The organism is Streptomyces sp. NPDC031466 (assembly GCF_055581265.1).
This window is the reverse complement of the sequence record NZ_JBVIJT010000003.1, coordinates 241,532-296,150: the sequence shown is the minus strand read 5'-3', so window position 1 is coordinate 296,150 and position 54,619 is coordinate 241,532. Positions and strand designations below refer to the sequence as shown.

The following is a 54,619-nucleotide window of genomic DNA, read 5'->3' as shown; positions in this document are numbered from 1 at the left end:
GTCGGCGAACGACCGGGGCCACCGGCGGGGGCCGCCGAGCAGGGGCGGCGGCGCGGTCGAAAGGGGTTCCTGCTCCCGCTGCTGCCGCGAGCGCCCCCGCCGCGCCTGCTCGTGCGCCTGCTGCTGGGTCACCGAGGGGGCTCCCTTCACCGTGCTTCCGCGCGGAGATCGTCGAAGGCGGTTGTGAATATGCGCAACGCCCTGTCCACGTGCGGCAATTCCAGGGGATCCGGCGCGCCGAGAGACGCCAGGCGCTCCTCGGGGGTCGAGCCGAGGAGCGGTCCGGTGGACAGCCGTACGCGCAGGGCGTCGATGGCGTCGCCGAACCGGTGGCCGCCGGGCGCGGGCATCCCGAGCCGGGTGCCGAGGAAGTCCTCCAGGTCCTGGGCGTCGCCGACGCCGCGTGCGGCGAGCGCGGGGCGCAGCGGGCCGAGGTCGACGTAGAGGTGGCGGCCCGCCTGCGGGGGCCCGGCCAGTGCGCCGGCGGCCAGGACGGCGCGGCGCGCGGCGGTGGCCACGCGTGCGTGCAGGCGGACGGTGGCCGCCAGCCGTTTGGTGACCTCGTCCGGTTCGGCCAGCGCGTAGGCCGCCGCGGCGGCGGCCGGGGCCGCGAGGGACGCGCCGAGGGCGGTGAGGACGTCGAGGGTGCGGGCGCGCAGGGCGGCGCCCTCCGTCGTGACGGGGAAGCGGGCGAGGGCGGCGGGCAGGCTCGGGGGCAGGAAGGGGCCGCCGAGGTCGCAGAGGACGGTCACCCGCTCGTGGTCCATCTCGGCGGGGCCGATCAGGACGGTGTCGCGGGGGTGGTGCAGGGTGTCGCGCCAGGTCTCGTCGCTGACCACGTGCAGGCCCTCGTCGGCCGCCGCCTCGACGGCCTCGTGCAGCACCTCGGGGGGCGGCACGGTGGCGGTCGGGTCGTCGGCGACGCTGAGCACGAGCAGCCGGGGCCGGCCGCCCTCGGCGCGGACGCGGCGGACGGTCTCCAGGAGGGCGTACGGGTCGGGGACGCCGCCGCACTCGGCGGGCGTCGGCACGTGGTAGACGCCGTGGCCGAGCAGCCGCGCCTGGGGCGCCCACCAGGCGGGGCAGGGGCGCGGCAGCAGGACGTCGCCGCCGAGGGCCGCGGTGAGGGCCAGCAGCAGGGGCGGGGCGCCGGGGGCGGCGACGAGGTGGCCGTGCCCGGCGGGCAGGCCGCGGCGTGACCAGTAGCCGCCCGCCGCGTCCAGGAACGCGGGGCCGCCGCCGGGGGCCTCGCCGTCGGGGCGGGCGGCGGCCGAGGCGGCGGCGGACGCCAGTTCCGGCAGGACGGGCAGGCCCGCCTCCGGCAGGGGCGGCCCGTACCGGACGGGGCCGCGGCCCTCGGGGTCCGTCCGCCTCATGCGTACCTCCGTGCACTCTCGTGCCCCTGTCCTGCCCCGTCGGGCGGGTGTGTATCCAGGCCACGGCCGTACGCCCATGACACCGCGCACACGTCACTCCCGCCCGCGCTGGCCCCCGCCCGGGTGAGCGAACGGGTCCCCCCGCGCCGTCGCGGCGAAGGCCCGCCCGGTTGTCGCCGATCGGCCCGGGCGTGTGCCGCCGCCCGCGGTGCGGGTGGGACCGGGCCGGCGGAAAGGGCCGACGGGGCAGGTCACCGGGCCGCCGGAAGGGGACGTCGGCGCAGGTCAGTGGATCGGGTCAGCCGGCCACGGAGGCCAGTTCGTGTTCCAGGCCGCGGCCCTTCGTCTCGACCAGCGCCGCCGCCACCTCCGCGAGTTTGCGGTTCGTCGTCTGGGAGATCCGGCGCAGCACCGCGAACGCGGCGTCCGCCTCGCACCCCAGGACGTGCATGACGATGCCGCACGCCTGGTCCACGACGGGACGGGTGCGCAGGGCCGTGCCCAGCTGGTCGAGTTCGCTGAGGGCGGCGCGGTAGTACCGGTCGCGCGCGAAGCTCGCCGTGGCGAGGTCGCCGAGGGCCCGCACGGGGCCGTGCGGCACGTCGTCCAGGGCGCCGGGGCGGAAGCCGAACAGGGTCAGGGTGACCGTGAGCCCGGCGCGCCGGAAGGGCAGGGTGACGCTGGACCGCACACCGGAGTCGAGGGCCATCGCCCGGTACTCGGGCCAGCGTGCCTCCCGTAGCAAGTCCCCGGAGTCGACCGGCGCCCCGCGCTCCTCGGCGGCGGGGATGGGCCCCTCCCCCGAGCGCAGCTGCACCGAGACGAGCCCGGCCAGATCGGGGTGGGTGACGGCGGCGGGGCGCTCGTCGCCGCCGTCGGTGACCGTGGTGCTCGCGCCGCAGCACGCGGGGGCGCAGCGCTTGGCCTGTTCGGCGAGTTCGGAGAGCCTGCGGCCGGGGAACGCTGATTCCGGTCGGAGCAGATCCGGGTCCGGCAAGGGCGCCATGGGGTGTTCCTCCTCTCCGCTTCGGCTTCCCCTCCCGCCCTCCGGAAAACGGCCCGGGCGATAGGTTCAGCACATGTCTCACACGGAGGAATTCGGTGAAGAGCTCGCGGATTTCGTGCGCCGTGTCGCCGAATTGAAGTCGGCCCGTTCCGTGCCGCGGGAGGACCTCGGCACGGTGCTCGACGCCGCGCTCTTCGAACTCGACCACGTCGCCGACCGGTTGTGGCCCACGTACGAACGCCTCAGCGCCGGCGGCCACCGCGGCACGGCGTCGGACAGGGACGAGGAGCGGCTGCTGCGGGCCCTCTTCCAGCGGCTGCCCCTGCCGGTGGCGCTGATCGACAGGGAGACCGTGATCCGGCGGATGAACGTCGCGGGCACGGCGCTGACCGGGGTCCGCGCCGGTTTCGCGGCGGGGCGGCCGCTGACCGGGTTCCTGGTGCACGCCGACCGGGTCGCGTTCCGTTCGCAGGCCGCCGCGGTCGCCCGGGGCGAGGGTGACCGCAGCCTCGTCGTCCACCTCCAGCAGAGCCCCGCCCTGCCGGTACGCGCCACGCTCAGCGCGCTGCGCCCCGGCACCGAGCCGCGTACGGCGGTCCTGGTCGTGCTGCAGCCCGAGACGACCCGCGCACAGCAGCCGCCGCCCGCGCAAAGGCCCGCGCCCGACCTCGGTGAGGTGACCCGGCACGCGGCCCAGCTCGACCTGGCGGACGCGATGACGACGGCGCTGCTCACGGCCCCCGCCGGCAGCCGTACGGCCGTCCTGGAACGGGCCGCGGCCGTGCTGCACGGACGGTTCGCGGACTGGGTGATAGCCGACGACGGGGCCGACCGCCCCCGGCGTACGACCGTCCTCGGCCCGCCGGGCGCGCCGGTCGACGAGGTACGGGCGCAGGAGCCGGCCGCGTGCCCGCTGGTGGTCGAGGCGGCGCGCGGCGGCTCGTCGCTCCAGGTGCGCCCGGAGGATCCGGACGCCTTCGGCAGGGACGCGACCGGCGCGCACGTCCTGGTGCGGGCCGAGGTCACGTCCCTGCTGTGCGTGCCGCTGGCCGCCCGCGCGGACGCTCCCCCGGAGGGCGTCCTCACGCTGTTCCGGTGCGGTGCCCGGCTCGCCTTCTCGCTGGCCGAGGCGCGGGCGGTCGATGTGCTGTCCCGCCACCTGGCGCTGGCCCTGCGGGGCGCCGGCGGGGTCTGAGGTGCCCGAGGTCAGGCGGCGTCCCGCAGGACCTGGTCGCGCAGCCGGTCGCAGCAGCGGTTGATCAGCCGGGAGACGTGCATCTGCGAGATGCCCATCTCGTCGGCGATGCGGCTCTGCGTCATGTCGCCGAAGAACCGCATGTACAAGATGGTGCGTTCCCGCTCCGGCAGCTGCTCGATGCGGGGCCTGACCGACTCCCGGTCGACGACGACGTCGAGCGCGGGGTCACAGCCGCCCAGGGCGTCGCTGAGGGAGTAGCCGTCCTCGCTGCCGGGGAGTTCGGCGTCCAGGGAGAGTGCGGTGAAGCTCTCCAGCGCCTCCAGGCCGGTCCTCGCGTCCTCCACGCTCATGTGCGCGTGCTCGGCGATCTCGGCGGTGGTGGGGGCGCGCCCGGAGACGGTCTGCGAGAGGTCCTGGCGGGCGAACCGCACGCGGTTGCGCAGGTCCTGGACGCGGCGCGGCACGTGCAGGGTCCACATGTGGTCGCGGAAGTGCCGCTTGATCTCGCCGGTGACGGTCGGGACGGCGTAGCTCTCGAAGGCGGTGCCGCGCCGCGGGTCGTAGCGGTCGACGGCCTTGACGAGGCCGAGGGCGGCGACCTGGCGCAGGTCGTCGAGGGACTCGCCGCGGTTGCGGAACCGGCCCGCGAGGCGCTGGGCCATGGGCAGCCAGGCCTGGACGACCTCCTGGCGCAGGGCGTCCCGCTCGGGGCCGTCGTCCAGGTCGACGAGGCGTTCGAAGGCCTCGGTGGTGTCCGGTGCGTCGTCGTGCGGGTGGCGCCTGTTCCTGGCCGGTGCGGCGGTGCTTCTGGGCGGTACGGCGGTGCTCGTGTGGGAACGCATGGCGCGTCGCAACTCCCTTGGGGGTGCCTGGGGATGGACGGTCACCGTGGGAGTGCGTGGACGTCGGACCACGACGGGGACACACCCGGGGACGAGCGATGCGCCCACTCCCACGGACGTGCCTCCGGTCCGAAGCACTGTTTCTGCGCCTGCCCCGCGTGTGAGGGGCCAAACACTCCTGCTCCGGTCGTAGGTTTCTGACGGGTCCCGCCGGACACCCGGAGGTGACCGCCGATCCCCGATCCCTCCGGAGGGTTCCCTCATGAGCGTCAAGGTCGCCGACCACATCCTGGAGAGGCTGCGCGCCTGGGGGGTCGAGCAGGTCTTCGGCTACCCCGGGGACGGCATCAACGGCCTGCTCGCCGCGTGGGGCAGGGCGGAGGACCGGCCGAGGTTCGTGCAGGCACGGCACGAGGAGATGGCGGCGTTCGAGGCGGTCGGGTACGCCAAGTTCGGCAAGCGCCTCGGCGTGTGCGTGGCGACGTCCGGGCCGGGCGCCATCCACCTCCTGAACGGTCTGTACGACGCGAAGCTCGACCATGTGCCGGTGCTCGCCATCGTCGGCCAGACGAACCGCAGCGCGATGGGCGGCTCGTATCAGCAGGAAGTCGACCTGCACACGCTGTTCAAGGACGTGGCGTCCGACTTCGTGGAGACGGTGACGGTCCCCGAGCAGCTGCCGAACGTCATCGACCGCGCGATCCGCACCGCGTACGCGCGCCGCTGCCCGACCGCCGTGATCATCCCCGGCGACGTGCAGGAACTGGACTACTCGCCGCCGCCGCACGAGTTCAAGATGGTGCCCTCCAGCCTGGACCGCAGCGGCTGGACGGCGCTGCCCTCGCCGACGGCCCTGGAGCGGGCCGCGGAGGTGCTGAACGCCGGCGACAAGGCGGCCATCCTGATCGGCCAGGGCGCGGCCGGCGCGCGCGCCGAGGTCGAGGAGATCGCGGAGCTGCTCGGCGCGGGCGTCGCGAAGGCGCTGCTCGGCAAGGACGCGCTGAGCGACGAGCTGCCCTACGTCACCGGTTCGATCGGTCTGCTCGGCACGCGCCCGTCGTACGAGCTGATGCGGGACTGCGACACCCTCCTGACGATCGGTTCGAGCTTCCCCTACGCGCAGTTCCTGCCGGAGTTCGACTCGGCGCGCGCCGTGCAGATCGACATCGACCCGCACATGGTCGGCATGCGCTATCCGTACGAGGTGAACCTCGTCGGCGACGCGCGGGCGACGCTGCGCGAGCTGATCCCGCTGATCGACAAGGAACGGCGCGCGGTCACCCGCGAGTGGCAGGAGGAGATCCGCGCGAACGTCCGGCGCTGGAACGAGGTGATGGAGCGCAGGGCCGAGCAGCCCGCCGACCCGGTGAACCCGGAGTACGTGGCGCGCGCCCTGGATCCGCTGCTGCCCGACAACGCGCTGATCACGTGCGACTCGGGGTCCGTGGCGAACTGGTACGCGCGTCACCTCACGATGCGCGGTGACATGCGGGCCTCGCTGTCGGGGACGCTCGCCACGATGGGGTGCGGTGTGCCGTACGCGATCGGGGCGAAGTTCGCGCATCCCAACCGGCCCGTCATCGCCCTGGTGGGTGATGGCGCGATGCAGATGAACGGCATGGCGGAGCTGATCACGGCCGCCAAGTACCGCCACCGGTGGGACGATCCGCGGCTGATCGTCGCGGTGTGGAACAACCAGGACCTGAACCAGGTCACATGGGAGATGCGGGCCATGGGCGGCGCCCCCTCGTTCCTGCCCTCGCAGGCGCTGCCGGATGTGCCGTACGCGGAGTTCGCGCGCTCCATCGGGCTGACCGGCATCCGGGTCGAGCGTCCCGAGGACGTCACGGCGGCCTGGCGGGCCGGTCTCGAGGCCGAGGGGCCCGTGGTCCTCGACTTCCGCACCGACCCGGCGGTGCCGCCGATCCCGCCGCACGCGACGTGGGAGCAGATGGAGGCGACGGCGGAGTCGGTCCTCAAGGGCGACGCGGACCGCTCCTCGATGGTGCGGCAGGGGCTGAAGGCGAAGGTGCAGGAGTTCCTGCCGGGATCGGGCAAGAAGGGCAAGGCATAGGGGGTTCGAGGCATGGCCCACCGGGACAGGGGTACTGCGGGCTGGGTCACCCCGGCGAACCTCTGCCGATCTCACGCAGGAAGGGCTCAGCCATGGCCGAATTCGTAAGGGACGTCATGACGCCGGGTGTGGTGGCGGTGCGCCCCGACGCCTCACTCGTCGAAGCGGCGCAGCTCATGCGCGCCCAGGACATCGGGGATGTGCTGGTCGCCGCCGACGGCCACGTCCTCGGTGTGCTCACCGACCGGGACATCGCGCTGCGCGCCGTGGCCGACGGGGCCGATCCGCTGACCGTCAGCGCCCAGGCCGTGTGCACGCCCGACCCGGTGGTGGTGGCGCCCGGGGACGCCGTGGCGGACGCGGTCGATCTGATGCGCGACCACGCGGTCCGCAGGCTGCCCGTCGTGGAGGACGGCCACCCGGTGGGCATGGTGAGCCTCGGCGATCTGGCGCTGGCGCAGGACCCGACGTCGGCGCTGGCGGACATCACCCGCGCCGACCCGGACAGCTGGCCGGGGATCCACCAGGCCTGAGTCCGGACGTCCGTCCGCCGCCCCGCACCGTCTCAGGCGGTGCGGGCAGGGGCGGCGTCAGGTCGAGGTGGCGAGGCGCAGGGGCGACATGTCGCCGGGCGCCGTGCCGGCGGCGGCCCCGGGGTTCTCCCGGGTCCACCATGCGGCGTCGCCGTCCTCGATGTAGCGCAGCAGGATGCCTTCGCGCAGCGCCCAGGGGCAGACGGTCAGCACTTCGAGGCCGGTCAGTTTCATCGCCGTGTGCGCCACCACCGCGCCGGCCAGGCACTGGCCCGCGCGGGCCGCGGAGATCCCCGGCAGCTGCGCGCGCCGCTCGGCGGGCAGTCGCGCCAGTTCCTTCAGGGCCGCGCCCAGCTCCACGCGGCCCAACTCGCGCTGCACGAAGGGGCCGTAGCGGCCCGGGGCGGCGCCGCACAGCCGGGCGAGCTGCTGGAACGTACGCGAGGTGGCGACGGCCGTGTGCGGCATCTCCCAGCGGATCCGCGCGGCCACGTCCCGCAGCTGGTGGCGGACCTGGCGCCGGACCGCCTTGATGTCCCGCTCGCGCGGCGGGTCCTGCCCGTCGAAGAAGTCCCGCGTCAGGCGGCCCGCGCCCAGCGGGAGCGAGGCCGCGTAGTCCGGGAGCCTGCTGCGCCCGAAGGCCACCTCGAAGGTCCCGCCGCCGATGTCGAGGAGCACCAGCGGCCCGGCGCGCCACCCCATCCAGCGGCGGGCGGCGAGGAACGTCAGCTCCGCCTCGGCCTCGCCGGTCAGGGTGCGCAGCCTGAGCCCCGTCCCGGCCTCCACGGCGTCGAGCACCTCGGCGCGGTTCGGCGCGTCCCGCACGATGGAGGTGGCGAAGGCGAATGGCTCGGCCACGCCCCACCGCTGGGCCTGGACGCGGATGTCGCGCACCGCGTCGACGAGCCTGCGGACCGGCTCCTCGCCGAGCCGCCCGTCGCGCTCCACGTCCTCGGCGAGCCGCAGCCTGCGCTTGACCGTGTGGACCGGCAGCGGCACCTGCCCGTCGGCATCCGCCACGACGAGCCGCACCGTGTTCGACCCCACGTCCACCACGCCCACTCTCATGGCAGGTCGGTTACCCCGATGTGAACGAAAGGAATCGGCCGCAGGGCGGCGCGGGGTCCCTGGTCACGCCCGGCGCCCGACCAGAGCGAGCAGTCTGCTCTGCGCGTCGGCGCCCGGCGGCGGCTCCAGCGGCGGATCGAACAGGCCGCTCTTCGCCAGTTCCGCCGCGTACGGTTCGATCTCCCGCACGGCGAAGTCGACCAGGTCCCCGGGCAGCGTCTCGTCGGCGCCGATCGCGCGGGACAGGTCCCAGGCGTGCACCACCAGGTCGGTGGTCATCTGGCCGCAGTAGAAGGTGGCGGGGGTCTCGCCGAAGGAGAGGTGGACGGCGCGGTCCAGGGCGTGCGGCGCGCGGAACGCCGCGCGGGAGGCGGCGGCGGCCGTCTCCCAGGCGGCGACCGGGTCGGAGCCGAGCAGGTCGCCGTCGAAGGTGTCGCCGACGTCGTCGACCGTGGCGCCGTCGCGGACCAGCGGCGGCACCCACAGCTGTTCGGACACGAGGTGGTTGACCAGGTCGCGCACGGTCCAGTCGGTGCAGGGGGTGGGCGCCTGCCACTGGTCGTCGCGCACGGCCCGCACCCGGTCGGTGAACAGGTCGAGGGCCTCGCCGTGCCGGGCCAGTACGGGTGGGCCTGTGCGGTCGTGCGCAGAGCCGGCGGGCGGGTCGGTGCGGTCGTCCGTCATGAGTCCGCGTTCCCCCTCTCCCGCGCCCCTGAGCGGGTCCGCCCGGGGGCGACCGACCGGCGGGGGTGACGGCGCAGGTACTCGCCCTCCAGTTCCGCCATCCGCTCGTCGTGGGTCCGCAGGGCGTCGTCCGAGCCGTGCAGCAGGGTGGTGTGACGGGTCCGGTGGATGGCCTCAAGCTCCTTGATGAGCTGCTGGTCGTCCAGCTGACCCGGGTCGACTCCGTTGCTCATGGATCGCTCCTCGTCGCGTCGCTCCGGTGCCCCCCGGGTACCCGCTCGGCGCGTACTACCCCAGGATGCACCGGCTCCGCTCCGGGCGCGCGGCCGCGCGCCCGGCACCGAGCGGCGGCGCCCGGCGGCCCTGGTGGCTAGCGCGTGCGCTCCACGCGGCGCTCGTCCCAGACCGGCTCCGGGGTCTCCCGCACCCGGCCGTCGCTGCCGAAGACCAGGTAGCGGTCGAAGGAGCGGGCGAACCAGCGGTCGTGGGTGACGGCGAGGACGGTGCCCTGGAAGGCTTCGAGGCCTTCCTGGAGGGCCTCGGCCGATTCCAGGTCGAGGTTGTCCGTGGGCTCGTCGAGGAGCAGGGCCGTGCAGCCTTCCAGCTCCAGGAGGAGGATCTGGAAGCGGGCCTGCTGCCCGCCGGAGAGGCGCTCGAACTTCTGCTCGGCCTGGCCGGTCAGTTCGTAGCGCCGCAGCCGGGACATGGCGGCGCCGCGGTCCTGCGCGTGCTCGCGCCACAGGATGTCCAGGAGGGTGCGGCCCGCCAGCTCCGGGTGGGCGTGGGTCTGCGCGAAGTGGCCGGGCACGACGCGCGCGCCGAGCTTCCAGGTGCCGGTGTGGGCGACCGGGTTGTCCGTGTCTCCGGCGAGCAGGCGCAGGAAGTGCGACTTGCCGGAGCCGTTCGAGCCGAGGACGGCGACGCGCTCGCCGTAGAAGACCTCCAGGTCGAAGGGTTTCATCAGGCCGGTCAGTTCCAGGCCCTGGCAGGTCACGGCGCGTACGCCGGTGCGGCCGCCGTGCAGGCGCATGGTGATGTCCTGCTCGCGGGGCGGTTCCGGCGGCGGGCCCGCCTCCTCGAACTTGCGCAGCCGGGTCTGCGCCGCGTGGTAGCGGGAGGCCATCTCATGGCTGACGTCGGCGGCCTGGCGCAGCGTGCGCACCAGCTTCTTCAGCTGCTCGTGCTTCTCGTCCCAGCGGCGGCGCAGTTCCTCGAAGCGGGCGAAGCGCTCCTTGCGGGCCTCGTGGAACGTCCCGAAACCGCCGCCGTGCACCCACGCGTCGGCGCCGCCTGGGCTCTGCTCGACACTGACGATCTTCTGCGCGGCGCGGGCGAGCAGCTCCCGGTCGTGGGAGACGAACAGGACGGTCTTGCGGGTCTCCCTGAGCCGCTCCTCCAGCCAGCGCTTGCCGGGCACGTCGAGGTAGTTGTCCGGCTCGTCGAGGAGCAGCACCTCGTCGGAGCCGCGCAGCAGGGCCTCGAGGACCAGGCGCTTCTGCTCGCCGCCCGAGAGGGTGCGGACCTCGCGGAACTGCGCCTTGTCGTAGGGGACGCCGAGGGCCGCGGTGGTGCAGATGTCCCACAGCGTCTCGGCCTCGTAGCCCTGCACCTCCGCCCAGTCGGACAGCGCCTGGGCGTAGCTCATCTGGGCGGCCTCGTCGTCGACCGTCATGATGGCGTGCTCGGCGGCGTCCACGGCCTTCGCGGCCGCCCGGATCCTCGGGTGGGAGACGGAGACGAGCAGGTCGCGCACGGTGCTCTCGTCGCGTACGGAGCCGATGAACTGCGGCATCACGCCGAGGCCGCCGCTCACGGTGACGCTGCCGCCGTGCGGCTGGAGCTCGCCGGAGATCAGCCGCAGCAGCGTGGTCTTGCCCGCGCCGTTCGCGCCGACCAGGGCGACGACGGAGCCCTCGCCGACCCGGAAGGAGACATCACCGAGCAGCGCCCGCCCGTCCGGCAAGTAGTACTCGAGGTGCGCGGCTTCCAGATGTCCCATGGGCGGGATTGTCCGTGCCGGGACGCCGTCACGGCAAACCGGTTTCCCCGGCGGTGGTGGCGGCGACCTCGGCGGGTACCCGCAGCGTATGAGCACAGATGCCTTCCACCCACCCCAGGACGGCCTGCGGGCCCGGCTGCTGGCCCTCGACAGCCGTGTCTTCGACGCGGTCGCCTCCCGGCACTGGCCGGGGGGCGACCGCTTCCTGCCCCCGCTGAGCCGCAGCGCCAACCACGGGCTGCTGTGGTTCGCCGCGGCCGGGGCGATCGCGGCGACCGGTACACCGAGGGCCCGGCGCGCCGCCGTGCGCGGGGTCGCCTCGCTCGCGTTGGCCTCGGCGACCATCAACACGCTCGGCAAGCGCTCGGTGCGCCGGGCCCGGCCGCTGCTCGACTCGGTGCCGCTGATGCGGCAGCTGAAGCGGCAGCCCATCACCACGTCCTTCCCCTCGGGCCACTCCGCCTCGGCGGCCGCCTTCGCCACCGGGGTGGCGTTGGAGTCGCGGGCGTGGGGTGCCGGGGTCGCGCCCGTCGCGGGGGCGGTCGCACTGTCCCGCGTCTACACCGGCGTGCACTTCCCCGGCGACGTCCTCGCGGGCGCCGCCCTCGGCGTGGGCGCCGCCTTCGCGGTGCGCGGCCTCGCCCCTACCCGTACCCAGCTGCCGGCCCCGGGCAGGCCGCGCGCCGACGCCCCCGCGCTGCCGGGCGGCGCGGGCCTGGTGCTGGTCGCGGAGGCCGGGGCACGCGTCGACGAGCGCACGCGGGTGCTGCGGGACGCCCTGCCGGGCGCCGAGGTCGTCGTCTGCGAACGCGCCGACCTGGCCGAGGAGCTGGAGAAGGCGGCGGGCCGCGCGCGGGCGCTCGGGGTGTGCGGCGGTGACGGCTCCGTGAACGCCGCGGCCGGTGTGGCCCTGCGGCACGGCCTGCCGCTCGCGGTACTGCCCGGCGCCGCGCCGGGGCACTTCGCGCACGACATCGGCGTGGAGGAGCCGCGTGACCTGTGCCGTGCCGTGGAGGCGGGCGGTGCGGTCTCGGTCGACGTGGGCCGCTTCAGCGCGGTGGACCCGGCCGACGCGGGGACGCGGACCGAGGGGATCTTCCTCAACACCTTCGGCGTCGGCGTCCACCCGGAGCTGGTCCGCCGCCGCGACCGCTGGGCCCACCGCCTGGGCGAGCGGCCCACGGCGGTCCTCGCCGCCCTGCGGACGCTGGGTTCGGCGCCGGAGCCGATGACCGCCGAGTTCCGGGGCCGCCGGCGTCCGCTGTGGCTGCTCGTCGCGGGCAACGGCACCCACCACCGGTTCGGGCTCGGCCCCGGCCGGCGGCTCGATCTGGCGGACGGGCTGCTGGACGTGCGGGTCGTGCACGGCGGCTGGACGCACGGCTCGCGGCTGCTCGCCGCCGCTCTCACCGGGCCCGCGGTGCGCTCCCCCGCGCACGCGGCGGTGCGGGTGCGCGAGCTGCGGGTGGACGACGTCGCCCCGGGCACCGTGGTGGCGTACGACGGCGAACTCACCCAAGTGCGGGGGTCGTTGACGCTCGACAAGCTGCCGGAGGCGCTGACCGTCTACCGCCCGCTCCCGGCCACCGACTGACCGGCGGACGGCCCCCCGGTTGACCACATAGTGATACGCGGGTCTCATCATTCGGCATGGCGGCGTACGGTTCGGCGTACCGCGGCACCACCCGCGACGAACCAGGAGGAGTACCGCCATGCCGAAGGAGACCGCCGTCTACACCCACGGGCACCACGAGTCCGTGCTGCGTTCCCACACCTGGCGCACCGCCACCAACTCGGCCGCGTACCTCCTGGGTTCGCTGGAGCCGCACATGAAGGTCCTCGACATCGGCTGCGGGCCGGGCACCATCACCGCCGATCTGGCCGAGCTGGTTCCCGAGGGCCATGTCACGGGCGTCGACCACGCGCCGGGCATCCTCGACACGGCGCGCGCGACCGCCGCCGAACGCGGCCTGGACAATGTCGACTTCGCCGTCGCCGACGTACACGCCCTGGACTACCCCGACGACACCTTCTGTGTCGTCCACGCCCATCAGGTGCTCCAGCACGTGGGCGATCCGGTGCGGGCGCTGAGCGAGATGCGGCGGGTGTGCAGACCCGGCGGCGTCATCGCGGCCCGCGACGCGGACTACTCGGCGATGACCTGGTATCCCGACTCACCGGTCCTCGACGACTGGCTGGACCTCTATCTGCGGGTGGCCCGCGCCAACGGCGGCGAGCCCGACGCGGGCCGCCGCCTCAAGTCCTGGGCGCTGGCCGCCGGCTTCACGGACATCTCCGCGAGCGCCGGCACCTGGTGCTACTCCTCGGAGGAGGAGCGCACCTGGTGGAGCGGGATGTGGGCGGACCGCACGGTCGCCTCCTCCTACGCCGAGCGCGCGGTGGCGACAGGCCACGCCGACGCGGGGCAGCTCAAGGACATCGCGGCGGCCTGGCGGGCGTGGGGCGACCAGAGGGACGGATGGTTCGCGGTGCTGCACGGCGAGATCCTCTGCCGCAAGTAGCGCCCAGCGCGCGCCGGCGTGTCAGTCCCTGGGCAGCAGCGGGCCCAGCGGTCCGAGGTCCAGGTTCAGGTCCTCGGGCCGCAGTCCGTAGCGGTCGCGCAGCTCGGCCATCCGGTCCTCCAGGAGCATCAGGGTCAGCCCGATCCGCTCCTCCTGGTCCTCACTCAGGTCGCCGGTGTCGAAACGGCGCACGGCCTGGCGCTCCATGAGCTGGCGCAGCAGCTCGATGACGGTGAGGACCAGCTTGACGAGGTCCCGTTCCACCGTGTCCGGGTCCAGGTCCATCCGCTTGCGCTCGGCCCCGCCCGTGTCCGCGAGGTCACCGGTCTCCATGGGTCACTCCAATTCCGGCCACGGTGAGGGCACTTGCTCGTTCACCGAGCTGATCAGGGCGTTCAGGTCGATGCGTACGAGGTCGACATCCGCGATCCGCAGCGTGATGTCCCCCTTGATGACGACCCCGCCCGCGAGAAGGCGGTCGAGCAGGTCGACCAGAGCTATTTCACGGCGCTCGACGACCGTCATCGCGGGCGCTCCGTTCCCGCGTCGGTCGACTGCTCGGCGCCCGGGTCGTCGGCGGTGAAGGAGTAGGCCGCCCAGGGGCCCGTCAGCTCGACGCGCAGGTCCGAGGACTCCCGCTCCTCGTCCTTGGTGCCGTCCACCAGCTCCACGAACTCCTCGGAGTGCGCGCGCGGCACCAGGTAGGCGGCGTTGAGGATGTTCCGCCCGGGTGCCTGGGAGAGGGAGGAGTTCTGCGGGGCGTGCAGCCGGGCGTCGTCGGCCCGCCGGGAGAGCTTCTCGTGCAGGTTCCGGGCGAAGGCCTCGGCCCGCTGCCAACTCTCCTCCTGGGCCGTCTGCCGGTTGCGCCGCTGGCGCAGGTAGTCGCGCCCGGAGCGCGGCTTGTCGGGCGCCGGCGTCCGTGCCGAACCCTCCTGTGCGGGCTCCGCGCTCTCCAGGTGGACCTTGACGCCCCACTCCACGCAGCCGTCGATCCGCTCCAGCACCCGCCGGAAGCGGTCAGCGCCCTCCGCCAGCATGGCGCGTACGCCGCTGTCGTCCCGGAAGACGGTCCCGAGCCGCAGCGGCAGCGGGCAGGTGACACTGGTGAGCGCGGCGATCACCCGCTGGTGGGCGCGGGCCGTCTCGGAGAGCCAGTCCAGGTCCTCCAGGTGCCTGCGCAGCGGCTCCTCGGCGAAGTCCCGCTCCGGCACCGGGCCCACGAGGGCGACGAGGCCCTCGTGGGCGAGCTGCCGGGGCGGCACGCCGCCGACCCCGGTCAGGTCGGCGGCGAGCGGCGCGTCCAGCGGACGGCAGACCGCGTAGACGTAGCGCAGTTCCTCAGTTGCGAGGCTCACGTGACTCCTCCTCGGCGGGCTCCAGGGTGCCCTGGGCCTCCAGCTCCTCCAGCCGGCGCCGCAACTCGGCGTTCTCCTGTGCCAGTTCCTTGTGGCGGGCCCCGGACGAGAGCGCCGGGTCCTGCTCCCACCAGTCGATGCCCATCTCCTTGGCCTTGTCGACCGAGGCGACGATGAGGCGCAGCTTGATGGTGAGCAGTTCGATGTCGAGCAGGTTGATCTTGATGTCACCCGCGATGACGATGCCCTTGTCCAGGACCCGTTCGAGGATGTCGGCGAGGTTGGCCCCTCCGCCACTGCTGCCGTAGGGGCCGGGCAGTCCGCCTCCGGGGGTGGCGGTCATCGACGGCTCCGTCCGGAGTCGGCGGACTCGCGCCGCTCGTCCTCGTCGACGTCCTCATCGTCCTCGAGGTCGGCGTCCTCGTCCTCGTCCACGATCTCGGCGTCCTCGACCTCGTCCTCATCCTCGTCGGCGTCGGCGTCGGCGTCCTCGTCGAGTTCGTCGTCGTACTCGGCCTCCGGCTCGCCGTCGCGTTCCTCGTCGAACTCCTCGTCCTCTTCGCCGGGGTCGTGGTGTTCGTCGTCCTCGTAGTCGGCCTCGCCCTCGGGCTCGTCCTCGTACTCCGCCTCGGGCTCGTCCTCGCGGTCGTCGTCCTCCTCGTCGTACTCGGCCTCGGACCGCGGCTCGTACTCGTCCTCGGGCCCCTGGTCCTCGGAGTCCTCGACCTCGTCGGTCTCGGCCTCCTCCTCGGCCGCGGCGTCTTCATGGGTGCGCACGACCTCGCCGTCGCGGATCTCGCCGCGCCAGCCGTCGCTCGCCTCGCCGCGCATCGAGATGTGCCGGGCGAAGTTCTTGAGGTCGAGGCGGGCCCTGCGGCCCTGGGCGCGCCAGATGTTGCCGGTCTTCTCGAAGAGGCCCTTCGGGTAGTACTCGATGACCAGCAGCACCCGGGTGAGGTTCTCCGCGAGCGCGTGGAAGGTCACCACGCCCTTGGTGGACCCCTTGGCGCCCTCCGACGTCCAGGTGATCCGCTGGTCCGGCACCTGCTCGGTGGTGTGCGCCTTCCAACTGCGGCTGGACCAGAAGACCTTGAGCTTCCAGTCGGTCTCCGTGTCGTTCGCCGCAGTGGCGCTCTTGACGCCCTTGGTGAAGGTGGAGAACTCCTGGTACTGGGTCCACTGGTCGTATGCCTCTCGGACCGGGACACCGACGTCGACGAACTCCAGGATGACCGTGGGCTGCTGACCCCCGCCGCCCTTCTTGCGCTTGCCGCCGAGCCCCTTCAAGGTGTCGGTCACCTTGTCCTTGAGGTGACTGCCGCCCAGTTCGAGCGCGCCGCGCACCGGGCCCTTGCCCTCGGCGAGCTTCTTGCCCGCCTGTGCCGCGAGCTTGCCGAATCCGGGGCTCTTGCCGTCCGCGATGTCGTTCAGCTTGACGGTGGCGTCGCCGAGGCGGTGGCCCACGCCGACGAGCACGCGCTCGACCTGGGCCATGAGGTAGGCCTGCGCCTCGTCCTTCAGGCGGTCGGCGGCGGGGCTGCGCGTGATGTTGCTCAGCGGTGACTCAGCCACGGTCGCCTCCCTTCGCCCTGCCGCCCGAGGCGGTCCTGCGGGCCGCGGACGTCGTCTTCTTCTGGGCGGTCTTGCTCTGGGCGGTCTTGCTCTGGGTGCTCTTGTTCTGAGCGGTCTTCTTCGCGGGGGCCTTCTTCGCGGGGGCCTTCTTCGCGGTCGCCGCGGTCTTCTTCGCCGCCGACTTCGGGGCGGACTCCGCGTCCGTCCTCGAGCCGGCCCGCGACCCGGACTTCCGCGCGGCCGGCCGCTTGGCCGCCGTCTTCTTGCGCTGCCGCGGCGCCTCGTCCTCGTCCCGCTCGGCGCCGTCCTCGGTGTCCTCGGCTTCGGGGTCCTCGTCGTCCTCGTCCCGGTCGGTGCCCTTGACGTCGTCCGGCACCACACCGGCTATCCGGTCCTGGACGCCGAGGGTGCGGTCGTGCAGACGGTCGGCGAGGCCTTCGAGCTGCCGGTTCAGGAGCGAGCCCGTGGCCGCCTTCCCCACGCCCCGCAGGTCCTGGCGCAGCTGATCGCCGATCTCCTTGAACTGCGGGTTGTTGTCCAGCTGCTGAGTCACCAGTGACCCCAGCGCCTTCGGGCTCAGGTTCAGCCGCTTGCCGGCGACCATCGTGCCCACGGCGAAGGCGAACTTCGCCTTCTTCGTGCGGCCGAGGACGTACCCGGCGCCCACGGCGAGGCCCATTGCCAGTCGGTTCATTGTCTGAAGTCCTGTCCTGTGCTGTGCTGCAGCCGGTCGAGGAGCTGGTCCTCGGCCTGCTCGAACTCGTCCTCGTCGATCTCGCCCGCCTCCAGGCGCTCCTCGAGGCGGGCGAGTTCCCGACGGATGGACGAGGGGTCGTAGTACTGCCGCTCCGCCTCGTCGACCACTTGCCGCAGCACCCACATGGAGCCGCGGGCCGGGGCCAGAGGCAGCATCAGCAGTTCACCGATCAGTCCCATTCCGTCACTTCCGTCACGTCCGTCACTCCGCGGGTTGAGCGGGTCCCGGGTCGACGAAGCTGTACGGGGGCAGCGGTCCGTGCACCTTCAGCTCCAGGTGCGGCTGGGCGGTGCGCAGCTCCTCCACCGCGGTGAGCAGGCCCTCGGACGACTTGCGGCTCACCAGGAACGAGATGTTGGCGAGCCAGCCGGTGCCCTCGGGACCCTCGGCGACCGCCTCGGCCGCCGGTTCCAGGGCGCGCCGCACCTCGACGCCGTCACTCGCCTCCCGGGCGCGCACCGCGGACGTGACCGCCTCACCGAGCTTCAGCTTCTGCTCGTGGCTGCCGCCGCCCTGGCGCTGGCTGGCCTCCACCATGGCGCGCAGCTCCGGGTTCTCCGCGAGGACCTGGTGCAGCACGGCCTGCTCGTTGTGCGAGGCCTTCACGTTGTACTCGACCTTGCCGTCGAGGGTGCGCAGCCGCTCCGCGTAGTGGTCGGCGCGCTCGCCGAGCACGGATACGACGGTGTCGTCGTCCGGGGCGAGGCTGCCGAAGCGCATCGGGAGCACAGAGCCCGCGGCGCCGGCCTCCGACAGCACGTTCTGGTGCGCGAGCAGGTCGCGCCGCTTGGGCTTGAGGTCCTCGGGGGCGTCACTGACAATGGCGGCGAGTTCACCCTGCTTCAGGATGCGCACGGGGCACGCCGGCTTCCCGATGCCCTCCATGCCGTCGGGCAGGGCGGGGTGGGAGCTGTGGGTGATGCCGTAGACGTAGGTGGTCACTCCTTCTCCTCCTTTCGGCGGGAGGTGGTGGAGCGCCGGGCGCGGGGACGTTCCTCGCTCTGGCGCTGGCCTTCCTCACGGGACTGCTTGAAGGCGTCCGATATCGTCTCGGCGGCTCCGGAGAGCGCGCCCTTGGACTTGCCCTTGGCGCCGGACTCGGTCATCTCGCCGACCAGGTCGGGCAGGCCCGGGTCCTTCTTCGGCCCGGATTCCAGGTCGAGGCGGTTGCACGCCTCGGCGAACCGCAGATAGGTGTCGACGCTCGCGACGACGACACGGACATCGACCTTCAGGATCTCGATGCCGACCAGTGAGACGCGTACGAAGGCGTCGATGACGAGTCCTCGGTCGAGGATGAGTTCCACGACGTCGTACAGGCCGCTGGAGCCGCCTCCGCCGCCGGACTGTTGTGCCGGGACCACGGTCATACCGACTGAGCCTCCTTGGTTGGTGTGCTGGTGTGCTGTGTGCGCTCGGTGTGCTGGTGTGCCTTGCCTGTCGGTGGTGCTTGTGTCACCTGCTGTGCGGGTCCGAGCGTCCGCGCTCGTAGCGGCGGACCCGGCGGTAGCCGGTCAGCTCCCCCTGGGGGTCGAGCCGCACCTCGTAGCTCGCGAGCAGACTCATCGTGTCCGGAACACGGGCCAGTTCGAGCACCTCGATCTCCAACAGCCAGCCCTCTTCGGTGCGTTCGAAGGACGACACCGATTCGGCCGTCATGCCGGTGAGTTCGGCGAGCTGGGTCTGAGCGGCCCGTAGCGCCGCCATGGGGCCCGGCAGTTCGCCCTGCGCGCCCTGCTCGTTCGCCTCGTCCTTCTCGTCCTTCTCGTCCTGTGCGGAGTCGGTTGTCTTGGAGTTTGTTGTCTTTCGTGACGTATTGGCCATGTTCACCTCCCGATACGTGTGTCCCGGCGTCCCTTGGCCAAACCTCGCCGATCCGCATCCCCCGGCGGGGGGTGGTGTTCACCCTGGTCGGGAGGGTGGCTGGCCCCACCTGGATCCGGGGGGCGGCGGGCGTGCCCCGCGGCGTCCTGGCCGGGAGGATCGATGTCACCGATCAGCGATCTCCCCGTCAGTGAGGCATGCCATGACGCACAGCCCGGGCGCGCACCACGCGCTTCCTCCCCGGAACCGCCCCCGCCCTCGACCGCGCTCCCAGGAGCCGTGGTTGCCGCCCCGCGTACTTCCCGGGACGGACGAGCCGCCGGCCCCCGGCACCGTGCGCGCTTCCTTCACGCTCTGGCTGGCGGCGGTCGCAGCGGGCGTCTTCGAGACGGTGCTCGCGGTGATCCGGGCCGTGGCCGAGGGGGACGCCTCCGCCGGCGTTCTCACCGGCGGTCCGGCGCTGCGCATGGCCGGGTACGCGGCCGTCGTCCTGGTCGCGGTGCGGATGCGCCGGGGAGGCGGCTGGGCGCGGGCGGCCCTGGTGGGGGCGGCCGGCGTTCTCGGCACGTTCGCCCTGATGTCCGAGCCGGCTGCATGGCCGACCGACGGGCAGGGCATCGGCGACGCCCTGCGGAACCTGGACGTCGTGGACGTGCTCTTCGGCGGCAGCCGCGTACTGCACCTCGCGGCCGTGCTCATGGCGGTGGCCCTGATGTTCCGCCCCTCCGCGAACGCGTGGTTCAGGGCGGCGCGGTGAGGCGGCGGCCAGCGGGTCACCGCACCACCGTCACCGGGGCACTGTCACCGCGCGGCCGTCACCGCACCACCGCCTCCTCCACCAGCATCCGTGCCGCCGCCGCGATCGACTGGGCGTCGATGCCCGCCGCGCGCAGCTGCTCCTCGGGCGAGGCCGAGCCGGGCATCGTGCGGACCGCGAGGCGGACCAGGCGCGGCACCGGGCCGCCGTCGGTGAACGCGTCGAGGACCGCGTCGCCGAGACCGCCCTCCGCGCGGTGGTCCTCGACGGTGACCAGGCAGCCGGTCCGCTGGGCCGCCTCGCGCAGGGTGCGCCGGTCGACGGGCTTGACGGAGTACAGGTCGATGACGCGTACCGGGATGCCCGCGTCCGCCAGCAGCTCGGCGGCGGACAGCGCCTCGTGGACGGTCACCCCGGCGGCGACGAGGGTCAGCCGGTCGGCGTCGGAGGAGCGCAGGACCTTGGAGCCGCCGATGGGGAACTCCTCGCCGGAGCCGTAGATGACGGGCGTGTCCCCGCGTGACGTACGCAGGTAGCGCACCCCTTCCAGGTCGGCCATCTGGGCGATGAGCCGGCCGGTCTGGTGGGCGTCGCACGGGTAGAGGACCGTGGAGCCGTGCACCGCGCGGAACAACGCCAGGTCCTCCAGGCCCATCTGGGAGGGGCCGTCCTCGCCGATCGCGACGCCCGCGTGCGAGCCGACGAGGTTGATGCCGGCGCCGCTGATGGCCGCCATCCGCACGAAGTCGTGGGCGCGCGTGAGGAACGCCGCGAACGTCGAGGCGTACGGCACCCAGCCGCGTGCGGCCATGCCGACGGCGGTGGCGACGAGTTCCTGTTCGGCGATGTAGCACTCGAAGTAGCGCTCGGGGTGTTCCTTCGCGAAGTACTCCGTCCTGGTGGAGTCGCCGACCTCGCCGTCGACGGCGACCACGTCGCCGCGCGCGCTGCCGAGCGCGGCGAGTGCCTGGCCGTAGGCGTCACGGGTGGCGACGGTGTCGCCCACCTCGTGCCGGGGCAGGTCCAGATGGCCGGTGCGCTCGGCGTGCGGGGCGCGTGCCGCGGCCGGCTTGCGGACCTCCACGTGTACGTCGCGTGCGCCGCCCAGCTCCTCGATCGCCTCTTCGGCGTCCGGCAGCGGCTTGCCGTGCAGGCCCTCGCGGTCCTCGACGGAGGAGACGCCCTTGCCCTTGAGGGTGCGGGCGAGGATGACGGTGGGCTGCCCGGCGGTGGAGACCGCCTCCTGGAAGGCGCGGTCGACGGCGTCGATGTCGTGTCCGTCGGTCTCGACCACGTGCCAGCCGAAGGCCCGGAAGCGGTCGGCGTAGGCCTTCAGGTCCCACCCGTGGCGGGTCGGGCCGCGCTGGCCGAGGCGGTTGACGTCGACGATCGCCGTGAGGTTGTCGAGGTGTTCGAACCCGGCGTGCTCGGCCGCCTCCCAGACGGAGCCCTCGGCCAGCTCGCTGTCGCCGCAGAGCACCCAGACGCGGTAGGGGATGCGTTCGAGCCGCTTGCCCGACAGGGCCATGCCGACGCCGACGGGCAGGCCCTGCCCCAGCGAGCCGGTGGCGACCTCCACCCACGGCAGCGCGCGGGGCGTCGGATGCCCCTGGAGGCGGCTGCCCTCCTTGCGGAAGGTCAGCAGCTCCTCGTCGGTGAGCGCGCCCGCCGCCTTGTACGCGGCGTAGAGCAGGGGTGAGGCGTGGCCCTTGGAGAGGATGAAGCGGTCGTTGCCGGGATGGTCGGGGCGGTCGAAGTCGTAGCGCAGATGGCCGCTCAGGAGGACCGCCATCAGGTCGGCGGCGGACATCGAGGAGGTGGGGTGCCCGGAGCCGGCGGCCGCCGCGGCGCGGACGGAGTCGACGCGCAGCTGCTGGGCGAGGGCGGCGACGTCCCCGCCGGCGGGTGCGTTGCCGGTCGGTGCGTTGCCGGTCGGTTCACTGCTGGTCATGGGGTCTCCTTGTGGTGCGGGGCCTCCTGGTCGCGGAGGTCCTTGCGGGAGCGAGCGGTACGGCCTGGCCCGGCAGTGCGGCGTCCAGGAGCCAGTCTGCTGCGGCGGGCGCGCCGTCGCCCGGCGTGGCCGCCCGGTGGGGGCGGACCGGCGCCGAGATCAGCCGGGGCCGGTCAGCGCTCTTCGGGGGCGGGCGACTGACCCGGCACCTGCGGGCACGCGGCGCCGGGGGTGGCGTCGGGGGCGGGCACGGTGGGCGGCATCGGCGGGGGCGCGGGTGCGGTGGGGCCGCCCGGGGCGGTCATGGGGGCAGCGGGCACGTTGCCCGCCGGGGCCGAGGGAGCACCGCCTGTGGGGGCGGGGACACCACCCGGAGGGGCCGCAGGGACACCCCCCGGAGGGGCCGGGGGGACGCCGCCCGCAGGGGTCGACGGCACACCGCCTGCCGGGGCCGAAGGAGCACCGCCCGCCGGGGCCGCAGGGACGCCGCCCGGAAGGTTCGCATGCGCCCCTGAGGGGGCTTCGGGGCGCCCGGAGCGAGGGCGTGCCGCTTTGCGCAGCAGCACGGCGGCGAGGCCGAGCGCCGCGCCGACGATGAGGGCCGCCGCCCAGTCGGGCAGGACGAGGGCGAGCGCGAGACCGGCGGCGAGGGCGACCGCGGCGCCGGCGTAGAGCGCGGTGGCGCCGGAGGCGGCGTAGAGCGTGGCCTTGCGCCGCTGCTTCTTGGTCTGCTCGCGCAGTTCCTCCCGCAGTTCGCCGCGGATCGTACGGACCAGCTCGTCGGTCAGGGCCTTGTCGAACGGCTGCTTGCCGAGGCCGGTCAGGGGATTGTCGGGGCCAGTCATGCGCGTCGGGTACCCGTGGAACACGGAGCGTAACGGCGGGCCGTGGCGCGTCGGCGTATGCGAGAACCGTTATCCATGTGACGCACGACACACCGTGATGGGATCATGTCCTGGGTAGGGGCCGTGTGATCGCCTGGGTCCACAGCCCGGGAAGCACCACCCGAACCACGGAGGTACCCATGTCCTCGAAGCGACGTCGCAAGAAGAAGGCCCGCCGCAAGAACGGCGCGAACCACGGCCGCCGTCCCCAGTCCTGACGACGGGTGACGGTGGGAGGGCGGTACCGGACGGTGCCGCCCTCCACTGTGCCCGCCACTCCCGGCCGTCGCGGGGGCCCACTCACCGGAGACGGTGGCGAACCGGAGACGGTGGCGAGGGGGCGGGCCATCATGAAATCGTTGCGGGGCCGTTGGCCGGTCACAGAGGTGGGGGCGTTCCGAACATGGAGATCCTGGGAACCACGCTGCGCGTCTGCGTCGAGGACCTGGAGTCCTCCGTCGCGTTCTACGAACGGCTGACGGGCGCCACGGCGATGCGCTTCGAGCGCGGCGGCGTGGCCGTGGCGGCCGTCGGCTGCTTCCTGCTGATGAGCGGCCCGGAGGAGGAGCTGGAGATCCTGCGCAAGGTCTCGGCGACCATCGCGGTGCGGGACGTGGACGAGGCGTACGCCGTCCTGGGTGCGTCCGGTGCCCGCGTCGTCGCGGGGCCCGTCCCCACGCCCGTGGGCCGCAACCTCATCGCGATGCACCCGGACGGCGCCGTCTTCGAGTACGTGGACCGCCGCGCCGCCACGACCTGACCCGCGACGGCACTCCCCCGCTCCCCCGCTTCACCCCGAAGCGGCCGTCGGTTCCTTCGGCGGCCGCGTCCGGAAGTCGTAGCGCGCCGGAATCGGCTCGCCGCCGGTGGCCGCCGTCCACAACTCGCCGAGGATCTCGGCACCCTCCCGCAGGTCCGCCGGTTCGAGACCCGCGTCGAAGAGGGACCGCACCCCCGCCATATCGCGCTCCGCACCGAGGAGTTGGGCCTCAAGGAGGCGGAAGCGGCCTTCGGCGCGGGTGGCTTCGTGGAGGCGTTCCCACACCGCGCGGGCCGCTGCCGGGCGGCCCGCGGCGAGCAGGACGGACATCGCCTCACGGCCGAGCGCAGCCGTCGCCGCCGTCCAGGTGCCGCCGTCGTCGCACCGCTCCCGGCACAAGTCGTCGAAGGCCTCCTCGTACCGGTCCGCGGCCCGCTCCAGGTTTCCTTCGGTGCGGTCCGCCACGGCGAGGCAGCGCAGCAACGGCCAACGCGACGAGGCCCGTTCGAGGCCGCGCTCCCAGCTGCGGACGGCCTGTGCCCGGTCGTCGGCGTGCCACTGGGCCACCCCCAGGTGGTACTCGGCGTGCGGGTGGGCGGGCGCGGTCTCCAGCATGTCCCGCCAGTGCCGCGCGACGAGGGTCGGGCCGGGCGGCGCGGCCTCGCGCGGCTCGGGCACGGCGCCGCTGCGCAGCAGCTCCAGCCACGGTGCCTGCCACGGGCCGAGCGTCGACTCCTCGAAGGGCGTGCCCGGCAGCTTGTACCCGGCGCGCAGCACTTCCAGCGCGCCCCAGCCGGCGCCCACCGCGAGCACCTCCCCCGGCTCGGCGTCGGCGCGGGCCAGCCAGGCCTCGTGGGCGGCGTCGACGGCCTCCCTCGGCAGGGCGTCGGCGAGCCGCGCCTCGGCCTCGCCCCGCGCGCCCGCCCAGTCGCCGTGCACGAGGTCGGCCGGCGCGGACAGGGGTCCGTACGCCTCCAGCCAGCTCAGCTCGGACTCCGCCTCCAGCCGTACGTGCTCCAGCTGCGTACGGGCCAGACCCGCCTGGATCTCCGCGTAACCGCCGGTGCCGGGCTCGGTGAGCCACTCCTGCCAGCGCCGGCCGCCGCTGCCGGTGCCCCAGACGAAGAGCTTGCGGCCGCGCGGCAGGTCGGTGGAGGTCTGGACGATCCCGTGCCCGCCCGCGTCGAGTGCGGCGATCCACCGCCGGGCCCCGTCCGGTACGTCGTAGAAGTAGTCGGCGGAGTACTCGCTGCGCAGCGGGTAGGTGCGGTCGGCGCCGTCGCTCCGCGGCACCGGCACCCGCCGCAGCTCGCCGGGGCAGGACGAGCGCCACGCCGCGTCGGCGGGGACGAGCACCCTGCGGTTCTCGGGCACCGCGATGTTCGACCACCAGTAGACGGGCGCGGGCCTGTCGTGGGGATTGCGCACCCGCACCCCGACGTGCAGGAAGTCGGAGTCCTCGGGCAGCCACAGGTCCACCTGGAAGGGCAGGTCCCGCAGCCGTTCCCACTCCCACAGGCGCAGCATCTCGCCACCGTCGGGCGCGGTCACGCGGGCGGCGTGCACGGGCGCGCAGGACAGGGTGCTGTGTCCGGTGGCGCCGATGTTCCACTCGATGCCGCCGGAGGTCCACGCGCCGTTGAGCGCGAAGCCGGCGGGCTGCACGACGGGGTTGCGGTAGAGGAGTTCGCGGCCGGTCGGCTTGTGGAAGAGGGAGTGGACCCGGCCGCCGTACCCGGGCAGGACGGTGGCGCGCAGCCGGTCGTTCTCGATGACGAGCGTGTCGAGCCGCGTGTCGGTCCGCTCGCGCCCGTACCCGTCGAGGACCCGTACGGGCAGGACGTCCCGCAGCGGCTCGTGGCCGATCTGCCGCGCCATGTCGCGGGGCAGTCCCTCCTTGGCGCGCTCCTCCAAGGTGCGTGCCTCGCGCAGGGGGCACAGCGGGGGCAGGGGGTTCTCGGGACCGGTCGGGGCGACCGGCAGGGCCAGGACGGCACGGCGCACGGTGGTCTTCACGCTCGCCATGGAACACGGTCGGGGCGGCGCCGACCAGGGGTTCTTCGGGCCAGGTTTGCGCAAAGGGCGGCGCGGGACGGTCGAACGCCACCACGAGCAGGTCGGCGAGCAGATCACCGGCCAGGCGGTGTAGGACGCCGCGCTCCCGCATGGCTCCGGCGAGCTGGTGGCAGCCGGGGACCGTGCCGGGGGCGGGCGGACGAAGGCCCAGGCTGGAGGGGGCGTCGATGAGCACGAAATTGCGTATGCGGGCCATCCTCGGCGACGTACCCTGCGTTGTTCAACGGGTTCGGCCGGCCGTCGGCCAGGCACCCGGCACGAGAGGGGCGCGAACGACATGGGCACGCAGCACACCTACCGGGTCATCGTCCGGGGCACATGGGACCGGCTGACGGAGGCGTCGCGCGGCACGCTCCTGGCCGAGGTGGAGGAACACGGCCTGGCGCAGATGAAGTTCACGCCCGAGGGCACGCTCACCTACGACCGCGCGCTGAAGCACTTCTCCCTGCGCTACGAGGTGCTCTGCGACGCCGAGGACGGCGAGGAGATGGCGGGGGCGCTCGCCGAGGAGCAGGCGGAGAACCTGCTCGAGGAGCTGGGGCACGGGTACAAGGCGCTGCGTTCGACGGTGACGGACATGGACACGATGAAGATCAACCGGAAGCCTTCGCGCCGCTGATCCCGTCGGCCGACCGGGGCATGTCGTCCGTGACGGCCCAGCGTTCGTGGTCGCGCCAGGCGCCGTCGACGTGGAGGAAGTCCGGCGAGAAGCCCTCCAGGCGGAAGCCGGCACGGCGGACGAGCGCGATCGAGGGGGCGTTGCCCGGCTGGATGTTGGCCTCCAGGCGGTGCAGGCCCAACTCCCCGAAGGCGTAGGTCATGACGAGGGCGAGCCCCTCGCTCATCAGGCCGCGCCCGTGGGCGTGCGCGAAGGCGCCGTAGCCGAGGGCGGCGCTGCGAAAGGCGCCCCGGACGATGTTGTTGACGTTGATGAACCCGGCGATGGCCCCGCTGTCGCGCTCGCACACGAGGAAGCCGGCCCTGTCCGGGCTCTCGTGGAGCGCCGCCGTGTACGCGCGGTAGGCGTCGTCCGTGGCGGGCGGGAACAGCCAGGGCCGGTGCAGGTCCCGGCTCTCGCGGGTGCGGGCGGTGTATTCGGCGCAGTCCGCGTCGGTGAAGGGGCGGATGCCGACGCGGGGGCCTTCGGCGAGCCAGGTGCGGGTACGGGGCATCGGGCCACGCTACCCGCAGTGCGGCTCCCTCACCTGCGTCTCCCGCTGAGGTAGGCCCCGCACAGCGCACCGATCAGCCCCGTGCCGAGCAGGGCCATCCACAGGGGCATGGTCACTTCGGGGATCAGCAGGCGGATCTTGGTGCTGCGGGTGTTCTCGAAGACGAAGACCAGGGCGAGGACGGCGACCGTGGCGACGGCGATCCTGGCCGGCGTCATCGGCCCGCCGCCCGCTCCGCCGCCCCGGGGGCCGCCCGTGGAGGTCTTGGGGCTCATGCTGTGCACCCTTCCGTCAGAGGTACGTCCGGCCTCCCCCGGGACCAGCATGGGCAGCCACCCGGAGTTCGCGCGCGGTGGGCGGGTCCCCGGGGTGGGGCGGTGGGCCGTGCGGGTGACGGGGGGGCGGGGCCTGGGCGGTGGGCGACTGACGGTTACTAACCAGTAGGGGCGGGGCTCAAGACAGGAGCGGGCTCACGCCAGCGCCGACGTGTCCAAGGTCAACGTCCCCGCGTCCGCGTCCAGTTCACCGGCCACGCCGAACGGTACGGTCAGCGCTCCTTCGCAGTGGCCGAACCCGAACTCCTCTACCACCGGCACACCAAGACCGCCGAGCCGGTCGGCGAAGAGCCTATGCAGCTCGCCGTAGGGCCCGCACCCCTCCCAGGAGCCGAGCGCTATCCCGGTGACGCCCGCCAGCCGGCCCGCCCGGAGGAGCTGGGTGAGGATCCGGTCCAGGCGGTACGTCTCCTCACCGACGTCCTCCAGGAACAGCAGGCCACCGCGCGCCGCCGCCCGCGCGCCGGGGGTGCCCAGTTCCGCGGCGAGCAGGGAGACGCAGCCGCCGAACGTGACGCCCCTGGCCCGGCCGCCGACGAGGGCCTTCGCGCCCGCCCTGGCGGTGATCACCCGGGCCGCCTCCGGGGTGAACAGGGTGGTGCGCAGATGCTCCTGGGCGTCCGCGTTCTTCAGGAAGTCGGCGGCGGCGGTCATCGGGCCGTACAGCGTGGCGATGCCGAGCCTCGTGGCGAACGCCTCGTGCAGCGCGGTGGCGTCGCTGAAGCCGAGGAACACCTTGGGCCCGGCCGCCCGCAGCGCGGCCCAGTCCACGAGGTCCACCATGCGCTGGGCACCGTATCCGCCGCGCGCGCAGAACACGGCGGCCACACCGGGGTCGCACCACGCCCGCTCCAGGTCCCGCGCGCGGTCGGCGTCGGCCCCCGCGAGGTAGCAGAACTCCCGGTGCCGGTCCAGGACATGGGGCATGACGAAGGGGTCCAGGTCCCAGCCGCGCAGGATGTCCAGGCCCGCCTCGATCCGGTGCTCCGGGACGGGTCCGCTCGGGGCGACGACGGCCACCCGCGCGCCGGGCACCAGGCGCGCGGGCCGTATGAGCGCCCTCACTTGCCGAGCTCCAGGGTCGGCACGGGATCGGCGAGATCGAGCCCGAACACCTGGGCGTAGAGGGAGAGTTCCGCCTCCAGGGCGCGGACCATCGTGTCGGCGCGGCGGAATCCGTGCCCCTCGCCCTCGAAGGCGAGGTAGGCGTGCGGGATGCCGCGCCCCTCCATCCTGGCGAGGAAGCGTTCGGACTGCGCGGGCGGGCAGATCACGTCGTCCAGCCCCTGGAGGAGCAGGAAGGGCACGGTGACGCGGTCTGCGTGCTCCAGCGGTGAGCGCTCCGCGTACCGCGCGGGCTCCTCGTCGAGCGGTCCGACGAGGGACTCCAGATAGCGCGATTCGAGGTCGTGGGTCTCCCCCGAGGCGAACGCCATGAGGTCGAGCACCGGATAGCTGATCGTCCCGCAGGCGTAGACGTCGGTGCCGGCCAGGGAGACGGCCGCGGTCCAGCCGCCGGCGCTGCCGCCGCGGACGGCGAGCCGGGAGCGGTCGGCGGTGCCCTCGTCGGCCAGGGCGAGCGCGACGGCCGCGCAGTCCTCGACGTCGACGATGCCCCACTGCCCGCGCAACCGCTCACGGTAGGCGCGCCCGTACCCGGTCGAGCCGCCGTAGTCGACCTCGGCGACGCCGATGCCGCGCGAGGTGAAGTAGGCGATGGCCAGGTCGAGGACGAGCGGCGAGCGGTCGGTGGGGCCGCCGTGCGCCCACACCACGTAGGGCGGCAGCTCGTCGTCGGGGGCGACGTGGCCGGGGTGGTGCGGCGGGTAGACGTGCGCGTGGACGGGCCGGCCGGCCGGGCCGGTGAAGGTGCGGATGCGGGGCTCCGGGTAGTACGCGGGGTCCACCGGGTCGCTGTGGGCGGCGCCGACGACCCGGGCGTGGCCGGTACAGGTGTCCAGCTCCACGACCTCGTACGCGCTGCGCGGGCTGGCGGCGACGCCGAGCACGCGCGTGCCGTGCGCGGCGACGGTCGAGGCCCACTCCGTCCAGGGTCCGGCCGCGTCGACGACCTCGCCGGTCTCGGGGTCGAGTATGCCGAGGGCGGTGGCGCCCTTGCCGTGCACGACGGCGATCAGTCCGCTGTCCAGGGGCGCGAACCAGCTCAGGCCGGTCTGCCACAGGGGCCCCGCGAACTCCTCCTCGCGCGGGCACAGGGCCTGGACCTCGCTTCCGGTGTCCGGGGCGGCCCGGTACAGGTTCCACCAGCCGGTGCGGTCACTGGAGAACAGCAGCCGCCCGTCCGGGGCCCAGGCGACCTGGGCGACGGACTCCTCGGGGCCGCCGGCGAGGACCCGGGGTGCCTCGAACGTGCCGTCGTCCCGCACCCGGGCGAGCACCAGGTCGGTGCCGTCCCACGGCATGCGGGGGTGGTCCCAGGCGATCCAGGCGGCCCGGGTGCCGTCCGGCGACAGGCGCGGGCCGGTGACGAACCGGTGGGCGCCGTCGGACAGTTCGCGCACCGCGCCGCGGTCCTCGGCCGCGGACCCGTCGAGCGGCACCGCGACGACGACCCGGCGCACGTCGGTGGACGCCTCACCGGTGAACTCCTCCAGGACGCACCACACTTCGCCCCGGTCCGGGCGCAGCACGGGGTCGGCCCAGCGCAGCCCGCCGCCCACGGCGGACAGCGGGGTCAGCGCCCGGGGCGCGGCGTGCGGGGCGTCGGGTTCGTAGGCGTACAGGCGCTGGTCGGCGAAGTTCGCGAAGACGAGCAGCGGCCCCTCGGGGCGGTCGGCGCCGGCCCAGGGGCGCCCGCCGTACTCGACGACGCGGCTGCGCACGTTCCACGGCGGGGGCAGCACCGAGACCTCCGCGCCGTCGGGGAGCCGGCGCACCAGCGCGCGGCGGCCGCCCTCGGTGGGTCTGGGCTCGGTCCACCACGCCTCGGCGCCGACGAAGCCCACGTACCCCGGGGCGCCGTCGTGGGTGGCGGCCAGCTCGGCGTCGATCGGCGACTGCCATGACCCGTAGGCCCGGTTCTGCATCATGTCCTGTACTTCCCCCATGGTGTTCCGGTGTGTTCCGGGCTGTTTTTCCTAGGCCGTGCGCAGAAAGCGGTCGAGGACGCGGACGCCGAAGTGCAGCGCGTCCACCGGGACGCGCTCGTCGACTCCGTGGAAGAGCGCCTGATAGTCGAAGCCCTCCGGTGTCCTCAGCGGCGAGAAGCCGTAGCCGGTGATGCCGAGCCGCGAGAACTGCTTGGCGTCCGTACCGCCCGACATGCAGTACGGCACGACGTGCCCCTCCGGCGCGAACTCCTCGACGGCCGCCCGCATCCGCGCGTACGTCGGCGAGTCGACCGGCGACTGGAGCGCCACCTCGCGGTGGTGGAACTCCCAGTCGACGTCAGGGCCCGTCAGCAGGTCAAGCGTGTGGCGGAACTCTTCCTCGCCGCCGGGCAGAAAACGGCCGTCCACGTAGGCCACGGCCTCCCCGGGAATCACATTGACCTTGTAGCCCGACTGGAGCATCGTCGGGTTGGCGCTGTTACGGACCGTCGGTTCGACGAGCGCGGCGGTCGGGCCGAGCTTCTCCAGGAAGGCGTCGACGTCGAAGCCGGGCGCCTCGGGGTCGGGTTCCAGGCCGTAGAGCGCGGCGAGTTCGACCAGTCCGGCGCGCACGGTCGGGGTGATCCGCACCGGCCACCGGTGCTCCCCGATGCGGGTGATGGCGGCGGCCAGCCTGCTCACCGCGTTGGCGCGGTTGACCTTGGAGCCGTGGCCCGCCGTGCCGCGCGCGGTGAGCTTGAGCCAGCCCGTGCCGCGCTCCCCGGCCGCGATCGGATAGAGCTGGTTGCCCCGCCCGTCGTGGAAGGTGAAGGCACCCGACTCGCTGATGCCCTCCGTGCAGCCCTCGAAGAGCGGGGCGTGCCGGTCGGCGAGGAACCCGGAGCCGTCGGCCGCGCTGGCCTCCTCGTCGGCGGTGAAGGCGACGACGATGTCCCGCCTCGGCCGCACCCCGGCGCGCGCCCAGTGGCGTACGACCGCGAGGATCATCGCGTCCATGTTCTTCATGTCGATGGCGCCCCGGCCCCAGACGACGCCGTCGCCGATCTCCCCGGAGAACGGGTCCACGCTCCAGTCGGCCGCCTCGGCGGGGACGACGTCGAGGTGGCCGTGGACGAGCAGCGCGTCGGCGCCCGGGTCCGTGCCCTCGACGCGGGCGACGACGTTCGTACGGCCGGGGGTGCGCTCCAGGAGCGTCGGGGTCAGGCCCGCGTCGGCGAGGCGCTCGGCGGCGTACTCGGCGGCGGGCCGCTCGCGGCAGTCGCCGGCGCCACGGTTGGTGGTGTCGATGCGGATCAGCTCGGAGGTGAAGGTGACGACCTCGTCGAGCGCCCGCGCGTCCACCTGATGCCCGGGCTGGGGCTTCTGGCCCTGTTCCTGGTGCCGGCTAGCCATATTGTTCCTCCACGGCGGCGGAGGCGATCGTCGTAACCGCCTTGAAGGTACGGATCCCCTCGTACATCGTCCCGCTGTCGTAGGCGGCCTTGCGCTCCCCCGTACGGCGCACTCCCGGCACGACGGTCACGGCCATCGCCAGGTGCTCGGCGTCGAACTCGACCTCGACGGTGAACGGGCCCGCCACGACCGGCGCGTGCCGCACGGCGAGCGGGGCCGCCTCCTGGGCCGCGGCGCGGATGTCGGCGGCGGTGCGGGCCGGGGCGCGGCAGACGGCGGCGTACCGCGAGACGTGGTCCTTGACGGCGACCTTCAGCGCGCCGGGCGCGTAGCCGAGGGCGTCCTCGCAGGTCAGGTCGTCGCCGGTGACGAGCACGACGGGGACGCCGTACTCGGCGACGACGTGCGCGTTCAGCAGCCCCTCGCTGGCGCGTACGCCGTCGACCCATACGCCGGTGATCTGGTTGGCGAGGTAGGTGTGCGCGAGGACGCCCTCCATGCCGGCGCCCGTGTGGTAGCCGAGGAACGCGATGCCGTCCACGTCGCCGTGCTGCACGCCCTCGACCATGGAGAGCGACTTGTGGCGTCCGGTGAGCATCTGGGCCCGCTCGTCCAGCTCTTCGAGGAGCAGATTGCGCATGGTCGAGTGCGCCTCGTTGACGAGGACCTCGTCGGCGCCGCCGTCGAGGAACCCGAGCACGGCGGCGTTCACGTCCGAGGTGAACATCTTCCTGCACCGCTCCCACTGCGCGGTGCCCGGCAGCACGTCGGCCGGCCAGGTCACACCGGTCGCGCCCTCCATGTCGGCGCTGATGAGGATCTTCACAAGCTTCCACCATCCCCTCGGGTCGGAGCGGCAAACCGTAGGGCAACGGCGCAGCGCGAGTGTAGAGCGAGAGGGTGGGGGCGCGGCGGACGCGGGTATGCCTTGCCCGCCCGCCCGTGTACGCACCGCCCGTGTAGGCACCGCCCATGTACTCACCACCCGTGTACTCCCGAAGGAGCCGCCGTGCCCGAACAGCCCATACTGGTCCTGGATCCCGCCGGGGAGGACCACCACGCCGAATACGAGGCCTTACGGGCCCGGGGGCCTGCCACGCGCGTGGACGTGCTCGGGGTGACCGCCTGGTCGATCAGTGATCCCCGGCTCCTCAAGCGGCTGCTCAACAGTCCCGACGTCTCCAAGGACGCCCGCGCCCACTGGCCGGACTTCGCCGAGGCCGTGCCGGACTGGCCGCTCGCCCTGTGGGTGGCGGTGCACAACATGTTCACCGCCTACGGCGACGACCACCGCAGGCTGCGCCGCATGGTGGCACCCGCGTTCAGCTCCCGGCGCGTGCAGGCCATGCGCCCCGCCGTCGAGGCGATCGTGGACTCGCTCCTCGACGATCTCGCGGCCCGGCCCGCCGGGGAGAACGTGGATCTGCGCGAGGCGCTTGCCCACCCGCTGCCGATCGCGGTGATCGGCCGGCTCATGGGCGTCCCCGACAGCCGGCGCGAGAGTTTCCGCGGCCTGGTCGACGGCGTCTTCTCCACCACCCTCAGCACCGCGCAGGCCGCCGCGAACACCGCCTCCCTGTACGAGGCCCTCGACCGGCTCATCGCGGCCAGACGCGCCGATCCCGAGCCGGGCGACGACATGACCTCGCTGCTCATCGCCGCCCGTGACGAGGAGGGCGACGGCAGCGGTTTCACGGACGCCGAGCTGCGCGACACGCTGCTGCTGATGATCAGCGCCGGGTACGAGACGACCGTCAACGTCATCGACCAGGCCGTCGCCACCCTGCTGACGGACCCTCGGCAGCTCGCGCACGTGCGGACCGGGCGGGCCGGCTGGGACGACATCGTCGAGGAGACCCTGCGGCACGAGTCGGCGGTCAAGCATCTGCCGCTGCGCTTCGCCGTCGCGGACATCGCCCTGCCGGACGGGCGGACGATCGCCCGGGGCGAGGCGATCCTTGCCTCCTACGGCGCCGCGAACCGCCACCCCGACTGGCACGGGCCGACCGCCGACCTGTTCGACGCCACCCGTCCTTCGAAGGAGCACCTGGCCTTCGGGCACGGCGTGCACTTCTGCCTCGGCGCGCCGCTGGCCCGCCTGGAGGTGGCCACCGCGCTGCGGTCGCTCTTCGAGCGGTTCCCCGACATGGAGCTGGCGGTCCCGCAGAAGGACCTGCGACCGCTGCCCTCACTGATCAGCAACGGGCACCGGGCGCTGCCCGTGCGGCTGGGGTGATTGCGGCGATTGCCGTGATTGAAGTGATTGCGGTGATCCATGTTTACGCGGCGGCGATGCGGTCACACGCATGGACAGCACATGATGTCGATGCCAAGGAGCGTGAGCGGACCATGACCGCCAACGAGAAGGCCAAGGCCAAGACCGAGCAGGCGACCGGCGCCGCAGCGGAGGCCGCGGGACGCGCCGTGGGCAACGAACGCCTCACCGCCAAGGGCCGTGCCCAACAGGTGAAGGGCGACGCCCGGGAGGCCAAGGAGAAGACCAAGGACGTCGGCAAGAACATCGCCAAGGACTGATTGCCGTACGACGTCGACGCCATCGGGCGGCCCTCTTCGGGGGGCCGCCCGATGGCGTTGCCGACGTCCTCTCACGCGCCTCCTATGTGGCCGGGTCCTTTCGCCCCCCTGGCAATCCGGCCACTCGTCGCCCCGCCACCACGCGCCGCACGATCGAGCGGGCAGCTGGAGGAAGTGCTGTTTCCGTTGCTGCACGGCACGTTCCGGTACACCGGCATGGCGGCGCTCCCGCCGTTCGTGGTGTACGGCGCGGACCGGCTCACGCAGGGAGGGCGGCGGGGGGAGCAGGACGAGGAACTGGTGCTGCGAGCCCGGTTCGCCCCGGACCGGGCTCGCGGGTCGGCGTACACCGCTGAGCGGGGGCCGCCCTCAGTCGAGGTCGCCCCGCGCCGGCAGATCGCGCGCGCCGAGACGCAGGTGCTCGATGTGGTAGACCGCCTCGTCGAGGAGCTGCGCCACGTGGTTGTCGTAGAGGCTGTAGACGATGCGCCGCCCCTGCCGCGAGCCGGTGACCAGGCCGAGGGCGCGCAGCAGGCGCAACTGGTGGGAGACCGCGGACTGTTCCATGCCGACCGCCTCGGCCAGCGCGCCGACCCCGCACGGCCCCTGGCGCAGCTTGGTGAGGATCATCAGCCGGGACGGGGTGGCCAGCGCCTGGAGGGTCGCGGCGATGGTGGCGGCGGAGTCCGCGTCGAGGTGCGTCGCAGGCGTGATCTTGCTGTCGACTCCGTGTCCCATGGGGGCAATCCTACTGGGCGCGCTCTTTTCCTCGACGTATACGTGAAGACCTCTTCATGTGTTCCGCTATGGTGGGTCCCGCCGTGTCCCGCGGCGCGTGACGACCCCGACCACGAGGTGTGCTCCGATGTCTTCCGCTCTGGTGGGCGACCGGCCGACCCCGGCCCCCTCCCCCGCCGTACCCGCACGGGCGCGGCGCACCCGGCTGCTCGCCCTGCCCGAGGTGCGCTGGGCGGCGCTGGCCACGGCCGCGTTCCTGCTCGCGTTCCCGCTCGACCTCGCCGGGGCCCCCGCCTGGGCATGGGGTCCGCTGTACGCGGTGTGCTACGCGGCCGGCGGCTGGGAGCCGGGCCTCGCGGGGCTCCGGGCGCTGCGGGAGCGGAGTCTGGACGTCGACCTGCTGATGGTGGTCGCGGCTCTGGGCGCCGCCGCCATCGGGCAGTTCCTGGACGGCGGGCTGCTCATCGTCATCTTCGCGGTCTCCGGCGCCCTGGAGGCCCTCGCGACCCGGCGCACCGCGGACTCGGTGCGGGGCCTGCTCGACCTCGCCCCCGCCATGGCGCTGCGGCTGCCCCCGGACGGCGGTGCCGGCGACGGGGAGCGGGTGGCAGCGGACGCGCTGCGGGTCGGCGACCTCGTTCTCGTACGGCCCGGCGAGCGGCTGCCCGCCGACGGCGCCGTGCTCGACGGCCGCAGCGAGGTCGACCAGGCCACCATCACCGGCGAGTCCCTGCCCGTCACCAAGGAGGCCGGTGACGAGGTGTTCGCGGGCACCCTCAACGGCACCGGGGCGCTGCGCGTGCGCGTGGGCCGTGACCCGTCGGACTCCGTGATCGCCCGCATCGTGGCCATGGTCGAGGAGGCCAGCGAGACCAAGGCCCCCACGCAGCTGTTCATCGAGAAGGTCGAACAGCGCTATTCGGTGGGCGTGGTGGTGGCCACGCTCGCGCTGTTCGCCGTGCCGCTCGCGCTCGGCGCCGCGTTCACCGCGACGCTGCTGCGGGCCATGACCTTCATGATCGTGGCCTCGCCGTGCGCGGTGGTCCTCGCCACCATGCCGCCGCTGCTCTCCGCGATCGCCAACGCGGGCCGCCACGGGGTCCTCGTCAAGTCCGCCGTCGCGATGGAGCGGCTCGGCGCGGTCACGAAGGTCGCCCTGGACAAGACGGGAACGCTCACCGAGGGCACGCCCCGCGTCACGGACATCCGGACGCTGCCGGGCGCGGGCCCGACCGGCGACGAGGTGCTCGCCCTGGCGGCGGCCGCGGAGCATCCCAGCGAACATCCGCTCGCCCGCGCCGTGGTCGCCGCCGCCCGCGAGCGCGGGCTGCCGCTGGAGAGCGCGCACGACTTCGCCGCCGCTCCCGGGCGCGGCGTCCGCGCGGTGGTCGCGGGCCGCACCGTCCAGGTCGGCAGCCCGGAGCGGCTCCTGGCCGACGAGGCCGCCCGTACGTCGGTCCTGGCCGCGTACGCCTCGACGCGCGCGGCCCAGGACCGGGACGGGAGTGGGGGCGCAGAGGATGACGGTGATGCCGGGACCCTCGTCCTCGTCGTGGTCGACGGCGTTCCCTCGGCCCTTTTGCGCCTCGCCGACCTGCCACGCCCGAAGGCCGCCGAGGCCGTCGCCGGGCTGCGGGAACTGACGGGCTGCACACCGGTGTTGCTGACCGGCGACACCCCGGCGGCCGCCGCCGCGCTCGCCCGGGAGACCGGGATCGACGAGGTGCGGGCCGGGCTCCTCCCGCAGGACAAGGCAGCGGCCGTACGGGAGTGGCAGGAGCGGGGCGAGCGGGTCCTTGTCGTCGGGGACGGCGTGAACGACGCGCCCGCGCTCGCCACCGCGCACAGCGGCATCGCGATGGGCAGGACCGGCTCCGACCTGAGCCTGGAGACCGCCGACGCCGTGGTGGTGCGGGACGAACTCGTCGCCGTGCCCGCGGTGGTGGCGCTCTCCCGGCGGGCCCGGCGCGTGGTGGTGCAGAACCTCGTCATCGCCTCCGTGTGCATCGGCGCCCTGGTGGTCTGGGACCTGGTGGGGCATCTGCCGCTGCCGCTCGGCGTCGCGGGCCACGAGGGGTCCACCGTCCTGGTCGGCCTCAACGGGCTGCGCCTGCTGCGCCGTTCGGCGTGGCCGCGCGAGGGCGACGCGGTCGGCGGGCGCCGCTGAGCCCGCGGCCCTGCTCCGGTTCGACGCGACCGCCGCCCTCGCCGGACCGCTCGGACCACGCGTCGAGGTACCGCGCCGACGGCCACCTGCCGGCGGAACCGCCGTGGCCGCGGCGGCGGGAAGTGCGCGTCACCCCCGCACGGGGGCGTGGTGCGAAAGCTCAGCACGGGGCCGCGCGGCGCGACGGCTCGGCACGGGAACGTGGCGCGAAGGCTCGGCATGGCGGCGCCCGGCGCGAAGGCATAGCACGGCGGCGCACGGCGCGAAAGCTCAGCACGGCGGCGCACAGCGCGAAAGCTCAGCACGGCGGCGCACAGCGCGAAAGCTCAGCACGGGGACGTCGTGCGGAAGCTCAGCGTCCGGTAGACCGTCACGCCGCCCGCCAGCTCGCCGCACGCCTGGGCCGCCGCCGTCACGCGGCGCGTGTACGCGGGGTCCGTGGCGTCGAGCAGGATGCCCAGGGTCGTACCGCTGTGCCCGACGGCCACGCCGAGGCCGCCGACCTCCCGGCAGATGGTACGCATCGGGTCCAACAGGTCTTTGTGGCGCAGGCGTTGGTTCATCTCGGCGCTGCGGGTCGCGATGCGGCCGACCTGCGCGAGGTCCCGGCCGCGCACGGCGTCGGTGAGCCGCGCGAGCAGGCCGGCGTAGGCACGCCGGTCGGCCGCGGTGAACGGCTTGGGGATGCGGTTGAAGTCCACGGTGTCGACCGATCCGCCCTCGTCGACGCCGACCACGGCCATGGCCGGCAGCGAGCCGAGGACCGCGCGGAGCCGCACGCTGCGGTGGTGGAAGGCGACGATCGCCGGGTAGAGCACTCCGTCGGTCGGTTCGATGCGGGACAGGAGCCGCTCGATCCGCGCGGGGGGCATGGCGACGCCGAGGGCCCGGCCGACCGCGCGCGCGGTGGCGACGAGGTCGGCGGAGGAGCTGGCGAGCCCCTTGCCCTCGGGGATCACGCTGCTGAGGGTCAGCGATCCGCCGTGCGCGGAGCGGGCACCCGCGGGCGCCAACTCCGCGATCATATGGGCCAGTCGGAGCGCCTTCGTCTTGTGCGGGGGCCAGACCTCCAGCTCCCCGGACGCGGACTCCCGCCGGAAGGTGGCCATGGTCCAGCGGGCGACGGGCAGCGTCACGAGGAAGTCCCCGTCCTCCTCCGGCAGCACGCCTTGGAGCAGCTCGCCGAAGGTGCCGAACGCGGTGCCCACGCCCGTACCCGCCCACGGCGCCGGTGGCCCCTGCCGCGGCAGGCACGCCCTCGCTCCGGCCTCTTGGGACAGCTTCACGCGACTCCTCTCGACACAGCGGGGCGCGCACGGCGCACCGCTCCTCATGGACCAGTGCGGCGACCTTACCCGGTCTTGACAATCATTTTCATCTAGTGTGATGCTCTCGGCGTTCCGGGGAGCCGCACACACCCCCGGCCTCTCCAGCTCTCACATCCCTACCGGGGGTCCCGTCATGCACGCGCACATCGCCGAAGCGGTGAAGAAACCGGATCTCATATCCCTCGCACCGGATCTGGCCTGTCTGCGGTTCGAGACCATGAAGATCTACTCGGCTCTCGGAGCCGTCCGCCACCTCCTCGACACCGGTGCCGTGCGGCCCGGTGACACCCTCATCGACAGTTCCAGCGGCATCTACGCCCAGGCCCTGGCCCTCGCCTGTCACCGCTACGGCATGAAGTGCCACATCGTCGGCTCCACGACCGTGGACCGCTCGACGCGGGTGCAGCTGGAGATACTCGGCGCCACGCTGGAGCAGGTCGCACCGTCCGAGAACCTGCGCCTGGACCAGGAGTTGCGGGTGCGCCGCATCGCCGAGATCCTGGCCGCCAACCCCTCGTACCACTGGATGCGGCAGTACCACGACGCGATCCACTACCACGGCTACCGCGAGGTCGCCGAGTCGCTCGACGAAGACCTCCCGGCGGGCCCCCTCGCGCTGGTCGGCGGTGTGGGGTCGGGTGCCTCGACCGGGGCCCTCGCCACCTATCTGCGCGAGGCCGGGCGGGATGTGCGGCTCATCGGCGTCCAGCCCTTCGGCAGCGTCACCTTCGGCTCCGAGCACGTCGCCGACCCCGACATGATCATCGCCGGGATCGGCAGCGCCATCGAGTTCCGGAACGTGCGGCACGAGCTGTACGACCGCGTGCACTGGGTGAACTTCGACAGCGCCGTCTGCGGGGCGGTCTCCCTGCTGCGCGCCGGCGGCATCTTCGCCGGGCTCTCGGCGGGCGCCGCCTATCTGAGCGCGCTGTGGGAGCGGCGCGGGGACGGCTCCCGCACCTACGTCTTCATCGCCGCCGACACCGGACACCGCTACGTCGAGAGCGCCTACGCCCACCACGAACAGGCGCCGGACATCGACACGTTGAAGCCGCACGAGGTCACCTCGCTCGACGACCTGCGCCACCCGTGGTCCACCACGGCCTGGCCGCCCCGCACCCCCTGAATTCCCTGAACCCCCTGCGCCCCCTGCCCCCCCCCTGAACCCCCCTACCGACCCGCGATCCCGGGAGAGAACCCACCCATGTCCCACCCCGCGCCCCGCTCCGTCGCGGAGCTCACCGAGGCCGTCCTCGCGGGCGAGCACGGCCCCGACCCCGCCGAACTGACCGTCACCAGCGCCTTCTGGCTCTACCACACCACCCGGCTGGCGGGCGGCGACGTCACGTACCACAACCACTACCTGCTGCTGCGAGTCGGCGACGCCTTCGGGGCCTGCTCCTTCGAGGCGGGTGAACTCGCTCCACGGTTCTGCGAGAACGCCTCCGGCCACCCCCTGGACAAGCTCCTGCGCGACGAGTCCACACCGGTGCGCACCGCCGCGCTCGACGCCTATCTGGCCCGGGTGCGCCCGCACCGCGACGCCGAGGACGCCGAACGCGTCATGCTGCCCACCGGAACGCCCGAGGTCCGCGCCGAGGCCCGGGACGCCGCCGTGGCGGGGCTGCTCGACATCGGGCCCGGTGCCAAGGTCGCCCTGATCGGCGTGGTCAACCCGCTCGTCGCCGCGATACGCGAGCGGGGCGGCGTCTGCCTGCCCTGCGACCTCAACCTGCGGACGACCGCGTGGGGCGACCCCGTCAGCGACGACATGACCGAGGTCCTCGCCGAGGCCGACGCCGTGGTCGCCACCGGCATGACGCTCAGCAACGGCACCTTCGACCTGGTCCTGCGGCACTGCGTGGAGCACCGGGTGCCGCTGACCGTCTACGCCCAGAGCGGCAGCGCCGTCGCCCGCGCCTTCCTCGGCGCCGGCGTCACCGGACTGAACGCGGAGCCCTTCACCTTCTCCCAGTTCAGCGCCGACCCCACGCCGATGTACCGCTACCGTGCCGCCCTCGCGCCGAACGGAGCCGCCGCGTGAGCGTCGACGCCGGCAAGGACACGCGGGCCGGCACCGGGGAAGCGGTGCCGGGCGACCTGCGCATGGCCCGCGCCCTGTGGCCGGTGCTGCTCGCCTCGGCGGTCGGACTGCTGCCGTTCACCGTCTTCAGCACCTATCTCGTGCCGATCGCCGACGAGGCGGGCAGCGGCGTCGCCGCGATGGGCGGCCTGCGCGGACTCGGCGGGCTCGCCGCACTCCTGGTGGGCACCGCGCTGGCCCCGCTGATCGACCGGGTGCGCAAGGAGTGGGCGGCGGCCGGCGCGCTCACCGCGCTCGGCCTCTCGGCGGCGCTCGGTGCCGGCGGCGACTTCGTCCTGCTCGCCGTGTTCTGCCTGCTCATCGGCGCGAGCACGGCCGTCCTGAACCCGGCGCTGACGGCCGCCGCCGCCGACCGCTTCGGCACCGGCAAGGCCGCCGGGCGGGCCGCGACCCTGGTCACCGCCGTCCAGTCGATGACCGCCATGCTCGCGGCGCCCGTCATCGCGCTGCCCGCGCTGTACTGGGGCTGGCAGGGCGACCTGCTGGGCGTGAGCGCCGTGTCGCTGCTGCTCGCGGTCGTCTTCGTGGCCCGGGGGAAACGAACACCGCCGAGCGACACGCCCGCCGCGCAACGCCTCGGCTACCTGGCCTCGTTCAAGGCGCTCGCGGCGGTGCGCGGCGTGGTGCCGCTCCTGCTGATCGGGTTCCTGCGCACCGCCGTCTTCATGGGGTACCTGTCGTATCTCGCCGCCTTCTACGAGCAGCGGTTCGACCTCGACGCGGGGCTCTTCGCCTTCGTGTGGACGCTCAGCGGCGCGGCGTTCTTCGTCAGCAACCTGCTGACCGGCCGGCTCACCAACTCCGCCGCGCCACGCGTCACCACGGAGCGGCTGCTCCCTCTCGGACTTGTCGCCGCCCTCGTCGGCGTCGTGGGCTTCTACTTCACGCACTGGCTGCCGCTCGCCCTCGCCCTGACCGCGCTGCACGCGGCGAGTCACGCGGTCGTCGCCGCGTGCGTGGTCAGCCTCATCGTGCGGCGCTGCGGGACCGCACTGCGCGGCTCGGCGCTGAGCCTCAACGCCGCCGGCCAGAGCCTCGGCGTGTTCGTCGGCGCGGCGCTCGGGGGCGCGGGCCTCGCCCTCGCCGGCTATCCCGGGACCGCCGCGGTGTTCGGGGCGCTGGTCGTCGCGGCGCTCGGGGCGGCCGCCCTGGTGTCGCGCGCGCACCGGGGCGACGGAGCCGAGGGCGAGGTCCGGTGAGCGGCGTCACGCGGGCTGCCGCGCCCGCGCCGGCCCGGACCGCCGTGCGGGAGCAGCTCGCCTCGCCCGGGGCGTTGGCCCTGGCCTGCGTCGGCCTGTTCCTCCTCCTGGTGGCCTCCGTCGTCGTCGCCATCGGGCTCGGCGCCGTCCTCGTGCCGCCCGCCGAGACCGCCCGGTATCTGTGGGCGGCGCTGACCGGCGGGCGGATCGGCGCCGACGAGACGACGACGTACCAGATCATCTGGCAGATCCGGACGCCGCGCGTGCTGCTCGCCGCGCTGGTGGGGGCCGGGCTGAGCGCCGTCGGCGTGGCCATCCAGGCGATGGTGCGCAACGCCCTCGCCGACCCCTTCGTCCTCGGGGTCTCCTCGGGGGCGTCGGTGGGCGCCGTCGGGGTGACGGTCAGCGGCGGGCTCGCCGCGTTCGGCGTCCACGCCGTGTCGGCCGGCGCCTTCCTCGGCGCGCTCGTCGCGTCGTTCCTGGTGTACGCGGCCTCCTCACACCGAGGGGTGCTCTCGCCGCTGCGGCTCGTCCTGACCGGTGTCGCCATGTCGCTGGGCTTCCAGGCCGTGATGAGCGTGATCATCTATTTCTCGCCGGACAGTGAGGCGACCGGCATGGTCCTGTACTGGACCATGGGTGGTTTCGGCGCGGCCAGTTGGGGGGCGCTGCCCGTCGTCGCCGCGGTCGTGCTGCTCGGCCTGGTCGTCCTGTACCGCCAGGGCAGGGCGCTGGACGTGCTCGCGCTCGGCGACGAGACCGCGGCGAGTCTCGGCCTCCACCCCGACCGGCACCGCAGGTCCCTGCTCGTGCTCGTCTCGCTGGTCACCGGCGTGATGGTCGCGGTGAGCGGCGCCATCAGCTTCGTGGGGCTCGTCATGCCGCACCTGGTGCGGATGGTGGTCGGCGCCGGGCACGCGCGGGTGCTCGCCGTCGCCCCGCTGGTCGGCGCGGTCTTCATGGTCTGGGTCGATCTGCTCTCCCGCACGGCGGTCGCCCCGCGCGAACTGCCGCTCGGTGTCATCACGGCCCTCGTCGGGGTGCCGGTGTTCATCGCGCTGATGCGCCGCAAGTCGCATGTGTTCGGGGGGCGTTGAGATGGATCTGCGGATCGAGGGGCTCGGTGTCGACATCGACGGCACGAGCCTCGTACGCGAGCTGTCGCTCGATGTGGGCAGCGGCGAGGTCGTCGGCCTCGTCGGTCCCAACGGCAGCGGGAAGTCGACCGTGCTGCGCTGCGTCTACCGCGCGCTGCGCCCGGTCGCCGGCACCGTCCGCGTGGGCGGGGACGACATCTCCCGCCTGCCGATGCGCCGCAGCGCGCAGCTCGTCGCCGCCATGACGCAGGACGGCGCCGTGGACCTGGACTTCACCGTCGAGGAGGTCGTCGCCCTCGGCCGGGCCCCGCACCTGCGCGGCAACCAGGCGCTCGGCGCGCGGGAGCGGGAGCTGTGCGAGCGGGCCATGGAGCGGCTCGACATCCGGCACCTCGCCCGGCGGGGCGTCCTCACCCTGTCCGGCGGGGAGCGCCAGCGCGTCCTGCTCGCCCGCGCCCTCGTCCAGGAGCCGCGCGTGCTGGTCCTCGACGAGCCGACCAACCATCTCGACGTACGCCACCAGATCGAGGTCCTCTCGCATCTGCGGGGCGCGGGCCCCACCGTCCTGGTCGTGCTGCACGACCTGAACCTCGCGGCCGCCGCCTGCGACCGGATCGGCGTGCTCCGCCACGGCCGCCTGGTCGCCGCCGGGACACCCGCCGAGGTCCTCACCGAGGCGCTGGTCGCCGAGGTGTTCGGCGTGCGGGCCAGCGTCGTGGCCCATCCGCTGACGGGTGACCCGCAACTGCTCTACGCGCTCCACCCCTCCCCATGACCCCGACCCCCTCTGTTCCAATCTGCTCGAATACGCCAGAATTCGCCCGAATATGTCCGAAAGGTAGCAACACCCCATGCTTCCCACCCGGTCCATCGCCCTGACGTCCGTGCTCGCGGCCACGCTGCTGCTGAGCGGCTGCGGCGCCGAGGTCGAGACGGACGGCGACGCCAAGGCGTCCGAGACGGTCACCGTCAAGAGATGCGGCGAGTCCGTCCCGTACAAGGTGCCCCGGTGTGCCGTGGCGTACGAGGGCGGCAGCGCCGACAAGCTGTTCAGCCTCGGCCTGACCGAACACGTCCACGGGTATGTGATGCCGCCCGCCAATCCGCCGGTGAGCGAGTCGCCCTGGGCGTCGGAGTACGCCAAGGTGAAGATGCTCAGCGACGACCTGCTCAACAAGGAGGTGGTCGTGCGGGCCAAGGCGGATCTGGTCGTCGCGGGCTGGAACTCCGGCTTCAGCGACCAGCGCGGCATCACCCCGGAGATCCTCGACAAGCTCGGCGTCCAGAGTTTCATGCACACCGAGAGCTGCTTCAACTATCCGAAGTACCCGCAGCGGGTGACCCCGTTCCACGCGCTCTACAGCGACCTGGAGCGGCTGGGGAAGATCTTCCGCGTCGAGAAGAAGGCCGACCAGGTCGTCGGAGACCTGAAGAAGCGGGTGGCGGCCGTCAAGAAGAGGGCGCCCGGCGGCGATCCGGTGCCGGTCTTCCTCTACGACTCGGGGACCGATCAACCCTTCACGGCGGGCAGCCAGGTCCCGCCGAACGACATCATCAAGACCGCGGGCGGCCGGAACATCTTCGACAAGCTCGACGAGCGCTGGACCCAGGTCAACTGGGAGGCGGTGACCCGGGCGGAGCCCGAGGTCGTCATCGTCTTCGACTACGGCGACCAGCCGGCGAAGCAGAAGATCGAGTTCCTGAGGAAGTCCCCGCACACCAGGGAGCTGCCCGCCGTGAAGAAGAACAACTTCTTCGTCCTCGACTACAACGAGGGCATCAGCGGGCCGCGCGACATCGACGGCCTGGAGAAGTTCGGCAGGTACCTGCGGGAGCTGAAGCGCTGACCCCGCCCTCGCCTCCTCAGCCCGCGAACGCCGTGCCCGGCATCCCCTGCCCCGCGTCCGGCAGCACCAGCACCGACCCCGCCAGCGGGTGCGGCCGCTGCAGGCCGACGCGGGCCGTGGTGATGTACAGGTCCCGCAGGCCGGGGCCGCCGAACGCGCAGGCGGTGGGGCGCGGCACGGGGAGGCGGACGGTGCGGTCGAGCCGGCCGTCGGGGGTGTAGCGGCGGACGGCCCCGCCGTTCCAGAGGGCGACCCAGACGCAGCCGTCCGCGTCCACGGTGAGCCCGTCGGGGTCGCCCGCGCCGTCCTCGATGACCGCGAAGGGGCGCCTGCCGTGCGCGTGGCGCCCGTCGAAATCGAGGACGTCGACCCGGCGCGTGGGGCTGTCGGCGTAGTACATGAGCCGCCCGTCGGGGCTCCAGCCCGTGCCGTTGCTGACGGCCACGTCACCGAGCGCTTCCCGCTGCTCGGTGACCGTGCCGTCGGGGGCGACGCGGATCAGGCCGCCGCCGCCCGGCGCCTCGTCGTAGCGCATGGTGCCCGCCCAGAGCGCGCCGTCGGGCGCCACGGCCGCGTCGTTGCCGCGGCGGCCCGGCACCGGGTCGCGCACCAGCCAGGTGAAGGAGGACCCGGCCGGCCCGTACAGGCCGATGCCGTCGCGGAGGTTGACGACCAGACCGCCGCCCGCGCGGGGCTTCGCGGCGCCGACGTGCTGTTCGGTGGCCAGCACCGTGCGGCGGCCGTCGCCGGGGGCGTACGTGTGGACGCGGGAGGCGAGGATGTCGACCCAGACGAGCCGCTCCGTGGCCGCGTCCCAGGTGGGGCCCTCGCCGAGCAGGGCCTGCTCGCGCACGGCCACCTCGTAGCCGGTCCTCATCGCGCGCCCCGGTGGCCGAGGCGCACGGACAGGTCGCCGGCACCCTTGGCGGCCAGTTCGGCCAGCTCCCGTTCGCGTTCCTCGCTCCAGCGGATCATCGGCACGGAGATGGACAGGGCGGCCACGACGCGGCCCGCGCCGTCCCGCACCGGGGCGGCCACGCAGCTCACGTCGGGGTTGGACTCGCGGTGCTCGACGGCGATGCCCCGCTCGCGGATCGCGGTGAGCGCGGTGACCAGCTCGTCCGGGTCGGTGATGCTGTCGGGGGTCATGGCGGTGAACTCCCGGCCGCGCAGGCGGGTTTCGAGTTCGGTCTGCGGTAGTGAGGCGAGCAGCATCTTGCCGACGGAGGTGCAATGCGCCGGGAGCCGGCGGCCCGCCGCGGAGACCATGCGCACGGCGTGCGTGGAGTCGACCTTGGCGATGTAGATGACGTCGGTGTCCTCCAGGATCGCGACGTGGACGGTCTCGTCGCAGGTCTCGGCGACCTCGCGGGCCACCTGCTGCCCCTCGGCCGCGAGGTCCAGCTGCTCGGCGTAGCGGCTGCCGAGCTGGTAGGTGCGTACGCCCAGGCGGTAGCGTCCGGGCTGGTCCGGGAGCTGCACCAGGTACGAGCGGGCCGCGAGGGTGGTGAGCAGTTCGTGCACCGTGGTGCGCGGCAGTTGCAGCCTGCGGGTCACCTCGGGCGCGGAGAACGTCCCGTCCCCCTCCAGGAACAGCTCCAGTATGTCCAGCGACCTGGTCACCGCGGGAACGAGTCGTCCCATGAGGTCTCCCACCCTTCGCGTCCGAACCCCCGCGTCCGAAACCTCGGCCGCTGATCGGTATGACGAACACAGGTTAGGCAGGTGGGTGTTCGCGGCGCAATGGCCGCCGCCGGACCTTCCTCAAGACCATTTCGCGCGAACCATTGACACCTTCCGGCCACCGTGAATAACGTCACGCCAGCATTTCGAACGTGTGACGAAATATCGAACAAGTCAAGGGACAACTGCCTTGCGCATCACGGGAATCAGCACGCATGTGGTCGGAACGCCCTGGCGTAACCTCACCTACGTCCAGGTGCACACCGACGAAGGTCTGACCGGCATCGGCGAGACGCGCATGCTCGGGCACACCGACGCGCTCCTCGGCTACCTCCGCGAGGCGGAGGCCAACCACATCTCGGGGTCCGACCCGTTCGCGGTCGAGGACCTCGTCCGACGGATGAAGTACGGCGACTACGGCCGGGCCGGCGAGATCGTGATGTCGGGCATCGCGGTCATCGAGATGGCCTGCTGGGACATCAAGGGCAAGGCCCTCGGCGTCCCCGTCTGGCAGCTGCTCGGCGGAAAGGTCACCGACCGCGTCAAGGCGTACGCCAACGGCTGGTACACCACCGAGCGCACCCCCGAGGCCTACCACAAGGCCGCCCAGGGGGTCATGGAGCGCGGCTACCGCGCCCTGAAGATCGACCCGTTCGGCACGGGCCACTACGAGCTGGATTACGAACAGAGCCAGTACGCCGTCTCGCTGATCGAGGCCGTGCGCGACGCGATCGGGCCCGACGCCGAACTGATGCTGGAGATGCACGGCCGCTTCTCGCCCGCGACCGCGATCCGGCTCGCCCGCGACCTCGCCCCCTTCCGGCCCGCCTGGCTGGAGGAGCCGGTCCCGCCGGAGAACCTCAAGGCCCTGGCGAAGGTCGCCGCGAAGGTGGACATGCCGGTGGCGACCGGCGAGCGCATCCACGACCGCATCGAGTTCCGGGAGCTGTTCGAGAGCCAGGCCGCCGACATCCTCCAGCCCGACGTCGGCCACATCGGCGGCATCTGGGAGACCCGCAAGCTCGCGGCCACCGCCGAGACCCACTACATGCTGGTCGCCCCGCACAACGTGGGCGGGCCCGTGCTGACCGCCGCCTCGCTCCAGGTCGGCTTCACGGCACCGAACTTCAAGATCCTCGAACACTTCAACGACTTCGCGGACGCGGACATCAAGAAGGTCGTCAAGGGAGCCCCCCAGGTCGACCCGGAGACGGGCTGCTTCGAGCTGTCGCACGCGCCGGGCCTCGGCGTCGAGCTGGACGTCGACGCCGCCGCCGAGTTCCCCCAGCAGCAGGCCCGGTTCGACCTGTGGGCCGAGGGCTGGGAGAAGCGTTCGCCCGGCGGGACGGCGAGTTGAGCAGCCGCGCCGTCGTCGTCGACCGGCCGGGCGAGCACCGGCTGGTCACCGGCGAGCCCCCCGTGCCGGGCCCCGGCGAGGTGCTCGTCCGCGTGGGCGCCGCGGGGATCTGCATGAGCGACCGCGAGGTGTACGACGGTCATCGCGACGCCGCCTACGTCCGCTACCCCGTGACGCCGGGCCACGAGTGGGCCGGGACCGTCACGGCGGTGGGCGAGGGCGTCGACCCCGCGCTCGTCGGCCGCAGGACCGTCGCCGAGGGGTTCCGCTCCTGCGGCGTCTGCGAGCGCTGCCGGTGCGGGGAGACCAGCCTGTGCACCGGCGGATACGCCGAGACCGGGTTCACCGAGCCCGGCGCCTTCGCCGACCACCTGACCGTGCCGGCCCGCCTGCTGCACCCGCTGGCGGACGACGCGGACCTGCGCGCCGCCGCGCTGCTCGAACCGTCCGCGGTGATCGCCGCCGCGGTGCGGACCGGCCGCCCCCGGCCCGGTGAGCGGGTCGCGGTGGTCGGCGCCGGCACCCTCGGGCTGCTCGCGGTCCAGCTGCTGTCCGCGTCCCGTCCCGCCGAGCTGGCCGTCGTTGATCCCCGCGCGGCGCGCGGCCGGCTCGCGCTGGACTTCGGGGCGAGCGCGGCGCTCTCCCCCGCCGACGCCGAGTCCGCGGGCGGCTCCTTCGACCTGGTCGTGGAGACGGCGGGCGCGGCGACCACCGCCGCCTCCTCCTGCCTGCTCGCCCGCAGGGGCGGCCGGGTGGTGCTCACCGGGATGTTCACCCAGGGGGCCGTCGGCATCGACCCCGTCCATCTGTCGCTGAGTCAGCTGGAGGTGCGCTCCGTGTTCGGGGCGCCGTCCTCCGCCTGGTCGGACGCGGTGCGGGCGTTCGGGCTCGGACTGCTGGATCCCGCGCCGCTCGTCACGCACACGTTTCCCCTGGAGCGTTTCGGGGAGGCCGTCGCCCTGGTGGGCGCCGGTGATCCCGAGGTCGGAAAGGTGCTCCTGCTCCCCTGACCCCTCCCCGCGGGGGGCCTCTCCCCGCGGGCCGCACGCGGCCGCGCCGCGCCCCGGCCGGCCGCGCCCACGCGGCGAAGCCGCACAGGTCCGAGTCCCACGCCCCTTCCGGGGCGCCTTCCTTCACGTATTGGAGCCCCGTACCGTGACCGCCCCGTCAGCCCCCCGGCGCCCCGGCGCCGAACCGCTCGCCCGGATCGGGTACCCCGTGCCCGCCCCCGATCCGGCCGACGCCTCCCCGCACACGTTCCCCGACGGCGGCACCTGGCGCACCGAGATCCCCTCCGTCGAGGGACCCGAAGCGCTCGCCGTGGTCCTCAAGGAGAGCGCCCGCCTCGACGTGCCCGTGCACCGGATCAGCCAGGGCAGCGGCGTGTGGATGCTCACCGACGCCGAGATCACCGAGATGGTGGACGGCTGCGCCGCGCGCGACATCGAGCTGTGCCTGTTCACCGGCCCCCGCGGCACCTGGGACATCGGTGGCTCCACCCGCACCGACTCCGGCGGCGCCGGGCTGCGGGCCCGAGGCCACGACGCGCTCGCGGGCTGCGTGGAGGACGCGGTGCGCGCCACCGGGCTCGGTGTGAAGTGCCTGCTCGTCGCCGACGAGGGCGTCCTGTGGACGCTGCACAGGCTGCGCGCCACCGGGGTGCTCCCCGCGGACACCACCTTCAAGCTGTCCGCGCTGACCGGCCCGGTCAACCCGGCCTCGTACGCGGTGTACGAGCGGCTCGGCGCCGACTCCCTCAATGTGCCCTCGGACCTGACGCCCGCCCACCTCACGGAGATCCGCCGGGTGAGCCGGGCGCCGATGGACATGTACGTCGAGGCCCCGGACGACCTCGGCGGCTACATCCGGATGTACGAGGTCGCCGAGCTGATCCGGCGCGGCGCCCCGCTGTACGTGAAGTTCGGCCTGGCCAAGGCCACCGGCATCTACCCCTACGGCGCCCACCTGCGCGAGCACGCCCACGCCACGGCCCGGGAACGGGTCAGGCGGGGCCGTCTCGCGCTGGACCTGCTGGCCCGGCACGGCGCGGACGGCGGCATGTCGCCGCTCGGCTCGCGGCTGCCGGGTGAGCTGCGCCGCTTCGCCGTCCCGGAAGGGGACTGACCCATGCGCACCCGCACTCTCGGCGCCGTCGCCGTCACGACCGCGCTGCTCGCCCTCTCGCTGTCCGCCTGCGGCCAGGAGGCCAAGGGCGGCAGCCGCTACAAGCCGGACACCGGCAAGGGCGGCACGATCGGCCTCGCCATGCCGACCAAGTCCTCCGAGCGGTGGATAGCCGACGGCAGCAACATGGCGACGCAGTTCAAGAAGGCCGGCTACGAGACCGACCTGCAGTACGGCGACGACAAGGTGGAGAACCAGGTCGCCCAGATCGAGAACATGATCACGAAGGGGCACCGGCTGCTCGTGGTCGCCGCCATCAACGGCTCCGCGCTGACGGACGTGCTGCAGCGGGCCCACGAGGCGGGTATCCCGGTGATCTCGTACGACCGGCTCATCCTCGGCACGAAGAACGTGGACTACTACGCCTCGTTCGACAACGAGCGCGTGGGGCGCCTCCAGGGGCAGTACCTCGTCGACAAGCTGAAGCTCGGCAAGCCCGACAAGAACGCGGGCGAGGCGCGTTCCGTGGAGCTGTTCGCGGGCGACCCCGACGACAACAACACCAAGTACTTCTGGAACGGCGCCATGAAGGTGCTGAAGCCGTACTTCGACAGCGGCCAGTTGGTCGTCCGCAGCAAGCAGACGCGGCTGAACCAGGCGACGACGCTCAAGTGGGACGGCGGCACCGCGCAGAAGCGCATGGACGACCTGATCAGCAAGAGCTACGGCGACAAGCGGGTGGACGCGGTCCTCTCGCCGTACGACGGGATGTCCATCGGCATCATCTCGGCGCTCAAGAGCGCGGGGTACGGGACGAAGAGCGAGCCGCTGCCGGTGATCACCGGCCAGGACGCCGAGCTGGCGTCGGTGAAGTCCATCATCCGGGGCGAGCAGACGCAGACGGTCTTCAAGGACACGCGGAAGCTGGCCGCGCAGACGGTGAAGATGGGCGACGCGGTCCTCACCCACAAGAAGGTCCAGGTCAACAACACCAAGGACTACAACAACGGGGAGAAGACCGTGCCGGCCTTCCTCCTGAAGCCTGTGAGCGTCGACAAGTCCAACACGCAACTGCTTGTCGATGAGGGATACTTCAAGGCGGGGCAGCTCAGGTGAGCGCGCCGCTCCTGGAGATGCGCGGCATCACCAAGACGTTCCCCGGCGTCAAGGCGCTCTCCGACGTGCGTCTGACCGTGCGGCCCGGGGAGATCCACGCGATCTGCGGGGAGAACGGCGCCGGCAAGTCGACGCTGATGAAGGTGCTCAGCGGCGTCTACCCGCACGGCACCTACGACGGCGAGATCCTCTTCGAGGGCCGGTCGATGGCCTTCAAGGACATCCGGGCCAGCGAGCGCCACGGCATCGTCATCATCCACCAGGAACTGGCCCTGGTCCCCTACCTGTCGATCGCCGAGAACATCTTCCTCGGCAACGAACAGGCCCGACGCGGATTCATCGACTGGAACGACACCCTGCGCCGGGCGAACGCGCTGCTGAAAAGGGTGGGGCTGCGGGAGAACCCGCAGACGCCGGTGTCGGACATCGGGGTCGGCAAGCAACAGCTGGTGGAGATCGCCAAGGCCCTGTCCAAGGAGGTGAAGCTGTTGATCCTGGACGAGCCGACGGCCGCGCTCAACGACGAGGACAGCGCGAAACTCCTCGACCTGATCGTGGAACTGCGCGAGCAGGGCATCGCCAGCATCATCATCTCCCACAAGCTCAACGAGATCCGGCAGATCACCGACACCGTGACGATCCTGCGCGACGGGCGGACCATCGAGTCCCTCCCGGTGCGGCAGAGCCCGCTGCACGAGCCCCAGGTGTCGGAGGACCGCATCATCCGGGGCATGGTGGGCCGCGACCTCGACCACCGCTTCCCCGACCGCACGCCCTACGAGGGCGCGGACGCGGGCGAGCTCGCCCTGTCCGTCGAGGGCTGGACGGTACGCCATCCGGTCGACCATCAGCGCACGGTCGTGGACGACGTGTCGCTGACGGTGCGGCGCGGCGAGATCGTCGGCATCGCGGGCCTGATGGGCGCGGGCCGCACCGAGCTGGCGATGTCCGTCTTCGGGCGCTCCTACGGGCAGTACGTCGCCGGGAAGGTGGCGGTCAACGGCCGCCCGGTGGTGACCCGGACGGTGTCGGCGGCGGTCGACGCCGGCATCGCGTACGTCACCGAGGACCGCAAGCGCTACGGCCTGAACCTCATCGACAACATCAACCGCAATGTGTCGCTGGCGTCGCTGCCCGGTATGTGCAAGCGCGGCTTCGGCGGTTTCGTCGACGAACATCACGAACGGCAGGTCGCGGAGCGCTACCGCACCTCGATGAACATCAAGACGCCCACCGTGTTCGAGCAGGTGGGCCGGCTCTCCGGCGGCAACCAGCAGAAGGTCGTCCTGAGCAAGTGGATCCACGCCGACCCCGAGGTCCTGATCCTCGACGAGCCGACGCGCGGCATCGACGTGGGCGCCAAGTTCGAGATCTACACCGTCATCGACGAGCTGGCGGCCCAGGGCAAGGCGGTCCTGTTCATCTCCTCGGAGCTGCCGGAGCTGCTCGGGATGTGCGACCGGATCTACACGATGGCCGAGGGCCGCCTGACCGGCGAGGTCACGCGCGCGGAGGCCACCCAGGAAGTCCTGATGCGCCATATGACCAAGACCAGAAGCAAGAGCTGAGGGCCGCCATGACCACCACGACCACTCCCCCACGGGACTCGTCCCCCGCGCCGGCGCCGGCCGTGCGCTCGGCCGGTGCGCTGCTGATCGAGAGCATGCGCTCCAACATGCGCCAGTACGGCATGCTGATCGCGCTGGCGTTCATCGTCGTGCTGTTCCAGATCTGGACCGACGGCACGCTGCTGCTGCCGAACAACGTCTCCAACCTGATCCAGCAGAACGGCTACATCCTCATCCTGGCCATCGGCATGATGATCGTCATCATCGCCGGGCACATCGACCTGTCCGTCGGCTCGCTGGTGGCGTTCGTCGGTGCCATGTCGGCCGTGATGATGGTCAAGCACGACATGCCGTGGGTGCTCGCCCTGGTCCTGTCGCTGCTGATCGGCGCGGTCGCGGGCGCCTGGCAGGGCTTCTTCATCGCGTACGTCGGCATCCCGTCGTTCATCGTGACGCTGGCCGGCATGCTGCTCTTCCGCGGTCTGACGCAGATCGTCCTGGAGGGCCAGTCGCTGGCCCCCTTCCCCGACGGTTTCCAGAACATCGCCAAGGGCTTCATCCCGGAGATGGGCCCGTACACGCAGTACCACAACCCGACGCTGCTCCTCGGTCTCGCCACCGTCGCCTTCTTGCTGCTGCGTGAGATCCGGGACCGCAGGCGGCAGTCGGCGTTCGACCTGGAGGTGCTGCCGACGGGGCTGTGGGTGGCCAAGTGTGTGGCGATGACCGCGGCGGTGGTGGCGTTCACGCTGACGCTGGCCAGCTTCCACGGTGTGCCGGTCGTCATGCTGATCATGTGCGGGCTGCTCATCACCCTCGGGTACGTGATGCGCAACGCCGTGGTGGGCCGCCATGTGTACGCGCTCGGCGGGAACAAGGCCGCCGCGACGCTCTCCGGGGTCAAGGACAAGCGCGTCACGTTCCTGGTCTTCGTCAACATGGGCGTCCTCGCGGCGCTGGCCGGCTGCGTGTACGCGGCCCGCCTCAACGCGGGCACCCCGCAGGCCGGCCTGAACTTCGAACTGGAGGCGATCGCCGCCTCGTTCATCGGCGGCGCCTCGATGAGCGGCGGTGTCGGCACGGTCATGGGCGCCGTCATCGGCGGCCTGGTGCTCGGCGTGCTCAACAACGGCATGTCGCTGGTCGGCATCGGCACGGACTACCAGCAGGTCATCAAGGGGCTGGTGCTGCTGGCCGCCGTCGGCTTCGACGTGTGGAACAAGCGCAAGGTCGGTCGCTGACCGAAGCCCTCTCCCAACTAGTCCATCTGGAGCCGCACATGGAAACGAGCAGACGTACCGTCCTGACCACCGCCGCCGCGGCGGGCCTCACCGCCGCCGTCACCGGCAGCTCGACCTCCTACGCCACGGAAGGCGGCGGGTCCGTGCACTTCGCGAAGCCCGAGAAGGAGCTGTTCGGCACCCTGGCCGACGGCACGAAGGTCCACCGCTGGTCGCTGGCGAACGGCGGGACGCGGCTGAAGGTCCTCTCCTACGGGGGCATCGTGCAGTCCCTGGAGCTGCCGGACCGGCACGGCCGCTACCGCAACGTCTCCCTCGGCTACGACTCGCTCGACGCGTACGTGGCGGGGACGACGTTCTTCGGCGCGCTGATCGGCCGCTACGGCAACCGCATCGCCCGCGGCCGCTTCACCCTGGACGGCAGGGCCCACCAGCTGTCCGTCAACGACGGGGAGAACAGCCTGCACGGCGGCGCCAAGGGCTTCAACACCCGGGTGTGGGACGTGGAGCCGTTCACCGACTCCACCGGTGTCGGCCTGGTCCTGCGGTATGTGAGCGCCGACGGCGAGATGGGCTATCCCGGCACGCTGCGGGTGAAGGTGACGTACACCCTCACCGCGCGCGGCGACTGGCGGATCGACTACGCGGCGAGGACCGACAAGGCGACCGTCGTCAACCTCACCAACCACACGTACTACAACCTCGCCGGCGAGGGCAGCGGCGACATCTACGGCCATGAACTGACCCTGAAGGCGGGCCGGTTCACGCCGACCGACGCCGGACTGATCCCGACGGGCGAGCTGGCGAAGGTGACCGGCACGCCCTTCGACTTCCGGCGGGCCAAGACGGTCGGCGAGGACATCCGCGTCGCGCACCCCCAGCTGGTGACCGCCAAGGGCTACGACCACAACTGGGTCCTCGACAAGGGCATCACCCGCCGCCCCGAGCACTTCGCGACGCTGCGGGACCCGGAGTCGGGGCGCACGATGAAGATCGCGACGACGGAGCCGGGCGTGCAGTTCTACTCCGGCAACTTCCTGGACGGCACCCTGACCGGCCCCTCGGGCCGCACCTACCGCCAGGGCGACGGCCTCTGCCTGGAGACCCAGCACTTCCCCGACTCCCCGAACCAGCCGTCGTTCCCCTCGACGGTACTGCGCCCGGGCGAGACCTACGCGACGAGCACCGTGCACAGCTTCTCGGCCCGCTGAGCCGGGTCGTGGGGGGGGGGGGGGGGGGGGGGGGAGCGGGGGGGGGGGGGGGGGGGGGGGGGGGGGGGGGGGGGGGGGGGGGGGGGGGTGGACGTA

57 protein-coding genes (1 of these 57 only partly in view) are annotated in these 54,619 nt (G+C 73.0%); 26 read left to right on the top strand and 31 right to left on the bottom strand.

From position 1 onward, the window contains the following. The 3 genes from ACZ5GP_RS07345 to ACZ5GP_RS07335 all read right to left on the bottom strand — a co-directional run. A protein-coding gene (locus tag ACZ5GP_RS07345) for an MBL fold metallo-hydrolase (RefSeq protein WP_468750156.1) crosses the window boundary here: on the bottom strand, positions 1-42 show its start. 906 nt of this gene lie to the left of the window's left edge; only the first 42 of its 948 coding nucleotides appear in the window; the start codon lies at positions 40-42; the stop codon falls past the left edge of the window. 104 nt (positions 43-146) lie between these two features. Beyond that, complete coding sequence (locus ACZ5GP_RS07340) at positions 147-1,376, bottom strand: aminotransferase class I/II-fold pyridoxal phosphate-dependent enzyme (protein ID WP_468749862.1); 1,230 nt, start codon at positions 1,374-1,376, stop codon at positions 147-149. Between the two features lie 298 nt (positions 1,377-1,674). Continuing rightward, positions 1,675-2,382, bottom strand: coding sequence for an ANTAR domain-containing response regulator (locus ACZ5GP_RS07335; RefSeq protein ID WP_468749861.1), 708 nt, complete (start codon positions 2,380-2,382; stop codon positions 1,675-1,677). A 73-nt stretch (positions 2,383-2,455) separates the two neighbouring features. On the opposite strand from ACZ5GP_RS07335, the gene ACZ5GP_RS07330 reads away from it, so the two are divergent. Continuing rightward, positions 2,456-3,577, top strand: a complete 1,122-nt coding sequence (locus tag ACZ5GP_RS07330; RefSeq protein WP_468749860.1) for a PAS domain-containing protein — start codon at positions 2,456-2,458, stop codon at positions 3,575-3,577. 11 nt (positions 3,578-3,588) lie between these two features. Here the strand turns inward: ACZ5GP_RS07330 and ACZ5GP_RS07325 are convergent, their stop codons facing one another. Then, complete coding sequence (locus tag ACZ5GP_RS07325; RefSeq protein ID WP_468749859.1) at positions 3,589-4,422, bottom strand: SigB/SigF/SigG family RNA polymerase sigma factor; 834 nt, start codon at positions 4,420-4,422, stop codon at positions 3,589-3,591. 262 nt (positions 4,423-4,684) lie between these two features. Between ACZ5GP_RS07325 and ACZ5GP_RS07320 the strand changes: the two genes are divergently transcribed. Both ACZ5GP_RS07320 and ACZ5GP_RS07315 read left to right on the top strand, forming a co-directional pair. Then, positions 4,685-6,496 carry a thiamine pyrophosphate-requiring protein gene (locus tag ACZ5GP_RS07320; protein WP_468749858.1) on the top strand — a complete coding sequence of 604 codons (1,812 nt, stop codon included), beginning with the start codon at positions 4,685-4,687 and terminating at the stop codon, positions 6,494-6,496. 92 nt (positions 6,497-6,588) lie between these two features. Continuing rightward, a complete protein-coding gene (locus ACZ5GP_RS07315; RefSeq protein ID WP_358589178.1) occupies positions 6,589-7,029 on the top strand; it encodes a CBS domain-containing protein in 441 nt (146 codons plus the stop codon). 57 nt (positions 7,030-7,086) lie between these two features. On the opposite strand, the gene ACZ5GP_RS07310 is transcribed toward ACZ5GP_RS07315, so the two are convergent. The 4 genes from ACZ5GP_RS07310 to ACZ5GP_RS07295 form a co-directional block, all read right to left on the bottom strand. Continuing rightward, positions 7,087-8,097, bottom strand: coding sequence for a Ppx/GppA family phosphatase (locus ACZ5GP_RS07310; RefSeq protein WP_468749857.1), 1,011 nt, complete (start codon positions 8,095-8,097; stop codon positions 7,087-7,089). Between the two features lie 63 nt (positions 8,098-8,160). Next, positions 8,161-8,781: a TIGR03086 family metal-binding protein gene (locus tag ACZ5GP_RS07305; RefSeq protein WP_468749856.1), complete on the bottom strand. Its 621-nt coding sequence runs from the start codon at positions 8,779-8,781 to the stop codon at positions 8,161-8,163. Further along, positions 8,778-9,014, bottom strand: a complete 237-nt coding sequence (locus ACZ5GP_RS07300; RefSeq protein ID WP_468749855.1) for a DUF6158 family protein — start codon at positions 9,012-9,014, stop codon at positions 8,778-8,780. The genes ACZ5GP_RS07305 and ACZ5GP_RS07300 overlap by 4 nt, the downstream gene beginning before the upstream one ends. Positions 9,015-9,151: 137 nt before the next feature. Further along, positions 9,152-10,780 carry an ABC-F family ATP-binding cassette domain-containing protein gene (locus ACZ5GP_RS07295; RefSeq protein WP_468749854.1) on the bottom strand — a complete coding sequence of 543 codons (1,629 nt, stop codon included), beginning with the start codon at positions 10,778-10,780 and terminating at the stop codon, positions 9,152-9,154. Between the two features lie 88 nt (positions 10,781-10,868). Between ACZ5GP_RS07295 and ACZ5GP_RS07290 the strand changes: the two genes are divergently transcribed. Together ACZ5GP_RS07290 and ACZ5GP_RS07285 are read left to right on the top strand one after the other, a co-directional pair. Then, positions 10,869-12,374: a phosphatase PAP2 family protein gene (locus tag ACZ5GP_RS07290; RefSeq protein ID WP_468749853.1), complete on the top strand. Its 1,506-nt coding sequence runs from the start codon at positions 10,869-10,871 to the stop codon at positions 12,372-12,374. Positions 12,375-12,492: 118 nt separating this feature from the next. Next, positions 12,493-13,302, top strand: coding sequence for a class I SAM-dependent methyltransferase (locus ACZ5GP_RS07285; protein WP_468749852.1), 810 nt, complete (start codon positions 12,493-12,495; stop codon positions 13,300-13,302). 21 nt (positions 13,303-13,323) lie between these two features. On the opposite strand, the gene ACZ5GP_RS07280 is transcribed toward ACZ5GP_RS07285, so the two are convergent. From ACZ5GP_RS07280 to ACZ5GP_RS07235, 10 genes are all read right to left on the bottom strand, one after another. Then, a complete protein-coding gene (locus ACZ5GP_RS07280) occupies positions 13,324-13,635 on the bottom strand; it encodes a gas vesicle protein K (protein WP_468749851.1) in 312 nt (103 codons plus the stop codon). Positions 13,636-13,638: 3 nt separating this feature from the next. Next, a complete protein-coding gene (locus tag ACZ5GP_RS07275; RefSeq protein ID WP_030789793.1) occupies positions 13,639-13,827 on the bottom strand; it encodes a gas vesicle protein in 189 nt (62 codons plus the stop codon). Further along, positions 13,824-14,657: a GvpL/GvpF family gas vesicle protein gene (locus ACZ5GP_RS07270; protein WP_468749850.1), complete on the bottom strand. Its 834-nt coding sequence runs from the start codon at positions 14,655-14,657 to the stop codon at positions 13,824-13,826. Before ACZ5GP_RS07270 ends, ACZ5GP_RS07275 begins: the two co-directional genes overlap by 4 nt. Beyond that, on the bottom strand, positions 14,641-15,000 hold the full coding sequence (locus ACZ5GP_RS07265) for a gas vesicle protein (protein ID WP_468749849.1): 360 nt from the start codon (positions 14,998-15,000) through the stop codon (positions 14,641-14,643). Before ACZ5GP_RS07265 ends, ACZ5GP_RS07270 begins: the two co-directional genes overlap by 17 nt. Beyond that, entirely contained in the window at positions 14,997-16,229 is a 1,233-nt protein-coding gene (locus ACZ5GP_RS07260; protein WP_468749848.1) for an SRPBCC family protein, read from the bottom strand. Before ACZ5GP_RS07260 ends, ACZ5GP_RS07265 begins: the two co-directional genes overlap by 4 nt. Then, positions 16,222-16,923: a DNA primase gene (locus ACZ5GP_RS07255; RefSeq protein WP_468749847.1), complete on the bottom strand. Its 702-nt coding sequence runs from the start codon at positions 16,921-16,923 to the stop codon at positions 16,222-16,224. The genes ACZ5GP_RS07260 and ACZ5GP_RS07255 overlap by 8 nt, the downstream gene beginning before the upstream one ends. Further along, positions 16,920-17,165 carry a gas vesicle protein GvpG gene (locus ACZ5GP_RS07250; protein WP_358586234.1) on the bottom strand — a complete coding sequence of 82 codons (246 nt, stop codon included), beginning with the start codon at positions 17,163-17,165 and terminating at the stop codon, positions 16,920-16,922. The genes ACZ5GP_RS07255 and ACZ5GP_RS07250 overlap by 4 nt, the downstream gene beginning before the upstream one ends. Positions 17,166-17,187: 22 nt before the next feature. After that, positions 17,188-17,928, bottom strand: coding sequence for a GvpL/GvpF family gas vesicle protein (locus ACZ5GP_RS07245; RefSeq protein WP_468749846.1), 741 nt, complete (start codon positions 17,926-17,928; stop codon positions 17,188-17,190). Further along, positions 17,925-18,356, bottom strand: a complete 432-nt coding sequence (locus tag ACZ5GP_RS07240) for a gas vesicle structural protein GvpA (RefSeq protein WP_468749845.1) — start codon at positions 18,354-18,356, stop codon at positions 17,925-17,927. Before ACZ5GP_RS07240 ends, ACZ5GP_RS07245 begins: the two co-directional genes overlap by 4 nt. Positions 18,357-18,441: 85 nt before the next feature. After that, complete coding sequence (locus ACZ5GP_RS07235; protein WP_468749844.1) at positions 18,442-18,810, bottom strand: gas vesicle protein GvpO; 369 nt, start codon at positions 18,808-18,810, stop codon at positions 18,442-18,444. A gap of 283 nt (positions 18,811-19,093) precedes the next feature. On the opposite strand from ACZ5GP_RS07235, the gene ACZ5GP_RS07230 reads away from it, so the two are divergent. Beyond that, positions 19,094-19,567: a hypothetical protein gene (locus tag ACZ5GP_RS07230; RefSeq protein ID WP_468749843.1), complete on the top strand. Its 474-nt coding sequence runs from the start codon at positions 19,094-19,096 to the stop codon at positions 19,565-19,567. Positions 19,568-19,625: 58 nt separating this feature from the next. Here ACZ5GP_RS07230 and ACZ5GP_RS07225 read toward each other — a convergent pair whose 3' ends face one another. Both ACZ5GP_RS07225 and ACZ5GP_RS07220 read right to left on the bottom strand, forming a co-directional pair. Beyond that, positions 19,626-21,518, bottom strand: a complete 1,893-nt coding sequence (locus ACZ5GP_RS07225) for a transketolase (RefSeq protein WP_468749842.1) — start codon at positions 21,516-21,518, stop codon at positions 19,626-19,628. Positions 21,519-21,691: 173 nt separating this feature from the next. Next, positions 21,692-22,363: a phage holin family protein gene (locus ACZ5GP_RS07220; protein ID WP_468749841.1), complete on the bottom strand. Its 672-nt coding sequence runs from the start codon at positions 22,361-22,363 to the stop codon at positions 21,692-21,694. 179 nt (positions 22,364-22,542) lie between these two features. Between ACZ5GP_RS07220 and ACZ5GP_RS07215 the strand changes: the two genes are divergently transcribed. Further along, complete coding sequence (locus ACZ5GP_RS07215) at positions 22,543-22,620, top strand: 50S ribosomal protein bL37 (protein ID WP_372486533.1); 78 nt, start codon at positions 22,543-22,545, stop codon at positions 22,618-22,620. A 185-nt stretch (positions 22,621-22,805) separates the two neighbouring features. Continuing rightward, positions 22,806-23,162, top strand: coding sequence for a VOC family protein (locus ACZ5GP_RS07210; RefSeq protein ID WP_468749840.1), 357 nt, complete (start codon positions 22,806-22,808; stop codon positions 23,160-23,162). Between the two features lie 30 nt (positions 23,163-23,192). Here ACZ5GP_RS07210 and ACZ5GP_RS07205 read toward each other — a convergent pair whose 3' ends face one another. After that, entirely contained in the window at positions 23,193-25,187 is a 1,995-nt protein-coding gene (locus tag ACZ5GP_RS07205) for a DUF5107 domain-containing protein (protein ID WP_468749839.1), read from the bottom strand. On the opposite strand from ACZ5GP_RS07205, the gene ACZ5GP_RS07200 reads away from it, so the two are divergent. After that, positions 25,186-25,311, top strand: coding sequence for a hypothetical protein (locus ACZ5GP_RS07200; protein WP_468749838.1), 126 nt, complete (start codon positions 25,186-25,188; stop codon positions 25,309-25,311). The two genes, ACZ5GP_RS07205 and ACZ5GP_RS07200, sit on opposite strands and share 2 nt — an antisense overlap. A 204-nt stretch (positions 25,312-25,515) precedes the next feature. Then, positions 25,516-25,857: a DUF6204 family protein gene (locus tag ACZ5GP_RS07195; protein ID WP_468749837.1), complete on the top strand. Its 342-nt coding sequence runs from the start codon at positions 25,516-25,518 to the stop codon at positions 25,855-25,857. Here ACZ5GP_RS07195 and ACZ5GP_RS07190 read toward each other — a convergent pair. The 6 genes from ACZ5GP_RS07190 to ACZ5GP_RS07165 form a co-directional block, all read right to left on the bottom strand. Beyond that, positions 25,832-26,410, bottom strand: coding sequence for a GNAT family N-acetyltransferase (locus ACZ5GP_RS07190; protein WP_468749836.1), 579 nt, complete (start codon positions 26,408-26,410; stop codon positions 25,832-25,834). The genes ACZ5GP_RS07195 and ACZ5GP_RS07190 overlap by 26 nt on opposite strands. A gap of 29 nt (positions 26,411-26,439) precedes the next feature. Further along, positions 26,440-26,685, bottom strand: coding sequence for a LapA family protein (locus ACZ5GP_RS07185; RefSeq protein WP_468749835.1), 246 nt, complete (start codon positions 26,683-26,685; stop codon positions 26,440-26,442). 195 nt (positions 26,686-26,880) lie between these two features. Further along, entirely contained in the window at positions 26,881-27,810 is a 930-nt protein-coding gene (locus ACZ5GP_RS07180; protein WP_468749834.1) for a S66 peptidase family protein, read from the bottom strand. Beyond that, positions 27,807-29,792 carry an LpqB family beta-propeller domain-containing protein gene (locus tag ACZ5GP_RS07175; protein ID WP_468750155.1) on the bottom strand — a complete coding sequence of 662 codons (1,986 nt, stop codon included), beginning with the start codon at positions 29,790-29,792 and terminating at the stop codon, positions 27,807-27,809. The genes ACZ5GP_RS07180 and ACZ5GP_RS07175 overlap by 4 nt, the downstream gene beginning before the upstream one ends. A 51-nt stretch (positions 29,793-29,843) precedes the next feature. Continuing rightward, the gene (locus ACZ5GP_RS07170) at positions 29,844-31,208 is read right to left on the bottom strand and encodes a M20/M25/M40 family metallo-hydrolase (RefSeq protein WP_468749833.1); all 1,365 of its coding nucleotides are present in this window, start codon (positions 31,206-31,208) and stop codon (positions 29,844-29,846) included. Then, positions 31,201-32,034: a M55 family metallopeptidase gene (locus tag ACZ5GP_RS07165; protein WP_468749832.1), complete on the bottom strand. Its 834-nt coding sequence runs from the start codon at positions 32,032-32,034 to the stop codon at positions 31,201-31,203. Before ACZ5GP_RS07165 ends, ACZ5GP_RS07170 begins: the two co-directional genes overlap by 8 nt. A 183-nt stretch (positions 32,035-32,217) precedes the next feature. Here ACZ5GP_RS07165 and ACZ5GP_RS07160 point away from each other — a divergent pair, with 183 nt between their 5' ends. Together ACZ5GP_RS07160 and ACZ5GP_RS07155 are read left to right on the top strand one after the other, a co-directional pair. Beyond that, complete coding sequence (locus ACZ5GP_RS07160) at positions 32,218-33,444, top strand: cytochrome P450 family protein (protein ID WP_468749831.1); 1,227 nt, start codon at positions 32,218-32,220, stop codon at positions 33,442-33,444. 113 nt (positions 33,445-33,557) lie between these two features. Further along, entirely contained in the window at positions 33,558-33,743 is a 186-nt protein-coding gene (locus ACZ5GP_RS07155; RefSeq protein WP_468749830.1) for a CsbD family protein, read from the top strand. A gap of 369 nt (positions 33,744-34,112) precedes the next feature. On the opposite strand, the gene ACZ5GP_RS07150 is transcribed toward ACZ5GP_RS07155, so the two are convergent. Beyond that, complete coding sequence (locus tag ACZ5GP_RS07150) at positions 34,113-34,481, bottom strand: ArsR/SmtB family transcription factor (RefSeq protein ID WP_468749829.1); 369 nt, start codon at positions 34,479-34,481, stop codon at positions 34,113-34,115. A 127-nt stretch (positions 34,482-34,608) separates the two neighbouring features. Here ACZ5GP_RS07150 and ACZ5GP_RS07145 point away from each other — a divergent pair, with 127 nt between their 5' ends. Next, the gene (locus ACZ5GP_RS07145; RefSeq protein WP_468749828.1) at positions 34,609-36,648 is read left to right on the top strand and encodes a heavy metal translocating P-type ATPase; all 2,040 of its coding nucleotides are present in this window, start codon (positions 34,609-34,611) and stop codon (positions 36,646-36,648) included. Positions 36,649-36,974: 326 nt separating this feature from the next. Here the strand turns inward: ACZ5GP_RS07145 and ACZ5GP_RS07140 are convergent, their stop codons facing one another. Then, entirely contained in the window at positions 36,975-37,934 is a 960-nt protein-coding gene (locus ACZ5GP_RS07140) for a GHMP family kinase ATP-binding protein (RefSeq protein ID WP_468749827.1), read from the bottom strand. A gap of 175 nt (positions 37,935-38,109) precedes the next feature. On the opposite strand from ACZ5GP_RS07140, the gene ACZ5GP_RS07135 reads away from it, so the two are divergent. The 6 genes from ACZ5GP_RS07135 to ACZ5GP_RS07110 all read left to right on the top strand — a co-directional run bounded on the left by ACZ5GP_RS07135 (position 38,110) and on the right by ACZ5GP_RS07110 (position 44,223). Next, positions 38,110-39,102: a pyridoxal-phosphate dependent enzyme gene (locus ACZ5GP_RS07135; RefSeq protein ID WP_468749826.1), complete on the top strand. Its 993-nt coding sequence runs from the start codon at positions 38,110-38,112 to the stop codon at positions 39,100-39,102. Positions 39,103-39,180: 78 nt separating this feature from the next. Beyond that, positions 39,181-40,020 (top strand): Rossmann-like domain-containing protein, encoded by an 840-nt coding sequence (locus tag ACZ5GP_RS07130; protein ID WP_468749825.1) that lies wholly within the window; start codon positions 39,181-39,183, stop codon positions 40,018-40,020. Continuing rightward, entirely contained in the window at positions 40,017-41,279 is a 1,263-nt protein-coding gene (locus ACZ5GP_RS07125) for an MFS transporter (RefSeq protein WP_468749824.1), read from the top strand. The genes ACZ5GP_RS07130 and ACZ5GP_RS07125 overlap by 4 nt, the downstream gene beginning before the upstream one ends. Before the next feature lie 74 nt (positions 41,280-41,353). Beyond that, positions 41,354-42,376 carry a FecCD family ABC transporter permease gene (locus tag ACZ5GP_RS07120; protein WP_468750154.1) on the top strand — a complete coding sequence of 341 codons (1,023 nt, stop codon included), beginning with the start codon at positions 41,354-41,356 and terminating at the stop codon, positions 42,374-42,376. Position 42,377: 1 nt separating this feature from the next. Beyond that, complete coding sequence (locus ACZ5GP_RS07115) at positions 42,378-43,151, top strand: ABC transporter ATP-binding protein (protein ID WP_468749823.1); 774 nt, start codon at positions 42,378-42,380, stop codon at positions 43,149-43,151. A gap of 76 nt (positions 43,152-43,227) precedes the next feature. After that, positions 43,228-44,223 (top strand): ABC transporter substrate-binding protein, encoded by a 996-nt coding sequence (locus tag ACZ5GP_RS07110; RefSeq protein WP_468749822.1) that lies wholly within the window; start codon positions 43,228-43,230, stop codon positions 44,221-44,223. A 16-nt stretch (positions 44,224-44,239) separates the two neighbouring features. Here the strand turns inward: ACZ5GP_RS07110 and ACZ5GP_RS07105 are convergent, their stop codons facing one another. Further along, positions 44,240-45,100 carry an SMP-30/gluconolactonase/LRE family protein gene (locus ACZ5GP_RS07105; RefSeq protein ID WP_468749821.1) on the bottom strand — a complete coding sequence of 287 codons (861 nt, stop codon included), beginning with the start codon at positions 45,098-45,100 and terminating at the stop codon, positions 44,240-44,242. Beyond that, a complete protein-coding gene (locus ACZ5GP_RS07100) occupies positions 45,097-45,867 on the bottom strand; it encodes an IclR family transcriptional regulator (RefSeq protein WP_468749820.1) in 771 nt (256 codons plus the stop codon). Before ACZ5GP_RS07100 ends, ACZ5GP_RS07105 begins: the two co-directional genes overlap by 4 nt. A gap of 229 nt (positions 45,868-46,096) precedes the next feature. On the opposite strand from ACZ5GP_RS07100, the gene ACZ5GP_RS07095 reads away from it, so the two are divergent. The 7 genes from ACZ5GP_RS07095 (at position 46,097) to ACZ5GP_RS07065 (ending at position 54,523) form a co-directional block, all read left to right on the top strand. After that, complete coding sequence (locus tag ACZ5GP_RS07095; protein ID WP_468749819.1) at positions 46,097-47,263, top strand: mandelate racemase/muconate lactonizing enzyme family protein; 1,167 nt, start codon at positions 46,097-46,099, stop codon at positions 47,261-47,263. Continuing rightward, positions 47,260-48,273, top strand: coding sequence for a zinc-dependent alcohol dehydrogenase (locus ACZ5GP_RS07090; RefSeq protein ID WP_468749818.1), 1,014 nt, complete (start codon positions 47,260-47,262; stop codon positions 48,271-48,273). Before ACZ5GP_RS07095 ends, ACZ5GP_RS07090 begins: the two co-directional genes overlap by 4 nt. Positions 48,274-48,418: 145 nt before the next feature. Next, entirely contained in the window at positions 48,419-49,387 is a 969-nt protein-coding gene (locus ACZ5GP_RS07085; RefSeq protein ID WP_358581717.1) for a hypothetical protein, read from the top strand. Positions 49,388-49,390: 3 nt separating this feature from the next. Next, positions 49,391-50,503 (top strand): multiple monosaccharide ABC transporter substrate-binding protein, encoded by a 1,113-nt coding sequence (chvE, locus tag ACZ5GP_RS07080; RefSeq protein WP_468749817.1) that lies wholly within the window; start codon positions 49,391-49,393, stop codon positions 50,501-50,503. Beyond that, positions 50,500-52,071 carry a multiple monosaccharide ABC transporter ATP-binding protein gene (gene mmsA, locus ACZ5GP_RS07075; RefSeq protein WP_468749816.1) on the top strand — a complete coding sequence of 524 codons (1,572 nt, stop codon included), beginning with the start codon at positions 50,500-50,502 and terminating at the stop codon, positions 52,069-52,071. The genes chvE and mmsA overlap by 4 nt, the downstream gene beginning before the upstream one ends. 8 nt (positions 52,072-52,079) lie before the next feature. After that, a complete protein-coding gene (mmsB, locus tag ACZ5GP_RS07070; RefSeq protein WP_468749815.1) occupies positions 52,080-53,312 on the top strand; it encodes a multiple monosaccharide ABC transporter permease in 1,233 nt (410 codons plus the stop codon). A 38-nt stretch (positions 53,313-53,350) separates the two neighbouring features. Continuing rightward, positions 53,351-54,523: an aldose epimerase family protein gene (locus ACZ5GP_RS07065; RefSeq protein WP_468749814.1), complete on the top strand. Its 1,173-nt coding sequence runs from the start codon at positions 53,351-53,353 to the stop codon at positions 54,521-54,523. The last annotated feature ends 96 nt before the right edge of the window (positions 54,524-54,619 follow it).

Coding starts and splice junctions, on each gene's coding strand:
- ACZ5GP_RS07340 (WP_468749862.1), bottom strand. CDS start 1,376: ATGAGGCGGACGGACCCCGAGGGCCGCGGCCCCGTCCGGTACGGGCCG.
- ACZ5GP_RS07335 (WP_468749861.1), bottom strand. CDS start 2,382: ATGGCGCCCTTGCCGGACCCGGATCTGCTCCGACCGGAATCAGCGTTC.
- ACZ5GP_RS07330 (WP_468749860.1), top strand. CDS start 2,456: ATGTCTCACACGGAGGAATTCGGTGAAGAGCTCGCGGATTTCGTGCGC.
- ACZ5GP_RS07325 (WP_468749859.1), bottom strand. CDS start 4,422: ATGCGTTCCCACACGAGCACCGCCGTACCGCCCAGAAGCACCGCCGCA.
- ACZ5GP_RS07320 (WP_468749858.1), top strand. CDS start 4,685: ATGAGCGTCAAGGTCGCCGACCACATCCTGGAGAGGCTGCGCGCCTGG.
- ACZ5GP_RS07315 (WP_358589178.1), top strand. CDS start 6,589: ATGGCCGAATTCGTAAGGGACGTCATGACGCCGGGTGTGGTGGCGGTG.
- ACZ5GP_RS07310 (WP_468749857.1), bottom strand. CDS start 8,097: ATGAGAGTGGGCGTGGTGGACGTGGGGTCGAACACGGTGCGGCTCGTC.
- ACZ5GP_RS07305 (WP_468749856.1), bottom strand. CDS start 8,781: ATGACGGACGACCGCACCGACCCGCCCGCCGGCTCTGCGCACGACCGC.
- ACZ5GP_RS07300 (WP_468749855.1), bottom strand. CDS start 9,014: ATGAGCAACGGAGTCGACCCGGGTCAGCTGGACGACCAGCAGCTCATC.
- ACZ5GP_RS07295 (WP_468749854.1), bottom strand. CDS start 10,780: ATGGGACATCTGGAAGCCGCGCACCTCGAGTACTACTTGCCGGACGGG.
- ACZ5GP_RS07290 (WP_468749853.1), top strand. CDS start 10,869: ATGAGCACAGATGCCTTCCACCCACCCCAGGACGGCCTGCGGGCCCGG.
- ACZ5GP_RS07285 (WP_468749852.1), top strand. CDS start 12,493: ATGCCGAAGGAGACCGCCGTCTACACCCACGGGCACCACGAGTCCGTG.
- ACZ5GP_RS07280 (WP_468749851.1), bottom strand. CDS start 13,635: ATGGAGACCGGTGACCTCGCGGACACGGGCGGGGCCGAGCGCAAGCGG.
- ACZ5GP_RS07275 (WP_030789793.1), bottom strand. CDS start 13,827: ATGACGGTCGTCGAGCGCCGTGAAATAGCTCTGGTCGACCTGCTCGAC.
- ACZ5GP_RS07265 (WP_468749849.1), bottom strand. CDS start 15,000: ATGACCGCCACCCCCGGAGGCGGACTGCCCGGCCCCTACGGCAGCAGT.
- ACZ5GP_RS07255 (WP_468749847.1), bottom strand. CDS start 16,923: ATGAACCGACTGGCAATGGGCCTCGCCGTGGGCGCCGGGTACGTCCTC.
- ACZ5GP_RS07250 (WP_358586234.1), bottom strand. CDS start 17,165: ATGGGACTGATCGGTGAACTGCTGATGCTGCCTCTGGCCCCGGCCCGC.
- ACZ5GP_RS07240 (WP_468749845.1), bottom strand. CDS start 18,356: ATGACCGTGGTCCCGGCACAACAGTCCGGCGGCGGAGGCGGCTCCAGC.
- ACZ5GP_RS07235 (WP_468749844.1), bottom strand. CDS start 18,810: ATGGCCAATACGTCACGAAAGACAACAAACTCCAAGACAACCGACTCC.
- ACZ5GP_RS07225 (WP_468749842.1), bottom strand. CDS start 21,518: ATGACCAGCAGTGAACCGACCGGCAACGCACCGACCGGCAACGCACCC.
- ACZ5GP_RS07220 (WP_468749841.1), bottom strand. CDS start 22,363: ATGACTGGCCCCGACAATCCCCTGACCGGCCTCGGCAAGCAGCCGTTC.
- ACZ5GP_RS07215 (WP_372486533.1), top strand. CDS start 22,543: ATGTCCTCGAAGCGACGTCGCAAGAAGAAGGCCCGCCGCAAGAACGGC.
- ACZ5GP_RS07210 (WP_468749840.1), top strand. CDS start 22,806: ATGGAGATCCTGGGAACCACGCTGCGCGTCTGCGTCGAGGACCTGGAG.
- ACZ5GP_RS07200 (WP_468749838.1), top strand. CDS start 25,186: ATGGAACACGGTCGGGGCGGCGCCGACCAGGGGTTCTTCGGGCCAGGT.
- ACZ5GP_RS07205 (WP_468749839.1), bottom strand. CDS start 25,187: ATGGCGAGCGTGAAGACCACCGTGCGCCGTGCCGTCCTGGCCCTGCCG.
- ACZ5GP_RS07195 (WP_468749837.1), top strand. CDS start 25,516: ATGGGCACGCAGCACACCTACCGGGTCATCGTCCGGGGCACATGGGAC.
- ACZ5GP_RS07190 (WP_468749836.1), bottom strand. CDS start 26,410: ATGCCCCGTACCCGCACCTGGCTCGCCGAAGGCCCCCGCGTCGGCATC.
- ACZ5GP_RS07185 (WP_468749835.1), bottom strand. CDS start 26,685: ATGAGCCCCAAGACCTCCACGGGCGGCCCCCGGGGCGGCGGAGCGGGC.
- ACZ5GP_RS07175 (WP_468750155.1), bottom strand. CDS start 29,792: ATGCAGAACCGGGCCTACGGGTCATGGCAGTCGCCGATCGACGCCGAG.
- ACZ5GP_RS07170 (WP_468749833.1), bottom strand. CDS start 31,208: ATGGCTAGCCGGCACCAGGAACAGGGCCAGAAGCCCCAGCCCGGGCAT.
- ACZ5GP_RS07155 (WP_468749830.1), top strand. CDS start 33,558: ATGACCGCCAACGAGAAGGCCAAGGCCAAGACCGAGCAGGCGACCGGC.
- ACZ5GP_RS07150 (WP_468749829.1), bottom strand. CDS start 34,481: ATGGGACACGGAGTCGACAGCAAGATCACGCCTGCGACGCACCTCGAC.
- ACZ5GP_RS07145 (WP_468749828.1), top strand. CDS start 34,609: ATGTCTTCCGCTCTGGTGGGCGACCGGCCGACCCCGGCCCCCTCCCCC.
- ACZ5GP_RS07135 (WP_468749826.1), top strand. CDS start 38,110: ATGCACGCGCACATCGCCGAAGCGGTGAAGAAACCGGATCTCATATCC.
- ACZ5GP_RS07130 (WP_468749825.1), top strand. CDS start 39,181: ATGTCCCACCCCGCGCCCCGCTCCGTCGCGGAGCTCACCGAGGCCGTC.
- ACZ5GP_RS07115 (WP_468749823.1), top strand. CDS start 42,378: ATGGATCTGCGGATCGAGGGGCTCGGTGTCGACATCGACGGCACGAGC.
- ACZ5GP_RS07110 (WP_468749822.1), top strand. CDS start 43,228: ATGCTTCCCACCCGGTCCATCGCCCTGACGTCCGTGCTCGCGGCCACG.
- ACZ5GP_RS07105 (WP_468749821.1), bottom strand. CDS start 45,100: ATGAGGACCGGCTACGAGGTGGCCGTGCGCGAGCAGGCCCTGCTCGGC.
- ACZ5GP_RS07100 (WP_468749820.1), bottom strand. CDS start 45,867: ATGGGACGACTCGTTCCCGCGGTGACCAGGTCGCTGGACATACTGGAG.
- chvE (WP_468749817.1), top strand. CDS start 49,391: ATGCGCACCCGCACTCTCGGCGCCGTCGCCGTCACGACCGCGCTGCTC.
- mmsB (WP_468749815.1), top strand. CDS start 52,080: ATGACCACCACGACCACTCCCCCACGGGACTCGTCCCCCGCGCCGGCG.
- ACZ5GP_RS07065 (WP_468749814.1), top strand. CDS start 53,351: ATGGAAACGAGCAGACGTACCGTCCTGACCACCGCCGCCGCGGCGGGC.